Annotated in this window: 47 protein-coding genes (1 of these 47 running past the window's edge); 18 read left to right on the forward strand and 29 right to left on the reverse strand. The window is 54.5% G+C overall.

Going from position 1 to position 57,671, the window contains the following annotated elements; genetic code table 11:
- The 7 genes from ACE1BR_RS00005 to ACE1BR_RS00035 all read right to left on the reverse strand — a co-directional run.
- A partial coding sequence (locus ACE1BR_RS00005) for a retention module-containing protein (protein ID WP_374866445.1) occupies positions 1-3,116 on the reverse strand: 3,116 nt, incomplete at its 3' end.
- 181 nt (positions 3,117-3,297) lie between these two features.
- Complete coding sequence (locus ACE1BR_RS00010) at positions 3,298-5,223, reverse strand: EAL domain-containing protein (RefSeq protein WP_374866447.1); 1,926 nt, start codon at positions 5,221-5,223, stop codon at positions 3,298-3,300.
- Between the two features lie 3 nt (positions 5,224-5,226).
- Entirely contained in the window at positions 5,227-5,994 is a 768-nt protein-coding gene (locus tag ACE1BR_RS00015; protein ID WP_374866449.1) for a transglutaminase-like cysteine peptidase, read from the reverse strand.
- 112 nt (positions 5,995-6,106) lie between these two features.
- A complete protein-coding gene (locus ACE1BR_RS00020) occupies positions 6,107-7,435 on the reverse strand; it encodes a TolC family outer membrane protein (RefSeq protein ID WP_374866451.1) in 1,329 nt (442 codons plus the stop codon).
- A gap of 37 nt (positions 7,436-7,472) precedes the next feature.
- A complete protein-coding gene (locus ACE1BR_RS00025; protein WP_374866453.1) occupies positions 7,473-8,906 on the reverse strand; it encodes an HlyD family type I secretion periplasmic adaptor subunit in 1,434 nt (477 codons plus the stop codon).
- The gene (locus ACE1BR_RS00030) at positions 8,899-11,043 is read right to left on the reverse strand and encodes a type I secretion system permease/ATPase (RefSeq protein ID WP_374866455.1); all 2,145 of its coding nucleotides are present in this window, start codon (positions 11,041-11,043) and stop codon (positions 8,899-8,901) included. The genes ACE1BR_RS00025 and ACE1BR_RS00030 overlap by 8 nt, the downstream gene beginning before the upstream one ends.
- A 349-nt stretch (positions 11,044-11,392) precedes the next feature.
- Positions 11,393-12,322, reverse strand: a complete 930-nt coding sequence (locus ACE1BR_RS00035) for a TIGR01212 family radical SAM protein (RefSeq protein WP_374866457.1) — start codon at positions 12,320-12,322, stop codon at positions 11,393-11,395.
- Between the two features lie 611 nt (positions 12,323-12,933).
- Here ACE1BR_RS00035 and gltB point away from each other — a divergent pair.
- Entirely contained in the window at positions 12,934-17,391 is a 4,458-nt protein-coding gene (gene gltB, locus ACE1BR_RS00040; protein WP_374866459.1) for a glutamate synthase large subunit, read from the forward strand.
- 12 nt (positions 17,392-17,403) lie between these two features.
- Positions 17,404-18,819, forward strand: coding sequence for an FAD-dependent oxidoreductase (locus tag ACE1BR_RS00045; protein WP_374866461.1), 1,416 nt, complete (start codon positions 17,404-17,406; stop codon positions 18,817-18,819).
- A gap of 135 nt (positions 18,820-18,954) precedes the next feature.
- On the opposite strand, the gene ACE1BR_RS00050 is transcribed toward ACE1BR_RS00045, so the two are convergent.
- The 10 genes from ACE1BR_RS00050 to ACE1BR_RS00095 form a co-directional block, all read right to left on the reverse strand.
- Entirely contained in the window at positions 18,955-19,716 is a 762-nt protein-coding gene (locus ACE1BR_RS00050) for an amino acid ABC transporter ATP-binding protein (protein ID WP_374866463.1), read from the reverse strand.
- Positions 19,713-20,369, reverse strand: coding sequence for an amino acid ABC transporter permease (locus tag ACE1BR_RS00055; protein ID WP_374866939.1), 657 nt, complete (start codon positions 20,367-20,369; stop codon positions 19,713-19,715). Before ACE1BR_RS00055 ends, ACE1BR_RS00050 begins: the two co-directional genes overlap by 4 nt.
- Positions 20,370-20,426: 57 nt before the next feature.
- On the reverse strand, positions 20,427-21,200 hold the full coding sequence (locus ACE1BR_RS00060; RefSeq protein ID WP_374866465.1) for an amino acid ABC transporter substrate-binding protein: 774 nt from the start codon (positions 21,198-21,200) through the stop codon (positions 20,427-20,429).
- A 336-nt stretch (positions 21,201-21,536) separates the two neighbouring features.
- Positions 21,537-22,160 carry an O-methyltransferase gene (locus ACE1BR_RS00065; RefSeq protein WP_374866467.1) on the reverse strand — a complete coding sequence of 208 codons (624 nt, stop codon included), beginning with the start codon at positions 22,158-22,160 and terminating at the stop codon, positions 21,537-21,539.
- A gap of 339 nt (positions 22,161-22,499) precedes the next feature.
- Positions 22,500-23,621, reverse strand: a complete 1,122-nt coding sequence (locus ACE1BR_RS00070) for a two-component system response regulator (protein WP_374866469.1) — start codon at positions 23,619-23,621, stop codon at positions 22,500-22,502.
- A gap of 1 nt (position 23,622) precedes the next feature.
- Positions 23,623-26,736: a response regulator gene (locus tag ACE1BR_RS00075; protein WP_374866471.1), complete on the reverse strand. Its 3,114-nt coding sequence runs from the start codon at positions 26,734-26,736 to the stop codon at positions 23,623-23,625.
- Positions 26,729-27,316, reverse strand: a complete 588-nt coding sequence (locus tag ACE1BR_RS00080; RefSeq protein WP_374866473.1) for a SpoIIE family protein phosphatase — start codon at positions 27,314-27,316, stop codon at positions 26,729-26,731. The genes ACE1BR_RS00075 and ACE1BR_RS00080 overlap by 8 nt, the downstream gene beginning before the upstream one ends.
- Entirely contained in the window at positions 27,316-27,714 is a 399-nt protein-coding gene (locus ACE1BR_RS00085; RefSeq protein ID WP_374866475.1) for an anti-sigma regulatory factor, read from the reverse strand. Before ACE1BR_RS00085 ends, ACE1BR_RS00080 begins: the two co-directional genes overlap by 1 nt.
- Before the next feature lie 16 nt (positions 27,715-27,730).
- Positions 27,731-28,075, reverse strand: a complete 345-nt coding sequence (locus ACE1BR_RS00090; RefSeq protein ID WP_374866477.1) for an STAS domain-containing protein — start codon at positions 28,073-28,075, stop codon at positions 27,731-27,733.
- Between the two features lie 9 nt (positions 28,076-28,084).
- Positions 28,085-29,011 carry a protoglobin domain-containing protein gene (locus ACE1BR_RS00095; protein WP_374866479.1) on the reverse strand — a complete coding sequence of 309 codons (927 nt, stop codon included), beginning with the start codon at positions 29,009-29,011 and terminating at the stop codon, positions 28,085-28,087.
- 263 nt (positions 29,012-29,274) lie between these two features.
- Here ACE1BR_RS00095 and ACE1BR_RS00100 point away from each other — a divergent pair, with 263 nt between their 5' ends.
- Together ACE1BR_RS00100 and ACE1BR_RS00105 are read left to right on the forward strand one after the other, a co-directional pair.
- Entirely contained in the window at positions 29,275-30,570 is a 1,296-nt protein-coding gene (locus tag ACE1BR_RS00100; RefSeq protein WP_374866481.1) for a DEAD/DEAH box helicase, read from the forward strand.
- A gap of 97 nt (positions 30,571-30,667) precedes the next feature.
- Entirely contained in the window at positions 30,668-31,318 is a 651-nt protein-coding gene (locus ACE1BR_RS00105; protein ID WP_374866483.1) for a DUF2913 family protein, read from the forward strand.
- Positions 31,319-31,417: 99 nt separating this feature from the next.
- Here the strand turns inward: ACE1BR_RS00105 and ACE1BR_RS00110 are convergent, their stop codons facing one another.
- From ACE1BR_RS00110 to ACE1BR_RS00120, 3 genes are read right to left on the reverse strand one after another with little or no spacing between them, the layout of a single operon-like run.
- Positions 31,418-31,657 (reverse strand): FeoC-like transcriptional regulator, encoded by a 240-nt coding sequence (locus ACE1BR_RS00110; RefSeq protein ID WP_374866485.1) that lies wholly within the window; start codon positions 31,655-31,657, stop codon positions 31,418-31,420.
- Complete coding sequence (feoB, locus tag ACE1BR_RS00115; protein ID WP_374866487.1) at positions 31,654-33,927, reverse strand: Fe(2+) transporter permease subunit FeoB; 2,274 nt, start codon at positions 33,925-33,927, stop codon at positions 31,654-31,656. The genes ACE1BR_RS00110 and feoB overlap by 4 nt, the downstream gene beginning before the upstream one ends.
- The gene (locus tag ACE1BR_RS00120) at positions 33,924-34,151 is read right to left on the reverse strand and encodes a FeoA family protein (protein WP_033113699.1); all 228 of its coding nucleotides are present in this window, start codon (positions 34,149-34,151) and stop codon (positions 33,924-33,926) included. The genes feoB and ACE1BR_RS00120 overlap by 4 nt, the downstream gene beginning before the upstream one ends.
- A 119-nt stretch (positions 34,152-34,270) precedes the next feature.
- Here ACE1BR_RS00120 and ACE1BR_RS00125 point away from each other — a divergent pair, with 119 nt between their 5' ends.
- The 7 genes from ACE1BR_RS00125 (at position 34,271) to ACE1BR_RS00155 (ending at position 39,792) form a co-directional block, all read left to right on the forward strand.
- Positions 34,271-34,600 carry a translation initiation factor gene (locus ACE1BR_RS00125; RefSeq protein ID WP_374866489.1) on the forward strand — a complete coding sequence of 110 codons (330 nt, stop codon included), beginning with the start codon at positions 34,271-34,273 and terminating at the stop codon, positions 34,598-34,600.
- 259 nt (positions 34,601-34,859) lie between these two features.
- Entirely contained in the window at positions 34,860-35,417 is a 558-nt protein-coding gene (locus ACE1BR_RS00130) for a TMEM165/GDT1 family protein (protein ID WP_374866491.1), read from the forward strand.
- Between the two features lie 198 nt (positions 35,418-35,615).
- Entirely contained in the window at positions 35,616-36,554 is a 939-nt protein-coding gene (locus ACE1BR_RS00135; protein ID WP_374866493.1) for a DUF2157 domain-containing protein, read from the forward strand.
- Entirely contained in the window at positions 36,547-37,551 is a 1,005-nt protein-coding gene (locus tag ACE1BR_RS00140; RefSeq protein ID WP_374866495.1) for a DUF4401 domain-containing protein, read from the forward strand. Before ACE1BR_RS00135 ends, ACE1BR_RS00140 begins: the two co-directional genes overlap by 8 nt.
- Positions 37,548-38,078 (forward strand): GDYXXLXY domain-containing protein, encoded by a 531-nt coding sequence (locus tag ACE1BR_RS00145; RefSeq protein WP_374866497.1) that lies wholly within the window; start codon positions 37,548-37,550, stop codon positions 38,076-38,078. Before ACE1BR_RS00140 ends, ACE1BR_RS00145 begins: the two co-directional genes overlap by 4 nt.
- Positions 38,079-38,149: 71 nt before the next feature.
- A complete protein-coding gene (locus tag ACE1BR_RS00150) occupies positions 38,150-38,896 on the forward strand; it encodes a substrate-binding periplasmic protein (RefSeq protein ID WP_374866499.1) in 747 nt (248 codons plus the stop codon).
- Between the two features lie 140 nt (positions 38,897-39,036).
- Positions 39,037-39,792: a substrate-binding periplasmic protein gene (locus ACE1BR_RS00155; RefSeq protein WP_374866500.1), complete on the forward strand. Its 756-nt coding sequence runs from the start codon at positions 39,037-39,039 to the stop codon at positions 39,790-39,792.
- A 70-nt stretch (positions 39,793-39,862) separates the two neighbouring features.
- Here the strand turns inward: ACE1BR_RS00155 and ACE1BR_RS00160 are convergent, their stop codons facing one another.
- Positions 39,863-41,218: an 8-oxoguanine deaminase gene (locus tag ACE1BR_RS00160; protein ID WP_374866502.1), complete on the reverse strand. Its 1,356-nt coding sequence runs from the start codon at positions 41,216-41,218 to the stop codon at positions 39,863-39,865.
- Between the two features lie 521 nt (positions 41,219-41,739).
- On the opposite strand from ACE1BR_RS00160, the gene ACE1BR_RS00165 reads away from it, so the two are divergent.
- Positions 41,740-42,297: a hypothetical protein gene (locus ACE1BR_RS00165; protein WP_374866504.1), complete on the forward strand. Its 558-nt coding sequence runs from the start codon at positions 41,740-41,742 to the stop codon at positions 42,295-42,297.
- 134 nt (positions 42,298-42,431) lie between these two features.
- Here the strand turns inward: ACE1BR_RS00165 and ACE1BR_RS00170 are convergent, their stop codons facing one another.
- From ACE1BR_RS00170 to ACE1BR_RS00180, 3 genes are all read right to left on the reverse strand, one after another.
- Positions 42,432-43,553, reverse strand: coding sequence for an ABC transporter substrate-binding protein (locus ACE1BR_RS00170; RefSeq protein WP_374866506.1), 1,122 nt, complete (start codon positions 43,551-43,553; stop codon positions 42,432-42,434).
- A 193-nt stretch (positions 43,554-43,746) separates the two neighbouring features.
- Complete coding sequence (locus ACE1BR_RS00175) at positions 43,747-43,899, reverse strand: hypothetical protein (protein ID WP_374866508.1); 153 nt, start codon at positions 43,897-43,899, stop codon at positions 43,747-43,749.
- Between the two features lie 79 nt (positions 43,900-43,978).
- Positions 43,979-44,683 carry a hypothetical protein gene (locus ACE1BR_RS00180; protein WP_374866510.1) on the reverse strand — a complete coding sequence of 235 codons (705 nt, stop codon included), beginning with the start codon at positions 44,681-44,683 and terminating at the stop codon, positions 43,979-43,981.
- Between the two features lie 1,091 nt (positions 44,684-45,774).
- Here ACE1BR_RS00180 and ACE1BR_RS00185 point away from each other — a divergent pair.
- On the forward strand, positions 45,775-48,024 hold the full coding sequence (locus ACE1BR_RS00185) for an AAA family ATPase (RefSeq protein ID WP_374866512.1): 2,250 nt from the start codon (positions 45,775-45,777) through the stop codon (positions 48,022-48,024).
- Between the two features lie 45 nt (positions 48,025-48,069).
- Positions 48,070-48,477: an ATP-binding domain-containing protein gene (locus tag ACE1BR_RS00190; protein WP_374866514.1), complete on the forward strand. Its 408-nt coding sequence runs from the start codon at positions 48,070-48,072 to the stop codon at positions 48,475-48,477.
- 558 nt (positions 48,478-49,035) lie between these two features.
- Here the strand turns inward: ACE1BR_RS00190 and cysS are convergent.
- Positions 49,036-50,412: a cysteine--tRNA ligase gene (gene cysS, locus ACE1BR_RS00195; protein WP_374866516.1), complete on the reverse strand. Its 1,377-nt coding sequence runs from the start codon at positions 50,410-50,412 to the stop codon at positions 49,036-49,038.
- Between the two features lie 237 nt (positions 50,413-50,649).
- Here cysS and ACE1BR_RS00200 point away from each other — a divergent pair, with 237 nt between their 5' ends.
- The 3 genes from ACE1BR_RS00200 to lpxH are packed head-to-tail and all read left to right on the forward strand — an operon-like array spanning position 50,650 to position 52,668.
- On the forward strand, positions 50,650-51,147 hold the full coding sequence (locus ACE1BR_RS00200) for a peptidylprolyl isomerase (RefSeq protein WP_100861131.1): 498 nt from the start codon (positions 50,650-50,652) through the stop codon (positions 51,145-51,147).
- Entirely contained in the window at positions 51,137-51,916 is a 780-nt protein-coding gene (locus tag ACE1BR_RS00205; RefSeq protein WP_374866518.1) for a DUF4269 domain-containing protein, read from the forward strand. Before ACE1BR_RS00200 ends, ACE1BR_RS00205 begins: the two co-directional genes overlap by 11 nt.
- Positions 51,913-52,668: a UDP-2,3-diacylglucosamine diphosphatase gene (gene lpxH / locus ACE1BR_RS00210; RefSeq protein ID WP_374866520.1), complete on the forward strand. Its 756-nt coding sequence runs from the start codon at positions 51,913-51,915 to the stop codon at positions 52,666-52,668. The genes ACE1BR_RS00205 and lpxH overlap by 4 nt, the downstream gene beginning before the upstream one ends.
- A gap of 127 nt (positions 52,669-52,795) precedes the next feature.
- Here the strand turns inward: lpxH and nrfD are convergent, their stop codons facing one another.
- The 4 genes from nrfD to ACE1BR_RS00230 all read right to left on the reverse strand — a co-directional run bounded on the left by nrfD (position 52,796) and on the right by ACE1BR_RS00230 (position 55,862).
- The gene (gene nrfD, locus ACE1BR_RS00215) at positions 52,796-53,752 is read right to left on the reverse strand and encodes an NrfD/PsrC family molybdoenzyme membrane anchor subunit (protein WP_374866522.1); all 957 of its coding nucleotides are present in this window, start codon (positions 53,750-53,752) and stop codon (positions 52,796-52,798) included.
- A complete protein-coding gene (locus tag ACE1BR_RS00220; RefSeq protein WP_374866524.1) occupies positions 53,749-54,420 on the reverse strand; it encodes a 4Fe-4S dicluster domain-containing protein in 672 nt (223 codons plus the stop codon). Before ACE1BR_RS00220 ends, nrfD begins: the two co-directional genes overlap by 4 nt.
- Positions 54,417-55,100: a cytochrome c nitrite reductase pentaheme subunit gene (nrfB, locus tag ACE1BR_RS00225; RefSeq protein ID WP_374866526.1), complete on the reverse strand. Its 684-nt coding sequence runs from the start codon at positions 55,098-55,100 to the stop codon at positions 54,417-54,419. Before nrfB ends, ACE1BR_RS00220 begins: the two co-directional genes overlap by 4 nt.
- Positions 55,101-55,250: 150 nt before the next feature.
- Complete coding sequence (locus tag ACE1BR_RS00230) at positions 55,251-55,862, reverse strand: c-type cytochrome (RefSeq protein WP_374866528.1); 612 nt, start codon at positions 55,860-55,862, stop codon at positions 55,251-55,253.
- 252 nt (positions 55,863-56,114) lie between these two features.
- On the opposite strand from ACE1BR_RS00230, the gene ACE1BR_RS00235 reads away from it, so the two are divergent.
- Positions 56,115-57,671, forward strand: partial view of an OmcA/MtrC family decaheme c-type cytochrome gene (locus tag ACE1BR_RS00235; protein WP_374866530.1) — the 5' portion only. The gene runs 621 nt beyond the window's last position; the window shows 1,557 of its 2,178 coding nt (coding positions 1-1,557); the start codon lies at positions 56,115-56,117; its stop codon lies beyond the right edge, outside the window.

Raw genomic sequence — 57,671 nt, forward strand, 5'->3', positions numbered from 1 at the left:
CCGCCCAGGCTAACCAGGCTTTCATCCACTGTCGCACCAAGACGTGGGGCTTCTTCTGCCAGCCCGGCACGCGGGCCGTCATCTTCAAAGCGGAACACGCCATTGGTGCCCAGATCTACCGCCGCACTGGCGCGGTCGCCATCGGCATCGGTCACAGTCTGCACCAACGTCAGCACGCCCTGACCCAGTGTCAGCGCCACGCTGTCATCCGCACTGGTGGTATCGCCATGCCAGACGTTGTCCAACAGAGCCAGCGTCACTTCCCCATTGGTCGGGTTGATGGTCAGGGTGAAATAGTCCACCCCGCCCGCACTGCCGGTGATGACGTTGCCCACCTGATTGAGCACGATGGCCGCGCCCTGCCCGTTGGGCGCTACCGGATCGACCGCATACAAGCCGCTCGCCACGTTGCTGCCGGTCAGCGCCAGGCTGTAGCCGATGCTGCCCGCCCCGTCAGCCCCGAAGGCCGGGTTGAACTGGGCCTGCACATTGGCGGCGCTCAGGGTGGCACTGACCACTCCGTCGCTGCCAACACCGCCCAGGCTAACCAGGCTTTCATCCACGGTCGCCCCCAGACTCGGCGCTTCCACCGCCAGCCCGGCACGTGGGCCATCATCTTCAAAGCGGAATACGCCGTTGGCCCCCAGATCTACCGCCGCACTGGCGCTATCGCCATCGGCATCGGTCACGGTCTGCACCAGGGTCAGCACGCCCTGACCCACAGTCAGCGCCACGCTGTCATCCGCATTGGTGGTATCGCCATGCCAGACGTTGTCCAGCAGGGCCAGGGTCACTTCCCCGCTGCTCGGATTGATGGTCAGGGTGAAGTAGTCCACCCCACCGGCGCTGCCGGTGATAACGTTGCCCACCTGATTGAGTTCGATGGCCGCACCCTGGCCGTTGACGGCCAGCGGGTCGACCGCATACAGGCCGCTCGCCACGTTGCTGCCGGTCAGCGCCAGGCTGTAGCCGATGCTGCCCGCCCCGTCGGCCCCGAAGGCCGGGTTGAACTGGGCCTGCACATTGGCGGCGCTCAGGGCGGCACTGGCCACTCCGTCGCTGCCGGCACCGCCCAGGCTGACCAGACTTTCATCCACAGTCGCACCAAGACGTGGGGCTTCTTCTGCCAGCCCGGCACGCGGGCCGTCATCATCAAAACTAAACACCGAACGCTCGCCATCTACCAGACTAATGGTGGCGTTGTCTGTGACTCTATCTCCATCGCCATCCACCCGGGTTACGCTGTATTGCAAACCCAGACTCTTCTGGCCGCTCAACAGCAGTGACAGTGATTCATCAAACAAGCCCGTGTTACCGTGAGACAGTGCCTCGAATTGGGTGGTCTGCAGCTGCGAAACGCCATCTACCTCCACTATCTTGATGCTGAACACCACATCACCGTCACCGTCCACCCCTTGCAGCTCGGTCGCGCTCACGGCATTGAGAGTAATTGCACCGCCATCGGTCGCCGACAGGTTGGTCTCGATACCCTCGTTGCCCACGCCCACAAAACTAAAACTACCGGTGGTGTTGCCTGCACCATCAGCTCCGTAGCTGCCGCTGCTGGTAAAGAGTGACTGCAGCCCACCGCTAATGGATGTCGTAACCTGTGCCAGTGCACCGCTGACATCATCACTGACATAGCCATCATTTACATCGCTATCGTTGTAAACGTCACCTTTACCAACCGTCTCGTCCAAACTGACCGACAATCCGCCAAAGTCAGCCTCTTCAGCCACGCCCACTATCTGGGTCGGAGTATCATCCTGTACAACGATGTTCAGTGTGGCACTGGTTGTATCACCGTCATCATCAGTCAGCGTCACAACAAGGTTTTCCCCCAACTGAAGGTCGTTGGCTGGCTGTTGATGAGCTTCGTTGTCAAGAAGGGTATAGCTGTAAGCCACTGTGCCATTACCCGTCACTGGGTCGTAAGTAATGGCTGTTATTTGCAATGTATTACCCAAAGGGGTATCAACCGATTGCGGTAAAGCCACAACAGAACCATTGGTGATCAACTGGAGAGCGCCGACGCTCAGAAGCTGGACTCCATCAGGAGCATTGAAGGTAAATGTGCCACTCTGAGTCAATTTGGCCGCATCGGGTGCAGAGCCATCAGCAAGATTGGCATCGCTAACTTGGACCTCTCCCCCTTCAAGGGTCAGCCCTTCAAGAGTCACATTCTCATCTACTGGCGTAATGGCGATGACCAGAGTCGATGTGACGGTATCCTGTCCATCAGTCACCTGATAGTTCACCGCAGGCACTGCACCGTCATAGTTGGTAGCCGGGGTAAAGGTATAAGTCCCGTCAGCGTTGATGATCAGAGTACCCACACCAGTAATGGTTGCTGCAACACCAGCAGGGACGCCGATATTGATCCCCCAGTCATAGGAGACAATCGTGGCATTTGCGGGGCCATCTGGATTGGTACTGTTGTCAAGCAGATTGCCGCTGACGGTTACATCCTCTTGGGTGGTCACGGCTTCATTGAGATCCGCTAGCACATTGGGCACAAGCAGATCAGCTGCCTGTGCTTGATCGAGCACTGGAGCAGTATCATAAGTTGTATCAAACCCTGCAGCAGCGATAGTGGCATCCCCGACCCGATCTATAGTGACAAAACCACCATTACCACTTGCCCCTGCCACACCACCAATTCCCCCGCCCCCACCAGCGGCTGGCGCCCCACCGGCTGCGGAAGCCTCAAAATTCTGAGTCGGGTCCGCGCCTTGCAAAATCGATTTTTGCAAAGCGGCTATATCAGAAGGTGCCCCATCAGGGTTGGCCCCTCCTTGAGGTTGAACGGGTTGAGCGGAGTCTGATGCTGCCGGCGCATCTCGGGCAGGGGTATCGTCATAAGGTGACAACGCTAACTTGGCGTCGTCAGCCATTGTCAACTTGGCACCAGGTTGCAGGATTTCACCTTTTTGCAGAGGGCGCTGAGAGCCATCCGCCAGAACTATCTCCACATTACCTTCAACACCAGAGACAACCACGGTTTTGTCGATGATTTGGGTACGCATATCCATTGCTCCAACGTGACAGATCTTGATGGATACACCATAGAAGCCATCCATGATTTCAACCGTTGCAAAAATGTATATGGTTAACATTCATAAATCGTGGCCATTGAATCAAATCGAACAGTTCTATTTTTCACTATTGATTCAGACGGTTAGCCAGACCCCACACGAGTCCACCCTGGCAACTTGGCCCATCACGAGCTCACTATTTTTATATCGATATAAAAAACGGCCCCAAAGGAGCCGTTTTAAGGACATGAATTATTCGCAATCAGGACAAAGAGAAGGCTGGATGTACAAACCCTTGGTAACCATCGATATGAAGTTTGGACAGTAGCTCTACTTGTTGCTGGTCTTCCACTCTGGTTGCAATGGTAAGTACTCCCGCATTATGCGCAGCACGACATACTGCAGCCAGGAAAGAGGTATCTGCCCCTGGCTCCATAACCTGACTGGTATAACCGTGATCCACTTTCACATAAGCGGGGGCCAACTCTTCCAGATACCCCAAAGATTGAAAGTGACGACCGTAGTGATCTACACCCCATGAAAAACCATGTTGCCGCAGAATTTGTACCAAAGAGGTGACATGATCCCGATGTTTTACTATCGCCGCCTCGGGAATTTCAAACAACACGCGCTCTTGCAGGTTACTATGGCCAGCCAGGAACGCAGGCAGCCAAACCAGAAAATCCTCAGAACACAGGGAGCCGGCAGTAATATTGATAGCCAGAGTCAGCTCCGGTTCACTCTGCAACAAAGAAGTACTTGCATCCAGGATCGCCTGATCAAACTCGCTGCCTAATTGAAATTGCTCAATCGCAGGCAGGAACTGTCCGGCAAAATAATCAACACCATCACGGGAAATAGAAGCAAACAACTCGGCATGCAAACGGGCTCCATTATCAAACCGACATGCGGGTTGAGCCTTGAAGCGCCAGAGCTGACGGCTAATCGCATCCTGGACCAAATCACGCCATGCCAAGCGCCCCATCATGCCCTGGTTGTCGCCACCTTCCATGACCACCGCACCACGACGTTCGTTTCGCGCTTTGCCCAGCGCATTATCCGCCTTGGTCAGCAACGAAGAGAGATCATCATTACCATCACGACCGGCAATCCCAATCACAGATAGTGGACTCCCCTCCGCCATAGGATTGACCACCAGATCGGCAATTCGTGCGTTGAGTATTTCGGCTAGCTCTCTGAGTTGATCCAGATCATCGGTAGGGCACAACAAAGCGTATTCGGTGGCCGAAATTCGGGCAACTGCGGCCCCATCCCACCCTTTGAGCTGTTCCCGCAGCACCTGAGCAATCGACTTGACCATATTATCGCGAGCCGCAAATCCTTCATCACGATAGATATCATCCAGCATATCGACAGCGACCAGCATGACACCACCTTGCCCAGCCTCAGCAATCCAGGCATTCACCTGTCCCACAAAATAGGCTCGATTACCCAGCCCGGATACCGCATCGACATACACTCGCTCGCGCAATTTTTCAGCTTCTTCAGCTTGCTCTTTAAACTGCACTGCCAGTTTTCCAGACAATATATTGATCGCCTGAACAACCTGCTTCAGTTCATGCGTCTTGGGTTCTGGGATGGTATGGCCGAAATGGTGCAGTTCAATTTCGACAGCTTGCTCACATATTTGTTTGAGCGGTTTTAACAAGTAATTCAAGGCCCGCATCAGCAAAATGGTGGTAATTAAAAAACCGATCACAAACCAGGTTGCCAACTCACTCATTCCAACCCATAGCTCGTGATACGCCTGCCCCGGGTGACCAACCACTTTCAGCTTACCCAGTTGCAACCAGCCGGAAGTCAGAATTGATTCATTGGATACCTCAGGAAATAACCCTAGTCCGATAAACCAGTTGGGCACCCCTTGAATGACGTTGGTATTCTCTTGCTCGATCACATCTTTGGACGCAAGAAGATCCAGGCGAACCAACCGATAATAGCCACCATCAAAAATGGCTCGGATCACTGACTCGGCACCCACCTTATCGCCATTTTCCAGATAGGGCGTCAATGCCAATCCCAACGAGGTCGCGGTATTAATCACCGTGGTCTCTTGTTGCTGAGCTAGATATGAACGAGTTGAATTGAATTGCACCCAGTAAGTGGCTGCAAACAACAACCCAAACAACAGCAACATGGTGGCCAATAACTGTCTATAGAGCGTCATAGGTTAATCATCCAAATTCACCACAGGCCGAGCCAATCGCCCCGACGTCATGCGATTGCGTAAATCATTCCATAATCCCAAGCGGGATGATTGGCCAGCTAGTTCCCCTTGACCACGAGCCTTCATCAACCACAAGTGACTACCATTAAAGCTATAAATAGGTACCAAATCCCTACGTTGGCTTGCCGGTCGAATCGAACCGATCAAGTTATCCAGGATCACAGGTACCGATGATGGCGTCTCGTAATAAGCCACGACCATATGAAACTGGTTATAATCGAGCGCCTTGACGTACACCATCCTCATTTTCTCATCAGGTATACCCAATTCAAGCAAAGTTGAATATTTGGCAATACTGAAATCTTCGCAATCCCCTCCGGATGCTCCCAAAAACTCCAGCGGCGTTGCCCAGTAATCATTTTTACGCCACAGTTTTATATCGTCGACGAAGCGCATCTGGTTAAAAAACTGATTCACTTTTTCAAGTTTTTGCCGCTCAGTGAGTCCGGCTGCTCGATTCTGCTGCACCAGAGTACGCCAAGTTGTCACCCTCTTGCCCGCTCTAACACCATAGGTCTGTTCAGCCCGTTTGATCAGTTGCAAATCTTCCTGAGTCAATGGCTGACTGGCACACAGCAGAAGGGAAACCGGGAGTAAAAACAACCATAGGGAATGACGAAATGCATAAGCCAACTGCCGACCAGTACGCGTCAGATAGTTATCAATGCCACCAAGACGGCACCAGAGAGTCACTTCATTCGCCTGCTGCATTATTGGTGGAACACTCCTGCGTGAAACTGCCGAGCACAACAGGATGGCTGCAATATATTGATGCAGCCATCCTGTGCGTACTATCACCCTATCAGGGCAACAGACAAACCACTTATTGTTTGGCTTGCCATTCAGTTGGTTGTTTGAAATTGAATGCACTGAGCAAGCTGCCTGTCGCATTCAAAATACGATAATCAGCAAGCAGGGCATCGTATTCAGCCGTGATATAGCTACGACGAGCTTCAAACAATTCGTTCTCGGTGTTCAATACATCCAACAAGGTACGCTGCCCAAGACCAAACTGTTTCTTGTATGCCTGAACAGTGTCATAGCTGGCATCAACGTGTTCTTTCAAGAAAGTTTTCTGTTTGGTGAGTGAGTCTTTAGCATTCCATGCAAGACGAGTCCCCTCTTCTACTTGGCGGAAAGCATTCAAATGAATATCTTTCGCTTGAGAATAGAGGGCTGACGTTGCATTACTTTGTGCCACATCAGAACCGCCACGGAACAGGTTGTAACGCATCCGAACCATGGCAGTCAGATCATCGTTGCGACCTTTGACTGCATTGATATCTTCATTCCAGTTCTGGTCTACTTCGAACGTGACATCCGGGTAGAAGCCGGACTTGGCACCTTCATGCTGGTACTTGGCCGCTTCGATATCCTGCAAAGAAGAGAGCAGGGTCGGGTGGATTTCAGTAGCTGTTTTCAGTGCTGTCTCGAGGCTGGTCGGGATCAACTCGGCATTGGGCACCGGTTGTACCAGGTCTTTTGGCACCTCGTTTACTACGCGAATAAATTCACTTTCCGCATCGCGGTAGTTGTTTTCAGCTGCAGCCTGGTTTGCGTAGGCTCGAGCAACACGACCATCGATCTGGGTCTGGTCCGCCGTCGAACCAAGACCAGAATCCGTCCGCTTCTGGATATCGCTACGGATCTGTTCGTGAGTTTCGAGGTTTTGCTTGGAGAGCTCCAGGATCTCCTGCTGACGCAGCATGTTGAGGTAAACCTCAGCCACCCGCAACGCAGTGTTTTCAGCTTCGGAAATCATCGCAAGACGCTGGGCATTGGCCTCAGCTTCCGTCCTCGAGACATTGCTGCTGACATTGAAGCCGTCAAACAGCATCTGACGCAGACTGAGTCCAGCCTCTTTGCGCGTCATGGAATCATCAATAGTGGTGGAGTTTGGACCTGCCGCACGCGTTGTCGGACTGTCGACTTTCTCGTAGCCTACACCAGCGCGCAAATCGATCGTCGGATAGTAACCCCCTTTGGCGCCATCATGCTGATAGACACGCGCCTGATACAGATCAAAAGCTTCTTTAATCTTGGGATGAGTCGCAAGTGCCTGCCCAACCGACTCTTCCAGAGTCTGGGCCTGCCCCATTGCCGGGATCATGGTAATGCCACTGACCAGCATGGCAACAATCGTTTTTTTCATGTTATCTCCAGTCATGTTTTGTTTTTAGATTGTTGGCTTATCGTTCTCTCAGTGCCGACTGCCTTGCCCGTAATATTGGCTTAAGCAAATAGTCTAGGACACTTTTCTTACCAGTAATAATATCAGCACTGGCTAACATACCGGGGATGATGGGAAGTGCGTTTAGCTCATCGCCCAAGTAACTCTTCTCAGTGCGAACCCGAACCAGATAAAAGGAGTTGCCATCCTCATCCTGGATCGAGTCAGCACTTATCTGCTCAACCTTGCCATGCAATCCTCCATAGATTGTGAAGTCATAGGCGGTGATTTTGACCACTGCGTCCAGTCCTGGCCGCAAAAAGGCAATATCTTTCGGGGAAACTTTAGCCTCAACCAGCAGAGTATCTTCCAATGGGACGATTTCCATCAAATCCATGCCTGGCTGAACCACCCCACCCAACGTGTTGACCTTTAGCTTTTTAATCGTACCTTTCAACGGCGCAATCACGCTGGTTCTATCGACACGATCCTGCAGTCCGACCTGCCCTTCGGAGAGTTGGCCCAATCGCCCCTGCTTCTCATTAAGCTCCGTTTGCGAATCCGCTCTGAATTTCAACGCGATGTCATTACGCTTCGAGATAGTCTCACGCAATACCGCATTGAGTTTCGGGATGAGCAAGTGGTTGCTCTCCAGCTCCCCCTGCATCTCGTTGACCTGCCGCTCCAGTTTGATTAACTCAACCTGTGGCACGATCCCCTCTTTTGCCAGCGGACGACTGATATTCAGCTCCTGCTTGGCCAACTCCACACTGCGGCTCACTGTGCGGATTTTGGCATTGAGCTCGATGAGTTCCTGCTCATTCTGCTCAATCTGCTGACCAAGGATATAAAGCTGGTTTTTCAAATTATTGAGGCGATCTTTTTGCACAGAACGTTCACGGTGCGCGTATTCGGCAAAGACCTTCTCATAGCCGTCCGGAAACTGAATTGGCGCTTCCCCCACCACGACCTGCTCACGCCATCCCAATGCAGGCTCATTTTTTACCTCGACACTGGCCATTTCTGCGCGTAACCGGGCAATATCTCCTTTCAGAGTCACCAACTCCTGCTCGCGCTCCCGGAAATCCGAACGAAAGCGGGTGTCATCAATACGCAGCAGTCGCTGCCCTTTCTCGACAACATCGCCCTCCTTCACAAAGATCTCTTTGACGATCCCCCCTTCCAGGTTCTGGATCACCTGTAATTGACGGGAGGGAATGACCTTGCCCTGGCCGACAGTGACTTCATCAAGCTCAGCCCAGGAAGCCCACACGATGGCACTCATAAAAAAGAGAAAGCAGCACCACAGCAACACTCTCGCCCCGGTGGGCGTCGTTAATAAAACCGCTGCGGCACCATCATCAACAAAGGCCAGGTGCTCAGCGGCTGGTAATACCTCATCGGCAGAACGCTTCTTGAACCGACTGAACAAACGCTGCAACCCCTTAACCATGGGACACCTCCTGCATGCGTACTTTGCCCTCTTTCAACTGCTGCAACACGACCTCTTTCGGGCCATCCGCGACAATCTGTCCCTGTTCAATAACAATCACCCGCGAGGCAACATCCAGCATGGAGGTCTTGTGGGTGATCAGGATCAGGGTTGTTTCAGGACCCAGTCTGGCCAGCTCCTGTTTTACCTGCATCTCGGACTGGTTATCCATATTGGATGTCGGTTCATCCATTACCAGAATCGGGGGGTCATTGAGCAAGGCTCGGGCAAGCAAGATCGCCTGACGCTGACCACCGGAAAGTTGACGACCACCCTCACCTATCTGTCGATCCAGACCATTGGGATCGCGATTGGTGAAGTTGGTTACCCCGGCCCGTTTGGCAGCGCGCAAAACCCGAACATCATCCACCAGCGGGTTACCCAGCATGATGTTGTCCCGCACCGAGCCGAAGAAGAGAATGACATCCTGCGGAACACAGCCGATATTGCGACGAATGACGGCTGGCGGCAGTTGATCCAGTTCAAAACCATCGATACGCACCGAACCATCAGAGGGACGATATAACCCCATCAACAGCTTCTCGAGAGTGGTTTTACCTGCCCCGATCCGTCCGATAATGGCCACCTTTTCACCCGGCTGAATGCGCAAATTAATATTGTGCAGGGTACTGGCTTCCATACCCGGGTATTTGAAAGAGACGTTATCAAACTCGATCCGACCGGCAATGACAGGGTGGTGAATGTATTGCTTGCCCTCCTCCTGCTCGCCGGGGGTTTGCATGATTTTTTCCAGAATATCCAGCGCCGATTTAGCCTGGTTATAACGGGTCGAGAGCACGGACAACTGCACCATGGGTGCGATAGCACGACTCGCCAGCATCACAGCCGCGATCATCCCCCCCATGGTCACATTCCCCTCGGAGATCTGGTAAACCCCGACAATAACCAGACCGACAGTGACCACCTGCTGGATATAGCTGGCCAGGGAAGACATGGAGTTGGTGATACGGCGAGTTTGTACGCCCCACGTTGAAATATGGGAGACAGCCTGCTCCCAGCGGTGCTGGAACATGCTCTCGGCGCCGAAAATCTTGACGGTCTCAAGACCGGAAATACTCTCAATCAGGTTGGCATTCTTCTGGGAAGCAAGCCGTGATCCCTCTTCGATAGACTGCTTGAGCGGCTCTTGAATATAAAAGCTGTATGCAACCAGGATTAACATGGCCGCAATCGGAACCACAACCATGGCGCCAGCGAATATCCAGATAATAAAGAGGAAGAACACCGCAAACGGCAGGTCAATAAGAGTGGAGACAGTGGCAGAGGTAAAGAACTCACGTACTGATTCAAACTCTTGCAGATGCTTGGCAAATGCGCCGGTGGAGGCTGGTCGAGACTCCATCCGCATCCCCATCACTTTGGCGAAGATCTTGGCTGATAGCAGTACATCGGACTTTTTGCCCGCAATATCGATGAAATAACTGCGCAACTGGCGCATCACAAAATCGAAAGTGAAGACCACCATAGCCCCGACAGCCAGCACCCAGAGCGAATCAAACGCCAGATTGGGCACAATTTTGTCATAGACGTTCATGGTGAACAGCGGACTGGCGATGGCAAACAGGTTGATCAGAATGGAGGCAATCAACACATCGCGATAGATGCCGCGGGATTCAAACAGGGTGCTCCAGAACCAGTGGCCATCGCGGGTTTCCAGCACTTTTGGTGAGCGGTCATCAAACTTGAACTGCTTTTTGACATAGAAGAGGCGCCCGAGATATTCATCCCCCAATTGAGCGACGGTCACCCACTGAGTCGCATCGCCAGCCTGGGGAAAAATGACCTTTCCCTGGCTCCGATCTTCACTCCATTCCAGCAAGATGCAGGCACCGCTATTGCGCATTTGCAACACACAGGGCAGCAGCAGGGGAGATATTTCGCCAAGGGGCTGGATCACTTCGCGGGCAGATAACCCGCCTCGCTCGGCAGCACGACAAAAGAGCGCACTGGTGAGGCGACCCGACACCAACGGCAACCCTGTGGTCAGAGCATCCTGGCTATTGGGCACGCCATAAAAACGGGTCAAAAAGACCAGACATTCCAATAAATCATCGATACGGCTTGTTTCTGCTTGCATGGCATCCTGTCACTGCATGAATAAGCTCAATAGGAGTGGTAATCACTCATATTTTTGCAATGGCAACTCTGACTCCGAGTCACCCTACACCGATGAACCTGCTCAGTGAGCAGGAGACGTCGCGACACTCATTCCATATTTTCCCTGTATGGCTGCTGTCAAAACATGGTCTTATGACTCACAAACGCCATGCTAACACTACAACCATGGTGAATGCCGGAGTTAATTGATAATGACATCTATTATGGCGCATAACTATATCAACCGAAATGCAGCAAAACTATAGTTTACGATGTGAACTTTTTTATATAACCCTATGTTTTTCGTGAAATAATGACTCACAACTCAATTATAGGTCGGAAAGTGTAAAGGGTCTTCCCAGCGCCTGACCCTGCGGACCACTATTGGCCAGCGCTTTTGCAATGTCCGCCATCGCCGTCCAGCGATTTTCGCACCAAGCAGGTGCCAGCAGAGTTGGCCGACGAGCCGAGGCCGAAATGCGGTGATAAACCACCTCGGGCGGTGTGTGCTGGATCATGGCAACAGCGGCTTCCACATACTGCTCCAGTGTCAGCACTTCCAGCCGTCCTGCCAGCCATGCCTTGCCAAGGATACTGCCCTCAACCACATGGAGCGGATGCAGCTTGATCCCCTCGACACCGGTCTCCACGATGCGATGCAGGGTATCGAGGCTGTCCATCGGCAACTCACCCGGCAAACCGACGATCAGATGAGCACACACCTTGATGCCACGCTGATGGGCTCTGGCCACCGCGTCGGCATAAGCGGCATAACCGTGCCCACGATTGATCCGTTGCAGCGTCTTGTCATTGGCACTCTGCAACCCCAGCTCCAGCCACACCTCATAGCCTCGGGCCTGATAACCTGCCAGCAGATCCAGCACCGCATCCGGCACGCAATCGGGCCGAGTGCCGACACAAAGCCCCACCATGTCGCTCACTGACAGCGCCTCTTCATACATCCGCTGCAGATATTCGACCTCGGCATAGGTGCTTGTATAGGCCTGAAAGTAGGCGAGATAACGCTTGGCACGGGTCACTTCGTCCCGCCGGGCCAGCAATTGTTGCACCACCGAAAGCTGCTGTGCCGACTCGTCGGCAAAAGAGGAGACATTACAGAAGGTGCAGCCACCACGGCCCAGGGTGCCATCCCGGTTCGGACAGGTGAAGGCGCCGTGAATGGAAAGCTTGTGGATCTTCTGGCCATGACGCTGCTTGAGATCCTGACCGAATGTATTGACGAGTTCGTGTAACTGCATGGCACCTCCGCTAAAGGGGCGCCATTGTACGAGTTTGCACAAAACAGAGGCTGAGCTGGATCAAGCTAGTTAGGGTCACGATATATATAAATACCGAGGCCATTTTGAATAAATATTAAGAAAAACCGCAAAAAACATAAATCTATCGAGCCTGATGGCACATTGCCATTTATTGAGATGTGAAAATGAGAATGAATAACTCACTGTAGAGTAATGAAAAATTCAAAGAGGCCCAGCCAAAAGCAATTGCAAGCCCCGAACGTTGAAAATGTGATCTACTGCATTGCAAGTTACCACTGGTTGGTAAAATTACTACATCATTCGGGGCCACACTGACGCACCAGCCAAATCACACAAATCAATATATTCATCTTGATAATTCGAATTAATCGGAATAATAAATCATAAAACCGTAGTTACACCCTCTGTACCGGCATTTTGTTATGCATTTGTAACCAACCAGATACACCCGACCTACGATTGACCTCGCCAGAAAATCCCATTAGTTTGGAGATTCGCCACGTCAGGCAGACGGAACCACAAGAGCCAATCGCAATTTATGCAGTCAGGTGATGACTGTGCGATGCAAGGCCGAGCAAGGGAGAAATGCAATGTCACTATATGATCCAAAGCTGGAGAGGGATAACTGTGGCTTCGGCCTGTTGGCCCACATGGAAGGGGAAGCCAGCCACAAGCTTGTTCGTCTCGCGATGTCAGCATTGGCTCGCATGCAGCACCGCGGCGGGATCTCCGCCGATGGCAAGACCGGCGATGGCTGCGGTCTGCTGCTGCAAAAACCCGACAGTTTCTATCGGGCTGTCGCCGAAGAGAAAGGGTGGCACCTTGGCCGCAAATACGCGGTCGGCATGCTGTTTCTCAACCCCGATCCCGTATTGGCCCAGCAGACTCGCGACATCATCGACGAAGAGCTGGAAAAAGAGACCCTGAGTCTGGTCGGCTGGCGCAAAGTGCCCGTCGATACCAATGTGCTCGGCCCCATCGCCAAAGCCTCCCTGCCCAGTATTGAACAGGTCTTTGTCAACGCGCCCCCCGGCTGGGTTGAACAAGATCTGGAGCGTCGCCTCTATATCGTGCGCCGCCGTATCGAGAAGCGCATCAACGACGACTACTTCTATATCGTCAGCCTCTCCAACCTGGTCACCGTCTATAAAGGGCTGTGCATGCCAGTGGACTTGCCGCGCTTTTATCTGGATCTCGCTGACATCCGCATGCAGGCGGCTATCTGCGTATTCCACCAGCGCTTCTCCACCAACACCAGCCCGCGCTGGCCACTGGCGCAGCCGTTCCGCTATCTGGCCCACAACGGCGAGATCAACACCATCGCCGGCAACCGGCAGTGGGCCAAGGCGCGTAGCTATAAGTTCGCCACCCCGCTTATTCCCGATTTGCAGGAAGCCGCCCCCTTCGTCAACACCACGGGCTCTGACTCCTCCAGCCTCGATAACATGCTGGACTTGTTCCTCGCCGGTGGCATGGACCTGTTCCGCGCCATGCGCCTGTTGATCCCGCCAGCATGGCAAAAGCACCCGAACATGGATGACGATCTGCGCGCCTTCTACGACTTCAACTCCATGCACATGGAGCCGTGGGACGGTCCCGCCGGTATCGTCATGACCGACGGCCGCTACGCCACCTGCGCGCTTGACAGAAACGGCCTGCGTCCGGCCCGCTACGTCATCACCAAGGACAAATTCATTACGCTGGCCTCCGAAGTGGGCACCTGGGACTACACCCCGGACGAAGTGCTGGAGAAGGGCCGGGTTGGCCCTGGCGAGCTGTTCGTGGTCGATACCAGCAACGGCAAGGTGTGGACCAGCTTCGAGATCGATGACGATCTCAAGAACCGCCACACCTACAAGCAGTGGATGGACAAGCACTGCACCCGACTGGTGCCGTTCGAACAGATGGACGACAGCCAGACCGGCCGCCGCGAATTTGCCGACGACCAGTTGAAAACCTATCAGAAGCTGTTTGGCTACTCCTTCGAAGAGCTGGATCAGATCATCCGGATACTGGGTGAAAACGGTCAGGAAGCGGTGGGATCCATGGGAGATGATACTCCGATGGCCGTGCTCTCCTCCGGCTCGCGCACCCTCTATGACTACTTCCGCCAGATGTTTGCCCAAGTGACCAACCCGCCCATCGATCCGCTGCGGGAAAATCACGTGATGTCGCTGGCCACCTGTATCGGTCGCGAGCAAAACGTCTTCAACGAGACCTTCGGCCACGCCCACCGGGTACTGTTCCAGTCGCCGATCCTGCTCTACTCCGATTTCCACCAGCTGCTGGCACTGGAAGGGGAGTACTACCGCCATCAGGTGATCAGCCTCAACTTCAAGCCCGAAGAGGGGCTGGAAGCCGCCATCCTGCGCATATGCGACGAGGCCAAAACCGCCGCCAAGAGTGGTACCGTGTTGCTGGTGCTGTCGGATCGCGATATCAGCGCCGACACTCTACCGATCCCGGCCGCCATGGCGGTGGGCGCGGTCCAACGCACTCTGGTGGACAACAACCTGCGCTGTGACGCCAACATTCTGGTGGAGACCGCAAGCTGCCGCGATCCGCACCACTTCTCGGTGCTGCTGGGCTTTGGCGCGACCGCCATCTACCCCTATCTGGCCTACGAAACCCTGGCCAAACAGGTTGAAGAGGGCGTGCTCGCCATGCCTCTGCGCCAGGCCATGCTCAACTACCGCAACGGCATCAACAAAGGGCTCTACAAGGTGATGTCCAAGATGGGCATCAGCACGGTCGCCAGCTATCGCTGCTCCCAGCTGTTCGAAGCTGTGGGTCTGGCCAAGTCGGTGGTCGATACCTGCTTCCGAGGTGTATCGAGCCGTATTCAGGGTGCCGACTTTGCCGACATCCAGCAGGATCAGCACAATCTGGCCCGTCAGGCCTGGCTGGTGCGCAAGCCCCTCGCCCACGGCGGCCTGCTCAAATTCGTCCACGGCGGCGAGTATCACACCTACAACCCTGATGTAGTGCAAACCCTGCAAACCGCGGTGCGCTCCGGCAACTATGTCGATTACAAGGAGTACGCCCGCTTGGTCAACGAGCGCCCGGTCGCCACCCTGCGCGATCTGCTGGCCCTGAAGAAGGTCGACAATCCAGTAGAGCTGGATCAGGTTGAGCCAGCCGACAAGCTGTTCCCCCGCTTCGACTCCGCCGCCATGTCCATCGGCGCCCTCGGCCCTGAGGCCCACGAGGCACTGGCTGTCGCCATGAACCGCCTCGGCGGTCAGAGCAACTCCGGCGAAGGCGGCGAAGATCCCAAGCGTTTCGGTACCGAGAAGAACTCCCGCATCAAGCAGGTGGCTTCCGGTCGCTTTGGTGTCACCCCTCACTACCTGATGAACGCCGATGTGGTGCAGATCAAGGTGGCTCAGGGTGCCAAGCCCGGCGAAGGTGGCCAGCTGCCCGGTGACAAGGTCACCGCCCAGATCGCCAAGCTGCGTTATTCCGTGCCCGGCGTGACCCTGATCTCACCGCCGCCGCACCACGACATCTATTCCATCGAGGATCTGGCCCAGCTCATCTTCGACATCAAGCAGATCAACCCGAGCTGTCTGGTGTCGGTGAAACTGGTCTCCGAGCCCGGCGTGGGCACCATCGCCTGCGGCGTGGCCAAGGCCTATGCCGACTTCATCACCATCTCCGGTTATGACGGCGGTACCGGTGCCAGCCCCCTCACCTCGGTCAAATATGCCGGCTCCCCGTGGGAGCTGGGTCTGGCTGAAACCCAACAGGCGCTGGTCGCCAACGGTCTGCGCCACAAGGTGCGGCTGCAGGTGGATGGCGGCCTCAAAACGGGTCTGGACATCATCAAGGCGGCCATCCTCGGCGCCGAGAGTTTCGGTTTTGGCACCGGCCCCATGGTGGCGCTCGGCTGCAAATACCTGCGTATTTGCCACCTGAACAACTGTGCCACCGGCGTTGCCACTCAGGATGAGAAGCTGCGTCGCGAGCACTTCACCGGCCTGCCGGAGATGGTGATGAACTACTTCAAGTTCATCGCCGAGGAGACCCGCGAGCTGATGGCCCAGCTCGGCGTCACCCAGCTGACCGACCTGATTGGCCGCACCGATTTGCTTCAGGCCCTGCCAGGCCTCACCGCCCGTCAAGCCAAGCTGGATCTCTCCGGTATTCTGGCCCGTCCGGTTGCTCCGGCAGGCTCCAGCCTGTTCAGCCAGCAGCACAACCCCACCTTCGACAAGGGGCCGCTCAACCTGCAAATGGTCGCGGATCTGCTGGAAGCGGTAGAAACCTCAAGCGGCGGCGAGTTCCGCTACGACATTCGCAACACCGACCGCTCGGTAGGTGCGCGCCTCTCCGGCGAGATCGTCAAGCGTCACGGCAATCAGGGAATGGCGGCGGATCCGGTCAAGGTGCACTTCAATGGCACCGCAGGCCAGAGCTTCGGCGTCTGGAACGCGGGTGGCCTCGAGATGATCCTCACCGGTGATGCCAACGACTACGTGGGTAAGGGGATGACTGGCGGCAAGCTGGTGATCAAGCCCCATGTCGGCGTGGCGTTCAAATCCCACGAAGCAGCCATCATCGGCAACACCTGCCTCTACGGAGCCACCGGCGGCAAACTCTACGCCGCAGGCACCGCTGGCGAGCGTTTCGCAGTGCGCAACTCTGGCGCACTGGCGGTGGTCGAGGGCATTGGCGACAACGGCTGTGAATACATGACCGGCGGCATCGTCACCGTGCTCGGTCAGACCGGCGTCAACTTTGCGGCGGGCATGACCGGCGGCTTTGCCTACGTGCTCGACGAGTGCGGCAACTTTGCCAAGCGCACCAACCCCGAGCTGGTGGAACTGCTGGACGTGGCGGATCTCGCCATCCATCAGGAGCACCTGCGCGGCATCATCACGGCGCACCTCAATGAGACCGGCAGCTCGCGCGCCGAGGAGATCCTGGCCAACTTCGACTCCTATGTGCCCAAGTTCAGGCTGATCAAACCCAAGTCCAGCGACGTGAAATCGCTGCTGGGTCACACCAGCCGTTCCAGTGCAGAACTCAGAATCCAGGCGCAATAAGGAGGGAACCCTATGAGCCAGAACGTATTTCAGTTTATCGATGTCCAGCGGGTCGACCCGCCCAAGAAGCCGCTCAAGATCCGCAAAATCCAGTTTGTGGAGATCTACGAGCCCTTCAATCAGCCGCAGGTACAGATGCAGGCGGATCGCTGCCTCGAGTGCGGCAACCCCTACTGCGAGTGGAAGTGTCCGGTCCACAACTACATCCCTAACTGGCTAAAACTGGCCAAAGAGGGGCGCATTCTGGAGGCGGTGGAGCTCTCCCACCAGACCAACAGCCTGCCGGAAGTGTGTGGCCGAGTCTGCCCGCAGGATCGCCTGTGCGAGGGCTCCTGCACCCTCAACGATCGCTTCGGTGCGGTGACCATCGGCAACATCGAAAAATACATCACCGACAAGGCGTTCGAGATGGGCTGGAAGCCGGATCTCTCAAACGTGGTCAAGACCGGCAAGCGGGTCGCCGTCATCGGTGCGGGTCCGGCGGGCCTTGCCTGTGCCGATGTGCTGGCACGCAATGGCGTCACCCCGGTGGTGTTTGACAAATATCCGGAGATTGGCGGCCTGCTCACCTTCGGCATCCCATCCTTCAAGCTGGAAAAAGAGGTGATGCAGCGTCGCCGCGAGATCTTCCAGGGGATGGGCGTGGAGTTTCGTCTCGAGACCGAAGTGGGCAAAGACATCACCTTCGCCGATCTGCTCGGCGAGTTCGATGCGGTCTTCCTCGGGGTCGGCACCTACAAGTACATGAAGGGCGGCTTTGCCAACGAAGAGGCGCCGGGAGTCTATGACGCCCTGCCCTACCTCATCGCCAACGCCAACCGGTTGTTGGGGTTCGAGAAGGCGCAAGCCGACTACATCGACTTCGCCGGCAAGCAGGTGGTGGTGCTGGGCGGTGGCGATACCGCCATGGACTGCGTGCGCACCGCAATTCGTCAAGGAGCCGCCAAGGTGATCTGCGCCTATCGCCGCGACGAGGAGAACATGCCGGGCTCCAAGCGGGAGGTGAAAAATGCCCGCGAGGAGGGGGTTGAGTTTATGTTCAACCTGCAACCGGTGGCGGTCGAGCTGGATGCCAACGGTCGCACCGTCGGCATCAAGGTGGTGAGCACCGAGCTGGGTGAACCCGATGCCAATGGCCGCCGCAATCCGGTGGTTATCGAGGGCTCCGAGCAGGTGCTGGCCGCCGATGCCGTGGTAATGGCATTTGGCTTCCAACCCAACCCCCAACCCTGGATGGCGGAGTTCGGCATCGAGCTCGACAACCGGGATCGCATCAAGGCCCACGAGCAGGCGGAATATGCCTTCCAGACCAGCAACCCCAAGGTGTTCGCCGGTGGCGACGCGGTGCGCGGCTCCGATCTGGTGGTGACCGCCATCTACGAAGGGCGCAAAGCCGCCGAAGGGATCATGGACTATCTGGCAGTCTAACCTGTACTTCCTCAGTCAACTCAAAACAGAGCCCCGCCAGTGCGGGGCTCTTCTTTTGAGACTCGGAATTTAAGGCTCGGAGTTCTCGCTGGCAGCTTGCCACTTATCGCTCCATCCACCTCGTCCGGGGAACGGCTAGATGCTCCAGCTCTCCGGCAACCGCTCGGTGAGGGTGGAGATGTACTCGAAGGTACGCGCCCGCTTGGGAGTGGTGAACATCTGGCGTGCGCTGCCTGCTTCCACCACCTCACCCGCCTCCAGAAAGATCACCTGCTGCGCTATCTGGGCTGCCAGCCGCAGATCGTGGGTGGCAATCAGCATGGTGGTTCCTTCCCGGGCCAGCTGGCGCAGCACGATCACCACCTCCTGGGCAAGCTCGGGATCCAGCGCCGAAGTGGGTTCGTCACAGAGCAGCACCTTGGGCGATGGCGCCAGCGCCCTCGCAATCGCAACCCGCTGCTGCTGGCCACCGGAGAGGGTGGCAGGCACCGCCTCGGCCTTGTGCCTCAGCCCCACCTTGTCGAGCAGTTGCAAACCGCGCACCTCCGCTTTCGCCCTTGGCCACTTCAACACGGTCACCAACCCCTCAATGACGTTTTCCAGCACCGTCATGTGCGGGAACAGCTGGAAATTCTGGAACACCATGCCAGTCTGCTGGCGCAATGCCTGCACGCTCTGGCGAGGCAGATGGTGAGAAAAATCGAGTTCACTCCCCCCCAGCACCAAGTGCCCCGCATCCGGCCTCTCCAGCACATTGACACAACGCAACAGGGTGCTCTTGCCACTGCCGGAGGGGCCAATCAGGGCGGTCACACTGCCTGCCACCATGGCAAGATCAATCCCCTTGAGCACTCGCTGCCCGCCAAACTGCTTCTCGATACCACGCAACCGGATCATAGGGCGACCTCCCGGGTCTCTTTGTGGGTCAACTTGCGCTCCAGCCGGTCTTGCAAGGTGGAGAGCACCGAGCTGAACATCAGATAGATGAGGGCCGTCTCGCTGTAGAGAATGAGCGGCTCATAGGTGACAGAGGCGAGCCGCTGGGCAGCCTGAAACAGCTCGGGCACGGTCACTGCAGCCGCCAGCGAGGTATCCTTGACCAGTGAAATAAAGGTGTTGGAGAGCGGTGGCACCGCGATGCGCGCCGCCTGCGGCAGGATCACCCGCCACATCACCTGGGGCCAGTTCATGCCAATCGAATAGGCCGCTTCCCACTGCCCTTTCGGGATCGCAACCAGGGTGGCGCGGATGATCTCCGAGCTGTAGGCGCCGATGTTGAGGGTGAACCCGATCACCGCGGCGGTGAAGGCATCCAGCACAATACCGGCACTCGGCAAGCCATAGAAAATCAGAAAGAGCTGCACCAGCAGCGGCGTGCCACGAATAAGCCAGACATAAAAACGAACCAGTGCCACCAATGGTGTCGGGCCATATAGTCTGGCCAGCGCCACCAGCAAGCCAAGCAATATTCCCAAAACAAAAGTGATCAGGGTTAGTGGCACGGTAAAAATAAGCCCCGCGCTAAGCAGGGGCCAAAAAGAGTCGATCATTAACTGCAACCAGGCTGGCACGTTAATTTCCTCGCTAGTTATTATTTTCCGGCAATATTATTGCGAGACATCAGTACCAAAATATTTAAGAGATATTTTCTGGTAGCTACCATCCTGTTTGGCAGTGCGCAGCGCCTGATTGATGGCGGCCAGCAATTCCGGCTGCCCCTTGGCGAGCAACACTGCCGATTGATCCCCCTTCGCTTCGGTCGCCGCTTCCCTCAATTTGGCATCCGGTTTCTGTTTCTTGAAATCGAGGAACGAGAGACTGTCGTTGATGGTGGCATCCACTCGCCCGGTCAGCACCAGCGCCAGCGACTGGTTGAAGCCCTCGGTGGCGACCACCTCGGCCCCCGACTTTTTGGCCAGCTGGGCAAAGTTGCTGGTCAGGGACTGGGAGGATTTCTTGCCCTTCAGATCGGCAAAGCTGTTGATGCTGTGGTTGTCGCTGTGCACCACCACCACCGCTTTGGAGGTGATATAGGGATCTGAAAAATCATACTTTTTCTGCCGCTCCGGCGTGATGGCCACCTCGTTAAGCACCAGATCGTAGCGCTTGGCATCTACCCCGGCGATGAGGCCATCCCACTTGCCTTCGACAAACTCCGGCTTCACCCCAAGGCCTTCTGCAATCAGCTCACCAATCTCCACATCAAAGCCGACCAGCTTGCCGCTCTTGTCGTGATAGGTGAACGGAGGATAGGCGCCTTCAGTACCGATTTTGATCGCACCGGCACTCTGGATGGCGGCGAGGCTGGACTGGGCTTGCGCCGATGTCATCAAAGCCAGTGGAAGGGCAGCCAACAAAAACAGGGAGTGCAGTTTTTTCATTATTCACCTCGTTATATTTGTAAACATCCAGCACGCTTGCCAACGATAATCCGGATTGCCATGCAATTATTATTTTGAATCCTGCTGCTGCCAGCACTATTTAATCGGGTCACGCTACATATACGATGACTGCCAATAAATAATTACACTTGGCGGCACCAGCAAAACATAACGTGGTGGTTACCGTTGCCAAACCATGAAATATGAGGATGTTTAGTGAAATAATGAATAACGGATACGGTGCCCCGCTTTCGCTACTGATTGCGGGGCAGACCGCTCATTCATGACGAACAAAGCACGCGGCCTGCCCGTTACCAAATCCCGGTCATCACCTTGTTACAAACACACCACCAGCCATTCCCCTTTGCCGACCGGCACCAATGAGGTGACGAATGCAGGATCCTGTGCGACGTCATTCATCCACTCCATCATTTCGCTGCGATGGGAGATGGCGTTATCGACCACCAGCAAGCCGCGAGGCGCCAACAGACGACGGATCTGCGGCCACCATACCCGGTAGTACTGGCGATCAGAATCGAGGAAGATGAGCTGATATCCGGCTTGCGGCAAGGTTGGTAACAGCGCCCCCGCATCCCCTGCCAGCAGGGTGATCCAGGGCTCCATTCCTGCGCGCTGGAAATTGTCATGGGCTAGAATGCGCTTCTCATCATCCCGCTCAATAGTGGTGACATGACCCTCCAGCCGACGTACCGCCTCGGCCAGCCAGAGCGTTGAGTAACCATTGGAGGTGCCTATCTCCAGCACGGTCTGCGCCCCGCGGGTTTGAACCAGCACAGCCAGCAACTGGCCGGTGTCACTGGTAATGTTGAGCATCTTGCTGGCACGATCCGGTTGTACCCGATCATTTTGCTCGCCAAACAACTCCAACTCTCGCTTCAGCTGCTCAAGAGGAGTAACCTCCTCTGCCCACGACGCAGAATGGTATTTGCTTTCAGCCATCACTCTACTTTCCTTATTCAGTCCCTGATGATAACGATCATTACGACTGATAAAAATGGAGTCAAATAGTTTGTGCTGAAAATTGGATATAGTAAAAAACTAAAATGGCTGGTCTATGCCAAAAATATCAACCAGTTGTTTAATATGAACTTAATAGATACTTGTGTTATCATATTAAACCCTAAAAAACATCAACAAAGTCGATTTCAATTGCCTTTGCATAAATTACAAAACACAGAAAATAAAAATTTAAAATGTGACAAGTGAAGTTATCAAGAAGTATTTAAATACTTTTTCACACACACTATTTAAAGTGTGCTTTTAATGGCCACACTATGTCTAGTTACAATTTTTCAAACACGCTTGCTCTTCTTGGTTAAGAATATCGTCATCATGAAATTTTTTCGCAATATCATGAAAACTACCTTCTATCGCAACAAAGGCATTTACAATAACTGGGTCAAAATGTTTTCCACTACCATCACGAATCATATCAACAGCCTGTTCGTGAGAAAAGGAAGGCTTGTAAACTCGTCTAGAAATAAGTGCATCATACACATCTGCCACACTCATCAATCTAGCACTTAAAGGTATTACCTCTCCTTTTAGTCCTTCTGGATAACCACTACCATCCCATTTTTCTTGGTGGGAATAGGCAATCTCATTGGCTAACTTTAAAAAGTCAGACTCGAAATCGATGGCTTGCTCAACCTCTTGCAACACCTTGAGCCCCTGAATGGTATGACTTTTCATCACTTTGAATTCATCATCGGTTAACTTGCCAGGCTTAAGAAGTACTTGATCAGGTATACCTACTTTCCCAATATCATGAAGGGGAGCAGACTTGAATAACAAATCAATGAATCCAGGTGTCAACTGATCCAGATAAACACCATCAGATACCAATTGCTGAGCCAGAACCCTGACATAATGCTGGGTCCGACGGATATGATTACCCGTTTCATTGTCTCTAGTCTCAGCTAACGATGCCATCGCTACGATGATTGCATCTTGCATCACTTCTAACTCATGGGTACGCTCTTTTACCCTTAACTCAAGAATTTCGTTCTGTTTCGACAACTCTTCCCTTGTCTGCTTAAGCTTAATATGTGTTTCGACCCGGCTCAGCAAAATAGGGGGGCTTATTGGCTTCATAATATAATCTACAGCACCAACACTAAACCCCATTTGTTCATCCTCAATTTGAGATTTAGCGGTAAGAAAGATGACTGGAATCGCCTCTAATTGAGGCTGCAACTTGATCCGGCGACATACCTCATAACCATCCATTTCAGGCATCATAACATCAAGCAGAACCAGATCAGGGTGACTTCGAGTACAAATCTCCAATGCCTGCAAACCGTTGATTGCCACAAGGACACGATAATATGGTTTAAGCAAACCAATCAATACAGCTCGATTTTCAGGATTATCATCGACGACCAGAACTGTTTCATTCATTTTATGCTTCACCCAATTTATCAAGATCAAGGGGGTAGATTGCGATTGCATTATTTAACACTGATTTTGCCGATGCGAAATCACAATTGTTTATATATTTATTACAATCATCAAAATCTTCCGAACCAAGAAGTTCTTGGAAAAACAAATAATGTTCATCAAAATAATCGAGCACACTTGCATCCATTTCCTGTAATAACTGAACCAAACGATAAAGCCGAGCTTGAGTCTTATTGTCTAACGCACCACTTTTTACCCGTTGCGGCAGTGGTCTATTCAAGGCCCCCGCAAGCAACCCAAAAAAGGTGGCCAAATGTGAAGCCATTTCATCAAGTAGGTCTCTAATCTCTTCCTGATTCACTGCGTTTAGCAAGGATATTTCCAAACGTGATGCTATATCAGATGTCAGTACGGCGCCCAAATTCGCTGCCGTACCTTTGAGGGTATGTGCATAGCGTATTGCTAATTCATGCTCTCCCTTTTCCAGTGCGATCTCAATACGTCTAACAATGTCAGCCTGTTCATTCATCATCTGTGATAGCAAACGGGCATAAAGCTTTTCATTTCCAGCAACACGAAGCAGGCCATTTTTAACATCGAGGGATGGAATATCACGTAAGCTGCAACCAGCCGTAGAGCTATCATTGCCATTGACTGGTATTGATGTATTACGTTTGCCTTGACACCATTTATTTATGGTCCGATAGAGCAGTTCAGGATCAATTGGCTTTGATATATGATCATTCATCCCTAAACTAAGGCAGCGATCACGCTCCTCTACCATGGCGTGTGCAGTCATGGCTATCAGTGGCGTCTGGTCAAATTCATTCATGGCCCGGATTCGACGGCTTGCCTCATAGCCATCCATGACAGGCATCTGCAAGTCCATAAATATGATATCAAATCGCTCCCCTTTTTGTAGAGAGAGAGACAACTGCTCTATTGCCTCTTGGCCATTGCTGGCAACAGTTACCAACATGCCTTTACTCTCCATTAATTCAACAGCGATCTGCTGATTAATTTCGTTATCTTCAGTGAGCAACACCCTTATACCGGTAAGCAACCAGTTTGATGAAGATACTTCGACCCTTTGCGATTTAGCTCCATTAGGGGTCAATCCAACAAATAGATTCATCAATATATCGAATAAGTGAGAAGAACTGACCGGCTTGGTAAGTACGCCAGCCAAGTTTATTCCCTCCATTTCGCCTTGAACTTCATCCTTATCGTAAGCCGTCACAATCACAATTCTCGGTTGGGTTTCATGTGGCAGTTCATTACGGATCCGCTTTGCTGTCTCAATGCCATTGAGTAGTGGCATATTCCAGTCCATGAATACCAGATCGAAAGGTTCTCCCCTTTCCTGTGCAGCCTTGATAACTCGCAGCGATTCAACACCACTGGAGACCGCCTCAACAGGTACCTTCATTGAGGTCAGTAATTCGCCCAGAATATCTCTTGCATGTTCATTATCATCCACGATAAGCGTACGAATATGAGAGAGCAAATCAGGTACCGCATCATGTTGACGAAGCGGTTGCTCACTGAGCGTAAACCAGATATTGAACGTAAAACGACTACCAATACCAGGAGAGCTTTCAACTCTAATCCCGCCCCCCATTAACTCCACCAATCTCCTGCTAATAGATAGGCCGAGCCCTGTTCCACCATATTTTCTGGTGGTAGTACCATCTGCTTGAGTAAATGCCTGGAACAGTCCCTGCGTTTGCTTTTCCGTCATTCCGATACCTGTATCGGAGACTTCAAATATCAATTCTATCTTGCCATCCTGAAATTCACCTCTGCTCACAGAAACGGAAATCTCTCCCTCTTCAGTAAACTTCACTGCATTATTGACCAAATTGATGATCACCTGCCCCAAGCGCAAAGGATCGCCACACAGGGTCACAGGGACCTCTCTAGGGATGGAAAACAGCAACTCCAATCCTTTATCGAATGCCTTCTGCCCCGTCACCATGGATACATTATGAAAGACATCTTCCAGATAAAAGTCGACTTGCTCTACTGACAGTTTGCCTGCCTCAATTTTGCTAAAATCAAGAATGTCGTTAATAATGCCAAGCAGCAGGGTGGCAGAAGTATGGATTTTACCAATATAATCACGTTGCTTTGGTGTTAGCTCCGTATTGAGCGCCAAATGGGACATCCCAATAATGGCATTCATTGGTGTTCTGATTTCATGACTCATGTTTGCCAAAAACATAGACTTTACTTCAACGGCCTCTTCTGCTTTTCTTTTAGCTTCATTAATTTCTTTTTCAACCTGTTTGCGAGCCGTGACATCCCTTAAAAACATGGCTGCCTGGCAACGTCCTCCCAGCTCAAATATCGAAATTCCCAAATCAACAGGCACCAGATGCCCGTCTTGAGTATAAGTTGTTACCTCATAGGCTTTTTCTTTCAACTGCGTTGCATGATTCAACTGAAGAGGTAATTTCAGCACCGAAGCCAATTCACCAAACAACTGCATCTGCAACAGATCAAAAATTGAGTTGCCTATAGCCTGCGCAGCGGTATACCCATAGGTATATTCGGCGGTGTGATTCCATAAGAGGATATTGCCATCGCTATCGATAATAGCGAGACTGGATGGCGCACCTTCAATAATGGTACGCGCCATCTCTTCGCTGGCGACCAGTGCGGCAGTGCGCCGGGCTATTTCATGTTCAAGCCCTTCCTGATGAGCTGCCAAGGCTTGATTTTTTGCATGCAGCTCTTCAAGCAACTCATCTCTGCTCTTTTCACGCAATTGAGCAGCTAAATTGACGCACTGCTCAGCATCAAGAGGATTGTTTCCGGCAAGAGACCCGTTACCGCTCCGTGAACTCGCATCCAAACCACCCACAGAACCCAGTTCAGTTGCATCGGGCACCACGATAGCATAGGAAATATTGGCCTCCTGCAAGGTGATAGCCAATACCACCTCCTCTCGCCCGTTGAGCAGACTTGCCAGCAACGAGTCCATTTTTAGCAGCCAGCGATCCTGTGCACTCTGGGATAACCCATAGCGTCGGGCCAATACCATCAACTTGGACCGAAAAGCAATGAGGCTATTTTCAGCCTTGCGAACAGTTAAATAGACAGATTCAGCCATTATGACACCTGGCGACCACCACTGTGGCATCATCGTAATGCTTGGAAAAATGATCCATCATGTAACCAGCAATCTGAGAGGGACTCCAGTACAACAAAGAAAGCTCCTCTTCCAGAGGGATATTTTCTCTTATTCCATCCGAGGTCATGATGAAGAGATCGTGTGTTTCAAAAGTCCCCTCATGGGATATCAAGGTCGGGATCATTTCACAGACAATCCCGGACTGAGCATGAAAAGAGACCCATTTCCCACAGTCATGCTTTCTGAGCAACACGTTGCCCACGCCTACGACCTGAAAAAGGTTTTTTGCAAAATCGATACTGAGCATGGTAATTGCCGCACCCAGCGTCCCTTTAAAATGCTGATGCACCATCTCCATCAATCCCGTCAGAGAGAGAACCGGACACTCTTTGATAAACATCTCCATCTCGCGCGCCAGTAATGCAGCACTATCCCCATGTCCCAGAACATCGATGACCACAATCAAAGCTCCCTGCTCTCTGGTCAGGACAACAACACCATCTCCAGACGAAACCTCACCAAAACAGGGTGACTGTCTCATCGCAACCTGAACTGGCATTATGACCTCCATTTGATGACGGTAACCCGTGTACCTTCTGTCGATGTCTCGACAGCAAACTCGTCCATAAGCCGCTGCACCCCAGGTAATCCCAATCCTAGCGACTGACCTGTTGAAAAGTGTTCTTGCAAGGCACTCTGCAAATCTGCAATCCCCGGCCCGCGATCGATGATGGTTAACTTGATACCTTCACGCCCACTCTGAAACAGATGCTCAATCCACACCTCTCCGGAAAAGGCATATTTGATGACATTGGTCGCCAACTCGGACACGGTGGTGGCAACCTCACTGATCTGTTGCTGCGCAAGACCGCAGGAACGGGCATAGATATAGCTCCCCATCACCGCGGTGGCGATATCCGTCTCTCCACGCAGGTGGTAACACTCGTTCTCTCTCATATCCCCGGACGCCATATCACAGCAAAGCCATTCCCTGTTCGAGAGAAGAGACTGACACCATGTCAGATGTATCGATGCCTACATCAAGCATTCCCATCACCAGACCTGGCCTCAAACCGACAAAAATACAATGCCGACCCATCATTTCGACCATCTTGGCCAAGGCAAGCAATCGCACCAGTTCATCACAGCCGCAGGTTTTAATACCCGACAAATCAATTAATACCCCCCTGACTCCCTCTTCACTCAATCTGGCTGGCATTGTCACTTCGAACTCATCCAGCAGAGAGGTAGACAGATCGATCTGAATCGAAACAATGAGGGCCTGTCTGAAACGATTGATAGCGATCACTTGCTCCATGATGCTGGCCTACCCCCTGCCATCCAGATGAGAGTAGCGCTGAATATTGAGGCCAACGGTCTTGAAGGCACTCTCCAGGGCATCACGCAAGGTTGCACAGGTCTTTACTTCACCCACATTGATCCCAAGCTGCACCATGGTTTTGGCTATGGAGGGGGAGACACCGGACACCAGACTTTCACATCCCATCAACTTGGTCGCTTTGGTGATCTTGATAAAATGATTGGCGACTGCGGTGTCGACAATTGCCACACCGGAAATATCCATGATCAGTACCTTGGCTCTTTGCTCGGCTATCTTGCACAACACTGAAGTCATGATGTCCTGAGCTCGTTTTGAATCAATCAATCCAACAATAGGCAGCATCAACACGTCCTGCCAAATCATGGTGACCGGTGTCGACATGGCTAGCAGAACTTCACTCTGTTCGGCAAAGCGCTTGTTGTTGATACGGGCATAGGTATCCACCACGATGGTGGTATCCATATGCAACAACTTGGTGAATGCTGTTACCAACGCACTGTATTCATCACTGTAGAGGCTGCCGTCGTACATGCGTTTGGTGAAAATAAGCATCGACATGTTCATACCGGCAAAATAGGTCGGCAGAGAGAGGCCCACCTTGGCATGGACTTCACCGACCAGGACCCGTTCCTGAATATACTGGGCATTGATCTGGGCATTGAAAAAACTACGCCAGTAGATCAATTGCTGCTCCTGAACATGCGCCAAACGGTGGGGGTCGCTGAAATATTGTTCAAAAGCGGGGGTGCTCCGCAGCCAACCATAAAAGTGCGTCACGTACTCATTCAGCTTGGGAAGAATCGTCTGGCCGAACTTGCGGATCAATGCGAGATCGCTCTCCGTCAGCTCATGCAGCGCCATCAAAACTTCAGGATTATCAAACAACAACCCTTCTGGTTTTTTTATTAACATCCCGTCTCCTCCATAAGAACTTCATCATCCCGTCAATAAAAATGACATTGTCAATAGTAGTACCCTGTCAGCAATTAGAGAGAAAAAGTCCGGTCATTTAAGGCAGAATTTGCTGCACCTATCTGTTACACTTCGCGCCCGCCATTTTCCGGCTCACTCTCTGACTTGATGTCAGGCGCAGCCGTCGGTGGTTACAACCTCCGTCTCGCTCATGCCGAGCTAACCAAGCCAAATACAGCCCAGCTGGAACACAGGAACCCATTATGAGATTTGAATCGTTCGATTTTGCCCCCGAGATTTTGCGTGCTGTCTCAGATTGCGGTTATCAGGAGATGACCCCTGTGCAGCAACAGGCGATCCCGGCCATTCGCCGTGGCCGCGATGTGCTGGCCAGCGCCCAGACCGGTACCGGCAAGACCGCCGCCTTCGCCCTGCCCATTTTGCAGCGTCTGGTAGACAATCCGGCTCCGGCCCAGCCTTCCAACGCCCGGGTGCTGATCCTGACCCCGACCCGCGAGCTGGCGGCTCAGGTGGCGAGCAACATCAATGATTTCGCCAAGTATCTCGATATCACCACCATCACCATCGTTGGCGGTGGCAAACAGGACGTGCAGGCCAAGAAGCTGAAAGCGGGCGCTCACATCATTGTCGCCACCCCGGGCCGTCTGCTGGAACACCTCACCGCCTGCAACCTCAGCCTCTCCGGTGTCGAGTGTCTGGTGATGGATGAAGCTGACCGCATTCTCGACATGGGCTTCAGTGCCGATGTGCAGAAGATCCTGCAAGCGGTCAACAAGACCCGTCAGAACCTGCTGTTCTCCGCCACCTTCTCCGACGCAGTGAAGAAGCTGGCCAACCTGATGCTGGACCGCCCGCAGATCGTCAGCGTCAACAAGCAGAACTCCACCGCCGACACCGTCAGCCACACCGTCTATCCGGTCGAGCAGAAGCGCAAGCGCGAGCTGCTCTCCGAGCTGATTGGCAAGCAAAACTGGCAGCAGGTGCTGGTGTTCGCCAGTACCCGCGAGAGCTGTGATGTGCTGGTGGAAGAGCTGAACCTCGACGGCATCAAATCCGCCGTGGTCCATGGCGAGAAGGCCCAGGGCAACCGTCGCCGCGCCCTGCGCGAGTTCATGGAAGGCAAGGTTCGGGTACTGGTCGCCACCGAAGTGGCCGCCCGTGGTCTGGATATCCCGAGCCTGGAATACGTGGTCAACTACGATCTGCCGTTCCTGGCGGAAGATTATGTGCACCGCATCGGCCGTACCGGTCGTGCCGGCAAGCGCGGCATGGCCATCTCCTTCGTCAGCCGTGAAGAGGAACGCACCCTGCTGGAGATCGAGGCCCTGATCGGCCAGAAGATCCGCCGCATCATGGTGCCGGGCTACGAGGTGAGCAGCCGTGACGAGCTGATCAAACAGCTGCAGGAGCGTCGCCGCTTCGGCAAGCGCCCGCAGCGTGAAGATAACGCCGTGGCGCAGGTGATGGCCGAAGCCAAGCTGCAGGGTCAACGCCTCAAGCGTCTGGCCGCCGCCAAGAAGCCCCGTCAGCCGAAATAAGGCGGGCAGTTGCTCTATTGAACCGCAAAGGCGCCACTGGCGCCTTTGCCATCTCTGTCATCGGTGTTGACTGTCGTGGTCAACTCAAGGATCGTTTATGACCCCTCCCAGCTACAATCAGGCCCTGCTCGAGATGGCCACCCAGAGTCTGGCCGAACTGGCCCGTACCGCCGAACAAAAAGCGGGCAAGCGCACCCCGGCGCAAGAGAGCCACTTTCTCTGCACCTGGATGGCCGACTCCCTCAAGGAGAAACGCTTCTCCCGGCTGGTGATGGAAGATTTGAAGGATTGGGTGCAACTTGGCCGCACCCTGGGGGCCGGGGCCGATCTCAAGGGCCTGCTGGAGCGCATCGCCTTCCAGTACCAGTGCGCCATGACCAATCCACAGCAGCTGGGAACCAAGCTGGCTGCCCTGCTGGCCCAGCTGCAAGCAGCCGGCTGGCTGGTATTGACCGAGAGCGAAGTGAACGCCAAGCTGCGCCTGCAATCGGGCGGCCAAGCGAGTCTGGTGATCAGCCATAGCGAATATCAGGGCCATATCGAGGGCGGTGAGCTTATCAAGCCCCTCACCCTCTACGTGCGCGGTGACGAGAAGGTATTGGCCGAGGCAGCCTTCCAGCACGGTCTGCTGCTGAGCCAGGGCAACAAGAAGACCACTCTGGTCAAGCACCACAAGGCCTACCGGCTGATGCCGGATAACGCTCAACCGGCGCTGGCACTGCTGGGCGAAGCGCGCCAGAGCGCCTGATCCCGCCATTTTGCAGCAATAAAAACGGCAGACCCTCATTTAATGCAGGGTCTGCCGTTTTTTATTGTTCGGTTTTATCTGATGAACTTCAGAAATTGTTTAGCGGATCTTGATACCAATCTGACCCGGTGCACACCACTCAAACATCACTTCCTCGCTCTTGCCGCAGCAGCTGCCACCGCAGACCCGGCTTTCACGCTTGATGACCCGCCCCTTGCGCATCCAGACGCCGAGCATGGCCTCCACCGCATCTTCCGAGGTATGGAAGTGGCGAGCCAGCTCACGCCGACTCACCTTCTGCTGCGCGGCGAGGTAATCCCCCAGCTCGCGCAGGATCATAATGTCACCACCTTGCGCGCCACGATGTCACCGTGACGGCGACCTGCCCACCAGAGCAGCAGCAGGGATAAGCCATAGCTGACGATCCAGAACAAACTCTGCTCGGGGTGCGCGGCAAAAGTGGCAGCCTGATAGAAGACGGTGGCGCACATAAAGGCCATGTAGTTGCACCAGGCCGCAGTCAGCAGCGCCCACTGGCGACCGGTCTCGCGCACCAGCGCACCCATGGCAGCGGCGCAAGGCATGTAGAGCAGCACAAACAGCAAGTAGGAGAAGGCACCGGCTGCCCCGTCGAAGTGGGTCTGCATGTTGCCGTAGGTGGAGACATCGACCTCCTGCTCTTCGGCTGCTGCCTGCTGATCATCGAGATTGCCGACCGCAAGGCCCATGGGGTCGCTCGGGTTGATCTCGGCCAGATTGGTCGCCACGGCATCGATAGCTTCCTTGAAGCTGGCTACCAGCGAAAACTCGCTCGCTTCCTCTTCGCCACCGCTACCACCGGCGTAGAGACTGTTGAGGGTGCCCACCACCGCCTCTTTGGCGAAGATGCCGGTCACGATACCCACCGTGGCCTGCCAGTTGTCATCGCGCACACCGATAGGGTGCAGCACAGGAGTCACGGCCTGGCTGATTTTGCTCAGTACCGAGCTCTCCTGATCCTGATGGCCGAAGCTGCCATCGGTACCCAGCGAGTTGAGCACGCTCAGCACCGCCACCACCAGCACGATGGTTTTACCGGCGCCAAAGACGAAGGATTTGAGCTTCTGCCAGGTCTTGATAGCGACGTTGACCGGACGTGGCCACTCGTAGTCCGGCATCTCCATCAGCATGGAGTCGCTCTTGCCCGGCAGCAGGGTACTGCGCAGCAACAGGCCGGTCAGCACCGCCACCAGAATACCGATGAGGTAGAGACCGAATACCAGGTTCTGACCGGATTCAGGGAAGAAGGCCACCGCAAACAGGGCGTAGACCGGCAGACGGGCACCGCACGACATGAAAGGGGCCATGGCCGAGGTCATCAACCGCTCCCGCTCGGAGTTGAGGGTCCGGGTCGCCATCACTGAGGGTACGGTACAGCCAAAGCCCATCAGCATCGGCACGAACGCCTTGCCCGGCAGGCCGAGGCGGCGCATCAAAGCATCCACCACGAAGGCCGCGCGCGCCAGATAGCCAGAGCTCTCCAGCACCGCCAGGAACAGATAGAGGCAGCCGATCACCGGAATAAAGGTAGCGACAGTCTGCAAACCGACCCCGAAACCGTCAGCCAGAATGGCGCCCAGCCAGTCGGGTGCGCCGATCAGCCCCAGCAGGTGATGCACGCCATCGACAAACAGGGCGCCGCCCATGATGTCGAAGAAGTCGATAAAGGCGCTGCCCACCTTGATGGCAAACATGAACATCAGGTACATCACGAACAGGAAGAAGGGGATGCCGACCCAGCGGTTGAGCAGCACCCGATCGAGCTTCTCGCTCTGGGCCACGGTCAGTTTGCCCTTCTGCTGGCACGCCTGGCTGGCCCACAGGTGGATATGGCCGTAGCGAATATCGGCCAGCTGCAGGTCGATATCCTGCCCCTGATGGGCGCGGGACACCACGTTATTGGCGGCAGCCTGCTGACCGGGCTGCAGGGTCTCCTGCATCACCGCATCCTCTTCCAGCAGGCGCAAGGCGCGGCCGCGGGAGGTAAGGTGGTGCGGTGCGAGCAGGGTTTCGAGCTCTGCCAGATCTTTTTCAAGGCTGCTGCCGTAGTCGAGCATCAGCGCCTGCTGGGGCTGACCGATAAAGCTGTGGAGCTGGCTCTTGAAGGCCGCCACTTGCTGGCGATTATGAGCAGAGAGGGCCACCACCGGACAACCGAGAGCCTCTCCCAACAAGGCTTCATTGATGGTGACGCGGCGCTTTTTCAGGATATCCATCTTGTTGAGCACCACGATCATCGGCAGCCCCAGCTCGCGCAGTTGCAGCGTGAGGTACAGGGAGCGCTCCAGATTGGCAGCGTCGATGACGTTGAGCAGCAGATCAGGCTGCTGACCCTGCACGAAGCGACTGGCGATCTGCTCGTCCAGACTGCCATCCTGATTGGCCAGGCTATAGATGCCGGGCAAGTCCATCAGCTTGTAGTCGTTACCTGCGGCGGAAAACTCGCCCATCTTTTTATCAACGGTTACCCCGCTCCAGTTGCCGACCTGCTGGCGGGCACCGGTCAGGGCATTGAACAGGGAGGTCTTGCCACTATTGGGGTTGCCGACCGTAACTAGGGAATAATTCATACCGGTTCGACCTCGATTTGCTGGGCCAGGCTCTTTTGCATGGAGAGACAGATCCCCTGACACTGGATCTGGAGCGGATCCCCCAACGGGGCGGATCGCAGATAAATGACTTCAGTCTGGGGCAACAGGCCCATCACCATCAGCTTGCGACGCAACGGCCGGGACAACTGGTTCATATTCTTGATGCGAGCACTCTGTCCCGGCGACAACTGCGTGAGTACCATGACTGACTCCTGAAGTTAAACAATAATAATTCGCTTTTACCTGAGGCATTATAAGCTGTGTCTTCAACTTTTATTTGAGTAAAATCAAACTCCGCTTAGCTAACCGATAAAGTATTGCCATGAGTCACGACCACAACAGCCGCCTCGTTTACAGCACGGATGGCGGCATGATCAAAGAGCAAAACACGCCGCAATCCGCCTCTCCCTTCCCGCTTGACGGCACCGTGCGCATTCGCCGCGAGACCAAGGGGCGCAAGGGCGCCGGGGTGATCACCATCCATGGGGTCCCCGCCGAGCAGCAGAAATCCCTGGCCACCTTGCTCAAGAAAAAGTGCGGCACCGGCGGCGGTATTAAAGAGGGGGTGATCGAGATCCAGGGGGATAAAAGAGACCTGATCAAAGCCGAGCTGGAGAAAGCCGGTTTCAGCGTCAAGCTGGTGGGCGGCTGATTTGCCCATTTAGCACCTTGTCACCCTGGCGGTTTTTCCCTAGAATGCCCGCTCCCATCGAGGGGGAGTAGTCTCGCACATCGGCTCCACACCGGTCTGCGACCCTGATCAACATACTTGGTGCCAACTCACCATGGTCAGGGTGATCCATGTTCACCTATGGATTTGACAAGACCTTTGACGGGCCAGTGCCAAAACCGGGGACGGATGGCGCAGGCTTGTCTTTGGTTTATAACAATTCCGTCCCCCGGTCATTTTTATGGAAGCCTTGTTAACCTCAACCCTCAGCGTCGCTATTGCCGAAATCGGCGATAAAACCCAGCTGTTGGCGTTACTGCTCATCTGCCGTTTTCGCAAGCCCTGGCCGATCATCGCCGGTATGCTGGCGGCGACCCTGCTCAACCATGCCGGCGCCGCCTGGATTGGCGAGTTCATCAGCCGCTGGCTCGATCCCAAGATCATGACCTATCTGGTGGCGGTGGCCTTTATCGCCATGGCGATCTGGATCCTGGTGCCGGACAAGATGGATGACGAGGAGAGTTCCCTCGACAAGTACGGCCCCTTTATGGCCACCTTCGTGCTCTTCTTTATTGCCGAGATTGGCGACAAGACCCAGATTGCCACCGTGCTGCTGGCCGCCAAGTATGACTCCCTGATCCAGGTGGTGACCGGCACCACCCTCGGCATGATGCTGGCCAACGTGCCGGTGGTGCTGATCGGCAAGCTGGGGGCCGACAAACTGCCACTCAAGGGGATCCGCATCGCCTGTGCCCTGCTGTTTGTCGGTCTCGGGGTCAGCACCCTGATCTTTGTCTGATCTCCCCCTCTTTTGAGAGCCAAGCCCTCCCCCTGCGGAGGGCTTTTTTGTCTGCCGTGCCACAGGATAAAACTCACGATGCGCTCTGCCTGCTTGGCTGCGCTGATCGCTGTCGCAGCACAGGGCCAGCACGAAAAGGGGCAGTGCACGGGAGGGGGGATGCCATGCCATAATGGGGCAAACCTCGTGGAGCCACCCATGCACAACGTATCAAGAGAGACGCTACTCGAATGGGTCAAACAGGGACGACTGGCACCAGATCAACTCGCCGCCGCTCGAGCCCTCGCTGATCTCCCGCCCGCCCCGGTTCGCTGGCAATGGCTGTTTGATCGGCTATTGCTCTGGCTCGGCGCCCTCTGCATCGGGGCCGGGCTGATCTTTTTCGTCGCCTTCAACTGGCACGATCTGGGGCGCCTCTCCCGCCTCGCCCTGCTGGAGGCCCTGCTGCTCGCCATGCTGCTTCTGCTGTGGCGCAAGCCCCTTGGCGATACGCCGCGCCAGGCGCTGCTCTTTGCCATCGCCCTCAATATCGGCGCCCTGCTGGCGCTGGTGGGTCAGACCTACCAAACCGGCGCCGATCCCTGGCAACTGTTCGCCACCTGGACGCTGATGCTGCTGCCGCTGGCCGCATTTGGACAGAGCACCTTGCTCTGGACCTTGAGCTGGCTGCTCGGCCAGCTGGCGCTGGTGCTCTACTGGCGCCTTGGCCTCATCGCCCTCTTTTTTACCTTCGATAAAGAGGGGCTGGGTTGGTGCCTGACCCTGTTCAACGCCATCCTCTGGGGCCTGCTCCTGCTGGCACCGGCTCGCTGGCGATTAATGCCCGGCTGGCTGGCTGGCCTGGCTGCGGGTCTGGGCGCCACCCTGCTCGCCCTGCTGGCGCTATTCGATGCCGCCTCCCCGCTGGTGTGGCCACTCTGGCTGGGCTGGCTGGCGGCAGCCTATCTCCTCTGGCACCACCGATTTATCGCCGGACTCGCCATGGGATGTCTGAGTCTGATTGCGGTGATCCTCGCGGCGCTGGGCAAGTGGATGAAACCCGATATCAACGGCTTTTTGCTGCTCAGCCTCATCGCCATCGGCCTCTCGGTGATGGCCGCCCGCTGGCTGCAACAACAACGGAGGTCTCATGAGTGATCTGACGCTCTGGCAAGCGCTGCAACAGGCCAATCTGGTGGAAGGAGAGTTGCCCCAGGATAACCAACCCCACTGGTCGAGCCGCTTTTTACTCGGGCTGGTCGGCTGGATCGCCGCCCTGTTCCTGCTCTTCTTTCTCTTTATGACCTTTGAGCAGCTGACCCGCGAAGCCAACAGTGCCCTGCTGCTGGGGGCGGTACTGTTGGGCGTGGCTTACGCCATCAATCGCAGCCAGCGCGGCGATCTCTGGGATCAGTTCGTGCTGGCGCTCGTGCTGGCAGCCGATGCCTGGCTGCTCTACGGATTGCTCGATCAACTGGATATCCATCATGCCCTGCTCTGGTTCGGTCTCAGCCTGCTGTCACTGACCATTGCAGTGCTGTTCGATCACTGGCTGGTGCGTCTGTTTCACAGCGTGGCGGCCGCCCTGTTGCTCACGCTGGGGCTCGCCTGCCTCGGGTTGCAACTGCTGGCCCTGCCGCTGGTGATGGCCGCCATCACCTTTTGTTGGCTTCGCGCCGACCATGACCCCGCCCGCCACCAGCTCTACCACGCCATCACCCTGGGGCTCGCCCTCTCCCTGCTGGTGCTGGGTCGCCTGCACCAGCCGCTGTGGGAAGGTGGCAGCAGCGTACTCGACGAGCTTGGCACCTCGCGCCTGCCACTCTGGCTCAATCCGCTGCTCTGCGCCGCCTTGCTGCTGGCGGTGATGGTGAAACTGAAACTCCCCCTGCTGTTTGGTCTGCCGCTGGTGCTGATCAGCGCCGTCATTCCAGGGATGGGGGCTGGTGCGCTGGTGCTTATCCTCGGTTTTTACGCCGGTAGCCTTGGTCTGATGTCGCTGTCGATCCTGCTGCTGCTCGGCTACGGCGCCCTCTACTACTACGATTTGGGGCTCACCCTGATGACCAAATCCTGGCTGCTGTTGGGCTCCGGCATGCTGTTGCTGGGCACCCGTCAACTGCTTAAAACCTTCGCGGCAAGGAGCGATGCATGAGACCCGCAACCCGACAATTCGCCCTGTTGCTGAGCGGCCTTGCCATTCTGGCGGGCATCAACCTGACTGTCTGGCGTTTCGAGCGCGCCATGGCCAGCGGCGAGGTGGTGCTGCTCAAACTCGCGCCAGTCGATCCCCGTTCGCTGATGCAGGGGGATTACATGCGGCTTAACTACGACATCGCCCGCCAGTTGACTGGCCGCCCAGGCGATGACCAACACGCCAGCGAACAGGGCTATGACGAAGCAACCCTGGTGATCCGCCTCGACCAGCATCAGGTGGCCAACTGGGTGGCAGATGGCCAGCCGGATCAGCTGGCGGCCGACGAGCGGCTATTGCAGGTGCGCCAGAGCGATCGCCAGTGGCTGATCGGCCCCGATGCCTTTTTCTTTGAGGAGGGACAAGGGGAGTCCCTGAACGCCGCCCGCTATGGCGAGTTCCGCCTGCAAGCCGATGGTAAAGCCCTGCTGGTCGGGCTGCGCGATGAGAATTATCAGCCAATAGGACAATCCAGATCACGTTGGTGAAGGGGCAAAGTGGCGAGTTGACTGTCGAGTCGCCACACTCAATGCAGGGTTGATCGCTAAGGAAGTTCCCCATGAGGATATGGCTGATCTGTCATCTGTTACTGCTCTCCTGGGCTGCGACAGCCCAGGCTGACCTCGGCAAGCTCGAATACCTGACCGAAGAGTATCCCCCCTACAACTACAGCGATGCACAGGGCCAGCCTACCGGCCTTGCGGTCGAGCTGTTGCAGATGGTGTGGAAAAACAGCGGGGTGGAACCACAACCGATCCGCATCCTGCCGTGGGCCCGCGGCTACTACCTGCTGACCCAGAAACCCAACGTGGTGCTCTTCTCCACCGCTCGTACCCAGGCGCGGGAAGATCTCTTCAAGTGGGTCTGCCCCATCGGCTACTCGGAGTACATCCTGCTGGGCCGCAAGGCACAGAACATCACCCTCAGCGCGGTGGATCAGATGAGCAAATACCGGATCAGTGCGGTGCGCTCCGATGCAGCCGAGCAACTGCTGCTCAACAATGGCATGGATGACAACCAGATCATTTCCGCCAATCGCCTCAATCAGGCGGTGAAAATGCTGGTTTCGGGCCGTGCCGACCTGCTCGCCACCGGCAAACTGGCCGGTTATGACGCCATCCGCGAGCTCAAGATGAAACCGGAAGAGTTCAATGTCGCCATGGTACTCAGTGCCGAGCAGCTCTGCTTCGCCTTCAGTCGCCAGGTGGATGATGGCGAAATCAACCGCTTCCAGCATGCCCTGACCAGCGCCCTCGCCTCACAGGAATTTTTGAAGCTGCAGGCCAAATACCTGCCTGTGCCCTGAACCCTGCATCGTGCAGTCAAAGACCACGGGATGCCATTGGCATCCCGTGGTCTTTTGGCAAACATGCGGTGCCAGCTTGGCGAAACCGGTCAGCTTGGTCACACTTGTGCATGAGTCCCCCCGTGAGCAGGATGAAAAAAATGAAACCATGGATTGGAGTGGCTGCGCTTCTGGTTGCCACCGCGGCCCAAGCCAGCCCCGAGCTGGCCAAACTTCACTACCTGAGTGAAGATTACAAACCCTATAACTACCTTGATGATTCAGACAATCCGACCGGCTTTGCCGTCGATCTGCTGAAACTGGTATGGCAAAAGACCAACACCCCGGAACAGCCCATCACTATCATGCCCTGGGCCCGTGGCTACTATCTGCTGACCCAAAAGCCCAATGCGGTACTCTTCTCCACCGCTCGCACCCAGGCGCGTGACCCTCTGTTCAAGTGGGCCTGTCCCATCGGCTATGCCGAAATCGTGCTGGTAGGGATGGCCGACCACAAGATCAACATCACCAAGCTCGATGATGCCAAGACGTTCAATATCGGTGCGGTGCGGGCTGACGTGGGCGAGCAACTGCTGCTCAACAACGGCTTTGACGAAACCAAGATCATCGCCGCCAACCGGCTGGCACAGGCGCTCAAGATGCTCACCTCCGGTCGGGTGGACATGGTCTCCACCAACAAGACCACCATGGAACAGCAGATCCAGGAGCAAAAACTCGACCCCGCCAAATTCAAGGAGCAGTGGCAGCTGAGCTCGGAGCAGTTCTGTTACGCCTTCAGTCATCCGGTGAGCGACGAGCTGGTCAAAGAGTTCCAGAACGGCTTGACCCAGGTGTTGGCGGGCAGCGAATACCCGCAGCTGCACAACAAATATTTTCCGGCCCCCGCCGCCAAATAGCGGCACGGCCGCTCCCCCCAAACAAGGAGGGGCCCGCGATGGGCCCCTTCTCTTACCGTACAGTTATCCCCTACCCCTTCACCAGCGCCGCGGCAGCGACTTTGTGGTGAGCTATAAGCTGCTCGATATCCAGCCCCTCGATGGTGCCATCCACCACTTTCCACTTGCCGCCCACCATCACCCGATCTGCCCGCTCGGCGCCGCACAAGATCAGGGCTGCAACGGGATCGTGACTGCCGCTAAAGCGCAAATCATCGAGCTTGAACAGCGCCAGATCCGCCTGCTTGCCGGGCAGCAGATCGCCAAGATCGCCGCGCCCCAGCAACTTGGCTGAACCACGGGTTGCCCACTCCAGCACCTTGCGCGGGGTGATGCGCTCGGCGCCGTAGCGCAGCCGCTGCAGATAGAGCGCCTGACGCGCCTCCTGCATCAGGTTCGAGGCATCGTTGGAGGCCGAGCCATCCACCCCCAATCCAACCGGTGCTCCGGCCGCCTCCAGATCCAGCGTTGGGCAGATACCGGAGGCGAGCCGCATATTGGAGACCGGACAGTGGCACACCCCGGTGCCCGCCGCCCCCAGCCGCGCAATCTCGTCCGGATTGAAGTGAATGCCGTGGGCCAGCCAGGTGCGATCGCCGAGCCAGCCCACTTTTTCGAGATAATCGACGGTGCGCAGACCAAAGCGCTCGAGGCAGAAGGCCTCCTCATCGAGGGTCTCCGCCAGATGGGTGTGCAGCCGCACATCGAGCTCGGCCGCCAGCTTGGCGCTCTCCACCATGATCTCCTCGGTGACCGAGAAGGGGGAACAAGGGGCCAGCGCAATCTGGATCTGTGCCCCGGCACCGCGCTGGTGATATTGACGCACCAAACGCAGACTGTCGTCGAGGATCTGTTGCTGCCCCTGCACCGTGTGGCGCGGCGGCAAACCGCCTTCATCCTCGCCCAGGCTCATCGAGCCACGGGTCAGCATGGCGCGCATGCCGAGGCTACGCACCGTCTCGACCTGAATATCGATAGACTCCTCCATCCCGCGCGGGAAGAGGTAGTGGTGATCCGCAGCCGTAGTGCAACCGGAGAGCAACAGCTCCGCCATCGCCACCTTGCTGGCCAGCGCCAACGCATCAGGCGTCAATCTGGCCCACACCGGATAGAGGGTCTTGAGCCAGGGGAAGAGCGGCTGATTGACCACTGGTCCCCAGGCGCGGGTCAGGGTCTGGTAGAAGTGATGGTGGGTATTGATAAGACCCGGCAGCACTACATGGTCACGGGCATCGAACACCTGATCGCACGGCCGGGCAGGCTGCTGGCCCACTGCCAGCACTTCGCTGATCAGACCGTTTTCAATCACCAACCCGCCACGGCCATCGACCGTTTCGGGGGTAAAGGTGGCAAGGGGGTTTTTAATCCAGATACGGGTAGCGGACATGGCCGACTCCTCCATCAGTAACACATAGGGGTGAGCCAGCTCAGTTATACCCTGTCTGCTGATCCAGAGGCGGCGGCCAACGACCGTGGCGAGCCCAGTTTACCCAGCCAGCGCCAAAAGTCTGTGATCTTCGTTTCAAATCAATGTGATAGCGACAGATTGTGCAATGAGACAATCCGCACAAGGTGGGTGCCACACTCAATCAGCAACTCATAGCCGCCGGTGCCTGCGCGCAAAACCACAGGTTTCTGATCGTTGCGTGATGACCGCCATAGTTAAGCGCTTAATGAATCCGTAATATGTCTGACGGTGCCTGTTGGCCCCTTTTTCCAGACCATTTTTCCCAAATCATGGCCAACAGGGCAATGTCGCATCGACCAGCAAACCGGCCCCTCTGCTTGGCGGAGAGTCATCGGCTGATGGGCAGCCTGACTGGCATGGCTGGCCCAGTTTGCCAAGAAATTGATATTCAATATGTCGCAACACATTTATCGGCAATAACCATAGGGTGACAATCTGTCATGGCTCACGAAATAGATAAAACCAGAGAACTGCTCACTGACATTTGGGATAGTGATTATTACCTCATTGCCGCAGGCGAACAGGCACCGACCAAAAATGAGGTGATGGATTTTGCCAAAAAGTATGGCGTCACTTTTCCTGACGATTATATCGTGCATGCTACGGGAGACTTGGGCGGCTTCTTTATAGAGGTCAAAGAATCATTATGGCCCTATCCAGAAGGACTCGCGGTGGCCCCATTCTGGGAATTTTTACGGGGTGTCTATTCTTATGCTTATAGTGACGAAGTCCCTGAATGGATGAACATATCGATCGCAGCGGAATACTTCAAAGAGTTGGGACATCAGGTTGTTCCTGTTTTCAAAATATGGGCTGATCCTGATGTGTATTGTTATGATCAAGAAGGACAGCTACTGCAATACATTTATGAAGAGAATTCTTTTGTCAGTATAGATAAAGGCTGGTTTGCACTGATTGAGGAAGAGCTTAAAGAGCTGGCTGAAAGAAAAAACCGCAAGCTCAATAAAAGCCCACAAGCCAATCCCTCTGAAGAATAGCTAGCCGCGCGATAGCACTGTATTACTGACATCATTGCTGACATCGGCGGTAAATAATGTGGCATGCAACAATACATGACAAACACCGGAGGCATCAGGCAGCCAAGCTGCCTGATGCCACACCCCATTAAACATTAAAATCCCTGGCGCAAAATGGCCTCAATGCTGAAATCATACTTTTTCAGCGACGGATTAAGTTCTTTGGAAAACCGAGTGAAATCAATCTTTTGCCAGTTTTCATCACCAAAAACAGAGAGGTATTGATCCACATTTTGCGCATCAATGACGCCAAAAAGACGTTGCCGGACTTGTACCCCTTCATCGGCAAAATCTTTGCCATGATGATAGTCATAGAGCAATACCAGACTCCACGCCCCCAACATAAAATGACCACCAATACTGGCGGACATTTTCCCTTTGGTGACCTGTTCCAGCGCCTCTTTTTTCCAGTTGATGCCCCCGACAAAAATATCTTTGCCCGGGGTTTTGCCATTAGCAAGCAAGCCATTCATTGCGGCCAACGCCATCTCATCGTTGGCGACCCAGAGTGCACCCAATTCCGGATATCGCTTTGCCAATTTAATCGCAATGCCCTGTGCGCGTTGCTCATCCCATTGGCCAGGCACAACCTGCTTTAATTCCACATTGGGATATTCGGCAACAGCCTGTTCCAAACCAGCCACTCGCTGCACGCTGGCGGGGGTCACAAAATCGCCGGAAATCGCCGCCAGATGCAATTTTCCATCACTGGCAGTCACACCGGCATCGAGCGCCTGATTAATCAACTCTTTCGCTAACTGATAGCCCGCAAACTGGTTATCCGGGGTGAGTTCGCCGATCCAGTGCTTATATTTCTCGCGCGGTTTGCCAAATAGTGCGGTTTGCTCTTCATTCAAGCCATTGGCCATCAAAAAGACTTTCACACCAGCGGCATCCGCTTCGCGGATCATCGTGCCGCCCTGCATTTTAAAGTTATCGACAATGAGATAATCCGGCGGATTGGCACGATGGACTACCTCTTTGACCATCTTCACCATCTTCAGGTGATCCATCTCTGCATAGAGCACTTCGACATCGATCTGCAGATCGTCTGCCGCAGCTTGCATCAAGGCATCGACCTTGGGCCAAAAAAAGCCCTCTTTCTGGCAACAGCTGACAAAAGTCACATGAATTTTTTCTTCGGCCATGGCCGTAGAAGGGACAATCCAGCCAATCACCGACAACATCATTACAATGATCAGCACAGCTCGTTTCATTACTGCATTTCCTCAATAAACAGATATTTGTTTGGGTACGATGCCATGCAACATGTGGCGCACTTGCCGCATCCACTCCCTCACCAGACATAGCATGAGTGTAGTGGTTGCATTACCCCGGTTTTTCTAAACACCCTGCAGTTGAAAAATAAACTGCGTTGCAAACGCGACCTGTACCCCTTCAGACCAGCCGTCACCCAGCGAATGGGTAACGCACGGCTTGATGGGCGGCAACATCACGTTGGTCGAACTCAAACAAATCCTTGTTATTGCTAAAACCGATCTGCCAGCGCGGCTGGCGGTATCCCGTCATGGTGTTGAGATGGGCCCCGCCAATCGTGGTCATCTATCGGCTCAAAACGGCTGCTGCGCTTTTTCCCCGCACAATACACCCGTTGCAGACACTGCACGAGTAGGCTGACCAACTATTTGTTGGCCAGCGCCTTGCACCGCTCGGCGCCTGCGGCGGGATAGGTGGCAAGGGTATCGTAGAGGGCCGCGCGCAAGCTGCCGGATTGGCAAAAATCGCAGCTGCCGCCCGCATCGATATCGGTGATGCGGGCACCTTGCGCCCCCTCAACGACCCGATAGATGCTGGTATAGCGGAAGGTGCCACCGACATCATTGAGCGCGGTGCCCGGCTCACCATAGATGAAGCGCACCTTGACCTCGCTGCGATCCCGGCTGCCCGCCACGGCGCGGGCCGAGAGGATCTCCGACCCCAGCGGACGCTCCCAGGCGTTGGGCAGGAAGGGGTTGCCCTCGACAAAGGGCGGCTTCTCGTCGGGATTGTCGCGGGTCGCCATTTCCCGCACCGCCGAGGTGGCATTGAGCAGGCAGATCAGTTCGTCCGACACGATAGCGGGCAGTGCGCCCCCTAGTTTGGCCTGATAGATGCCGCTCGGCTCGACCTGACGCTCCCAGTCGAGAAACTGGGCCACCTTGGCCCTGGCACTGGCCGTTACATCGACCGCGCTTTTGTTGGCCGAGTTGGCAGCATTGGCCGAGTTAACCGCCCGAGTCGCAACCTGAGTAACCGCTGGCGTGGCTGCGTGATTGACAACGTCGGTCGCGGCATAAGCCGGAGCGATCAGAGCAAGAGCCAGCAAAGGCCCATAGTGCGCATTCATGGCGCCATCTTCCTTCAGTGTGTGGCTTGTGTGGGCAGCTTGCGCAGTGACCGCCATCCAGGAAGCAAAGCGCGCAGCGGAAGGCTGCGCGTCAGGTTCGGATGGCAAGCAATGCCCTGTGGCCCACAGGTAAAGCGAGGCCGACAAGCTTATCTGATCCCTCTGCGGTTTTCTATCGGTCGCACAGGGAGCCCACCCTCGTTACCACACCCGTTACGGCCACTGCGCCAAGGCGGCACACGCCGACCCGACAGGGTGGCTGGCACGCACCGAAGCGCACGCTTGAGTCAGGCAGGCGACGACAGATTGACCACTCATTGACAAAAATGTGTTCTGGCGCAAAAAAACCTCTGATTTCTGGGAGTTACGTGATGGCCGCCATAGTTAAGCGCTCTATGAATCCGTAAGATATTCAGCGGCGGCTGTTGGCCCCTGCTCGTGATCAATGGTCAACGGCGCAATCTGGTAGCGACAATCAGGGGCGGTAGCGATTTTGGCGGCGTCCAGTCGGACTCCCGCCCCTGCGCCAAGGTGCGAGGATTGCACCCTCGACGGGTCTTCCCGTCAGCCCTCGTGGCAATGCCCATGCCCCCTATGCGGGTGCGATGCTTGGGGCAATGTATAAGGTCGGATCGGGTCGAGTAGGGTCTATTAGCGCAGCCTAATCGTCCACGCTAACCATCCCCTCTCCCCTTGCAGGAGAGGGTTAGAGTGAGGGGTCACCAACCTCATTGGCATGACTTCGCCAGCAGGGTCGGTAGGGTCGATTAGCGGCAGCGCATTGCACCGCAGTAACAGCCCCCGCCTATTCGGAGCACAGATCGGACAGGTTGTTATCTCACAGCCACCCCCTCGCCCACCCCATGGCGAGATTATATTGTCTCACCTGTGCAACAGATACCCTCAGCATGGTTGCATAGGTGAAAAAATCATGGTGAGTACCACGGCAAGCGGCAAACATCCCTATAGGTGAATGGCTTTATATTGAATGGCCGATAGTGAGTATTTCACCGTAATAACACCTTATTTCTCGAACGTCCGATTACGCTTCGCTAATCGAATCTACAGCTCTAACAAGGAGTGTTTTTAGCATGACTACCGTTCGCGAACAAATAACCAGCACAAACCAAGCTATATGCACTAATATTGACCTACTTGCAGAGCAAAGAGGGCTTTTATCACAAAATATACTATCTCAATTACGAAATTTAATTGAGGGAGTAGCAGTAGGATTACACAAAAAGTCACTAGACACCCAGTTTAATTATGACAGTATTACCCCTGCCCTAGACTTTATTAAAAGCCAAGGAAAGTTAAATTTTCTTAGTAAATTTCATAAACTTATTCAAAAGGTTGCATCCCACTATACACTAGATAATGATAACTCAGAGCGTTTAATGATCAAATATTATGAATATCTTCATAAAACGAGACATATCATCAACGCTAGCTTAGGAATTAACACCTTAACAAATCTAGAAAAATTCCCAATCAATCTTGATCCCTCACTACGTGAGTATCATGATAAAATAGCGGAAAGAATCCATTTTAAACCCGTAAATGAAAATATAAAACTCATATCTGGACGTTATTACATTCATAAAATAGTACCATTTTTTTGTAATGGTATTATCCTTTATGAAGTTACATTTTATAGAGCCATTAACAGAGCAAATAAATCCGAGAGAATTATTGCTTTTACAGAACTAGAACTTTCCGATTATCACGCGGTAATGTTGAAATTGCAGCGTGACTCAATAAATGTAATTGATCAAACAATGCCAATAACCATCATTAGGCATTGGGAAGTATCTATTAGACCATGTGAAATTAATAATTTCTCAGCTATTTTTGGTATAAATTTACATGTCAAACCCAACTCTGATGAATACAAACTCTTAATGAATACTCTAACAAGTAGGGGTGATAGCTTACTTGATATTGTAACTCTGCCAGATAACGTTTATACCACAATAAAAAACATAGTTACTCAGAACACTCCAAACCCTCATATATTCAAAATATTGGATGTTTCGCGAGAAATAATAAAGTCTTCATCTGCCGGACATTGTGTCATTCGCTATCTGATGTTCCGCATGAACAACAATATAATAAAATTACAGTCGTACCGAGATAGATGCTATCGTTTATCTAACTTAAAACTTAAGTTTGGTTGTATCCCATTTGATGACATGCCATTTTGCTCCTCCCTTCCCGGACACAACCCTCGTTATTGGGATCTAGTTGAGAGTTTAGAGGCATCTGACAGAAAACATGAGTTTTTAGCAAGACAGGTCAGAAACAATGTAGAAAACAATGGAATTCTATATACCCCAGAAAGTGAATGCTCCATATTCGGAGATTTAGATGAATTAATAAAAGCACATAACAGAAAAGTTTATTTCAAACACCAAGAACGCCACATGGTACTTGATAAAAAGCATATATTTTTCAGAGGGTATGAAGATGACACAGTGTCAATAATTGATTTCCTTCAAAATAAAGCCGCTAATGGAATTGATGGTTATACGAAGTATGTCGAGGCATGGATCAATGAAGCACCTCGAGGAATAGATGATCCAATGAAGTCTGATGCACTCAAGAAACTATTTGAATTCTCATGTGTAGCTCTGATTTATGGTGCAGCAGGCACAGGTAAATCAACAATGTTAGATCATATCGCTCGTTGTTTTAATAGTAACGAAAAATTATTTCTAGCACACACCAACCCTGCAATAGATAACTTGCAGCGGAGAATAACAGCGCAAAACTCCGAATTTCGAACAATTAACAGTCAGATATCAAAAAGCAGAATTAACAAAGAGTATGACCTACTGATAATTGATGAGTGCAGCACGGTCAGTAACTCCGATTTTTTACAAGTTCTAGAAAAAACTTCTTTCAAGTTAATAGTATTAGTAGGTGACGTTTTTCAGATTGAGTCTATACAGTTCGGAAATTGGTTCGGAATTATTCGAAACTTTATAAATAACAGTTCAATATTTGAACTCACTACGCCATATAGAACACAAAACAAAGAATTACTATATTTTTGGGAAGAGGTCAGGAAAAATGAAGATGATATAGCAGAAGTAATAGCTAAAAATGGGTATTCAGCATTATTAAATAATTCTCTATTTGAGAAACAATCTGATGATGAAATCATCTTGTGCCTTAATTATGATGGTTTATATGGCATAAATAATGTTAACAGATTTCTTCAAAGCAGAAATATTAACGCAGCGCATATTTGGCAAGAGTATACCTATAAAGTAGGAGACCCTATATTATTTTCTGACACAGAGAGATTTCGTCCAGTAATTTTCAACAACCTAAAATGATGGATCGTAGGCATTGCTCAAGATCTTGGTTGGATTCAGTTTGATGTGAAACTAGATCGGTCACTAAGCGCATTTGATGTATTGAAAGTTAATGATCTTAAATGGGTTTCTGAGTCGACAGTCCGATTCAAAGTTTATGATTTCCCCAATAGCATTGATGATGACGACGATTCATTGAATACAACCGTTCCTTTTCAAGTAGCCTATGCTGTTTCAATCCACAAAGCCCAAGGACTGGAATACAACTCTGTGAAAATAGTAATTACTGACTCAAATGAAGATCACATTTCACACAATATATTTTATACTGCAATAACTAGAACAAGATGTAACCTTAAAATATTTTGGACGCCCGAAACACAACAAAAAATACTTAGTAAACTAAGCCATAAGACGAATACCAAAGATGTCTATTTACTTAATATTCGCCGCGATCTAGCTATCGTAAGTTGATTGAATCAGCATGATTTCGTCGTATTTCCTATAAGCGTATTTTATATTTCCCCCCCTGAACAGGGTCCTTATTTTTCAAACTATTCAACATTCCAACTTTAGACCTATTTTTATCAGCCCCTTGCACTGCTGATAAATGAAGCCACGGGCGGGCGCGGCATTGGTTCCCCCTGAAAACCGCCGAGTCGAGTTCAACGGGTCAGGAGCGCCATCAGGGATGATGGCGCAGCCGGAATAGGGCCAAATCGGATCAGGACGAGCACTGCTCGACCCCGATTTGGCGCGAGAACAAGGATGTTCGAAGCGGGCTTTGGCCGAAGCCATGGATGGCGTAGACCAAAGTACCGTCTGCGGCGTTCCGTCCGACCCGTTGGACGATATTCCGCTTGGGAATGACGTTAACCCCCTCACCCTTGCCCTCTCCCCCAATGGGCGAGGGGATCGGACCAAGAAATGCCGAGGCTTCACGGCAGGCCACAAACAAAAACCGCAGCCCTTGGGCTGCGGTTTTTTTATCGACTCAACCTGTTGCTGTTGGCTGCAACAGGGCAACGGGCCTTAGGCACGGCGCCAGCTGGTTTTGCCGGCGCTGTCTTCCAGCACGATGCCCATCTCGGTGAGACGGTTGCGGGCGGCGTCGGCGGCGGCCCAGTTCTTGTCGGCACGGGCCTGATTGCGCTGGGCGATCAGTTGCTCGATCTCGGCCACTTCGTCGTCAGCTTCGTCACCCTTCAAGAAGGCGTCCGGATCCTGCTGCAGGATGCCGAGCACGGCGCCCAGTTCGCGCAGTCGGGCACCGAGGCCAGCGGCAACGGTGATGTCTTCCGCTTTCTGGCGGTTGATCTCGCGCACCAGATCGAACAGGGCGGAGTAGGCTTCCGGAGTGTTGAAGTCGTCATCCATCGCCTCTTTGAAGCGAGCCACCTGCTCGTCGCCACCGGCAGCAGCGGCCAGCGGCAGATCGCGCAGGGCGGTGTACATGCGCTCCAGCGCGGCGCGAGCTTGCTTCAAGTTATCTTCCGAGTAGTTGAGCTGGCTGCGGTAGTGGCCAGACATCAGGAAGTAACGGACGGTTTCGGCGTCATAGTGGGCCAGCACGTCACGGATGGTGAAGAAGTTGCCAAGGGATTTGGACATCTTCTCTTTATCCACCATCACCATGCCGCTGTGCATCCAGGTGTTGACGTAGTCGCCACCGTGGGCGCAGCAGGACTGGGCGATCTCGTTCTCGTGGTGCGGGAACTGCAGATCGGAGCCGCCGCCGTGGATGTCGAAGTGGTTGCCAAGGTGCTTGGAGTTCATGGCGGAGCACTCGATGTGCCAGCCAGGACGGCCCGGGCCCCAGGGGCTTTCCCAGGTCGGTTCGCCCGGTTTGGACATCTTCCACAGCACGAAGTCGAGCGGGTTGCGCTTGGCTTCTACCACATCGACGCGGGCACCGGCTTGCAGCTGCTCCAGATCCTGCCCGGAGAGCTTGCCGTAGTCGGCATAGGATTCGACGATAAACATCACATCGCCGTTGTCCGCCACGTAGGCGTGCTCTTTCGCCAGCAGCGTTTGCACCAGCTCGATGATCTCTTCGATGTGCTGGGTGGCGCGCGGTTCGATATCCGGACGCAGCATGCCGAGGGCGTCGAAGTCGGCGTGCATGTCGCCGATCAGCCGTTCGGTGAGATCGTCACAGGTAACGCGGGTTTCCGCGGCACGCTTGATGATCTTGTCATCCACGTCGGTGATGTTGCGCACGTAGGTGAGATCGTAACCGGCGTAACGCAGGTAGCGAGCCACCACATCAAAGGCGACGAAGGTGCGGCCGTGGCCGATATGACAGTGATCGTAGATGGTGACGCCACACACATACATGCCCACCTTGCCCGGGTGGATAGGTTTGAATTCTTCTTTTTGACGAGTGAGTGTGTTGTATATCTTCAGCATCTTCTAACCACTGCCTGTGAGTAAAATGGTTGGTCATAATACCCCGTTCAGGGGCAGAAAACGAGGCGGAAAACGTGCTCAATCCCGCCTGCCATCACGGTTACAGCACCAGATGGTCGCTTTACCGGACTATGCCCGCCGCCCATGATGGGCTAGAATTGCCACCACTTTATGCCATCCCCGCGCGCGCCTGCGTGGCTCGCTCACTTTTCGTTCAAAAGTATGAAAGGACATAACATGGTCACTCTGCACACCAACCACGGCGACATCACCCTCACCCTGAATGCTGAAAAAGCCCCGGAAACCGTGGCCAACTTCCTGCAATACTGCCGTGATGGTCACTACGACAACACCATTTTCCACCGCGTTATCGACGGCTTCATGATCCAGGGCGGCGGCTATGCACCTGGCTTTGAAGAGAAAGACACCCGCGCTTCCATCAAGAACGAAGCGGCCAACGGCCTGTCCAACAAGATCGGCACCATCGCCATGGCTCGCACCATGGAGCCGCACTCTGCCAGCGCCCAGTTCTTCATCAACGTGAACAACAACGACTTCCTCGACTTCAAATCCGCTACCACTCAGGGCTTCGGCTACTGCGTATTCGGTGAAGTGACCGCGGGGATGGACGTGGTCAACAAGATCAAAGGCGTCAAAACCGGTAACTACGGCCGCATCCACCAGGACGTGCCGGTAGAAGACGTAGTGATCACCAAGGTGACCCTTGCTGACTGATCTTTGCCAACTCGGCACGGATGAAACTGCGGCCCCGGCCGCAGTTTTTCCATCTGCGTCCGCCAGCGCCAAAGCGAACTGGCGCCGCCTCGACTATCTGGCCCACGGCAACGAACGCCAGCGTTCGGCCCATGCCTTGCTCACAGCCGGTTTGTGGGATGAGCTGGCAGCTCAGTGCAGCGATATGGCGCTGGTCAGCACGCTGGCCATCGGGCTTGATCGGCCGGGCAGCGATCTCGATATCCTCTGCCAGCATCCTGATCCGGCCGCGTTTGCTGCAAGCCTGTCCACCAGAGGTTGGCAGGCAAGCGCCAAGGGCGAAAACGTCTGGCTGCTGGAGCGCACCTTTTCCTGTAGCGATGTCTGTTGCGAACAGAGCGATGGCGCTGGTACCAGCTGGCCGCTGGAGCTGTACGTTACCCCCGCCCCCATCGAGACGCTCAACGGCTGGCGCCACCTCACCCTGATGGCGGCTTTGCTCGAACACTTTGGCGATGCTTTCTATCGGGAGGTATTGCGCCTGCGCCTTGAGCAAGGCTTGAAAGGAGAAGCGGCGATGTGCCGTTTGCTGGGATTGGCTGGCGATCCTTACGCTGCCCTGCTGACGCTGGAGGGTCGCAATCTGGCCGAGCTGTCATGGCAGCCCCCATCGAGTGACACTATGCATACATCCATAGACGCAGCGCCACCTTCACTCCCGACTTGTTCCACTGTCTCTGCTACCCCCGTTTACCCAGCTTCGACCGAGAGCCCGACCCCCATATCATGAGCACCCTCTTTATCAGTGACATTCACCTCTCTGCCCAGCGGCCCGATATGACCGCGGCACTGGTGCGCTTTCTCGAGCACGACGCCCCCGGCGCCGATGCCCTCTATGTGCTGGGGGATCTCTTCGAATTCTGGATTGGCGACGATGACCCCAATCCGCTCCATCAACAGATGGCCGACGCCTTCTTGGCCCTGAGCCAGCAGAACGTGCCCATCTACTTTATCCACGGCAACCGCGACTTTCTGCTGGGCCAGCAATTTGCCAAGCGCGCGGGGATGACCCTGCTGGGGGATCCCTGCGTGATCGAACTCTATGGCGAGCGGGTGCTGCTCAGCCACGGCGATCTGCTCTGCACCCTGGATGAGGGGTATCAGAAGTTTCGCCGCATCACCCAGCTCAAGTGGCTGCGCTGGATCTTTTTGCGGCTGCCGCTGGCCCGCCGTCAGGCCATCGCCTGCAAGATGCGCGGCCAAAGCCAGATGGAGAACGCCCACAAGAGCCAGATCATCATGGATGTGACGCCCGCGGCGGTGGACGACACCCTGCGCGCCCACGACTGCCGGATGATGATCCACGGCCACACCCACAGACCCGCCATCCACGACTTCACCCTCGATGGCCACCCCGCCCGCCGTATCGTGTTGGGGGACTGGTTCGAGCAGGGCTCGGTGCTGGTCTGCCGCCCCGGCGAGCAGCGGCTGGAAAGGCGGATGCTGGCAGAGGTCGATGTGAGGGTGCCCACCAGCGAGTAGCTTTGGGCGAGAACCATGAAAGAGAGCCCTGAATAAACGACATGAAAGAGTGCCCTGAAAAAGCGGCATGAAAAAGGCGGGATCTCCCCGCCTTTTTGCTATCCGCAACCCGCAGGGGCTACGTCAATTACAGCACGGTCATCTGACCGGCGTAGAGGATGACATAACCGAGCAACAGGATCCCGACCAGCGTGAGGCTGCTGTGCAGCACCAATTTAGGCGTCCCATGTTGCTGTTCCGGCGAGCCAAGGGTGCTCAACACCTGAGGCAGCACGATGCCAAGCCCAATCACTCCGCACCAGAACACCAGCGACCAGAAACCACCGCCAATCGCCGCCAGCATCGCGACCAGCTGTTGGCCACCAGAGAGGTAGAGGCTGCCAAAAAAGAGCAGCAGTAAACAGATCTCGGCGATCACAACGGGACGCCTCAAGCGCTGTACCAGACAAAACGCCTTGCTCTGATGACTCTCGTTAAACCGGGTCACCGCCAGCAATGTGGTTGCGGCAATCCCGGAGCCGAAACCGGTCACCAACAGGAGAATGGGCAGCACAGGGCTGTTCAACATCGGATAGTTTTTGAGCCCCGCCAGGATCAGGCCGGTACACAACCCGACCCACAACGCCAACAGCAACAACAAGGGGTTAAGCCAGCGCTCATACGGAACAAGCTTGCCAATCAAGGTGTCGAGACGGGCATATTTGTCACCAAACCGCTGACTGCGCCACCCCTCGATCTCGGCCCTGAACACCACCGCCAGCCAGGCCAGCAGCACCACCAGATAGAGCTGGAACAGCAGGCTTGCCATCGACATCATGGAACCAAACTGGTAGTGAAACATCAGCTTCCAGAAGGTCCAGGGGCGAGTCAGAGAGCAGATCAGCATGAGCAGCGCGAGGAGCAGGCTGAGCGGGGCCAGGATGGCGGTCGCTTTGAGGATCCCGCTCTGGTGCCCCACGCCCCGCCTGTGCAGCAGTACCGCCAGGATGGCCGAACCGGCAGAGATCCCCAGCAAAAAGAGCGAGAGCGCGACCGAGCCGCCCCATACCAGAGAGTCGAAGTGAAATGCGTTTTGCAAAGTCATGACTTCGTCTCCTCTATTTTCCGGATCCGGTACAACTTGGGCGACGTGCCGAGCAACTCCTTGTCGCGATAGCTGTTCTCTTGCGCCAACCGCCTGGCGATCGGGCTTTGGGGATCATCGAGATTGCCAAATACCAGCGCCCTGGTCGGACAGGCTTCAACACAAGCTGGCTGCTTGCCATTGGCCAGATTGGTCTGACGGCAAAAGTCGCACTTGTCCGCGACCCCGGAGACCGGGTTGATAAAGCGCACCTGATAGGGACAGGCCGCCAGACAGTAACGGCAGCCCACGCAGAGATCGGGATTGATATCGACAATGCCATCTTCGGCCCGGATATGGGAGGCGCCGGTCGGGCAGACATGAACACAAGGGGCATTGTCACAGTGCTGACAGGATTTGCGGAAAAACTGATAGGTCTGATCCGGATACTCACCCTGTGGCCCGGAGCGCAGGATCTGCAAACGCGTCACCCCTTCCGGCACCTGATTAACCTCGCGACAGGCATCTACACAGGCGGTGCAACCGATACAGGCCGCTTCGTCATGCAGCATGCCATACCGCACTCCCGCGATGGTCATGCTACGAGCAAGAGCACGCGGAGCCCCAGTCATCAGAAACAAGGCGCTGGCACTCATCCCCACCATAAACGCGCGACGGGTTGTGCTCATTCCCCCTCCTTGACAGCAGCTTGCTGCCGGGCCTCATGCTGCTTGCCATGACAGTCAACGCACAGCTTGATACGCGATTTTTCACTGATCCCGCTCATGGGATCCTTGGTTGGGTGCAGTTGATGACAACTGGTACAAGTGACATTGGTCGCATGCACGTCATGGGCCCACAGCGACTTGCGCAGATCATCAGGGGTATGGCAGCTCATGCAGACCCCGTTTTGCTGGCTGATAGGAAATGCCTTATCACCAAAGCGCATCACATCGACCACGCCGCGACGCTGCATCCGGTGCTTGGCGGCAGGGTGGCCGTGGCAATTGGTACAGGTGACGGTCAGATCTGTGTTGGGATTGGTCGCGCTGGCATGTTTGCCATGCATCAGCTCTTCACCCTCATGGCACTTGTCACACTTGCCAAATCGGGCCGCTGCCTTCTTGGCTGCCGCTGCTTTCTTCTCTGCTTTGGCCAGGCGCTCTGCCGCTTTCTGTTCGGCGAGGGCCTCCTCCTGCGCGGCACTGTCTATCGCTGCGCTGTCGGCGGTCACGGCTCCGTCTGTTACCGTGCTGACCGCTGACGAAGCGGGAGTCGCAGCTTCGCCCCCGACCTCTGCCCGGGCAAATTGGCTTCCCCCCAGGCAGATAACGGCAAGCAAGGCCCACTGCATTATTATTTTTTTCATACTGAACTCCGGATCAAAGAGGCTCAGCAGCGTTATCCATCCCCCTGCGTAGCCGGGGTAAAACGAAGCCTCTTGATATCAAAAACGGGCAACCGGCCCCCTCACCATCGGGAGGGGGCTTGTACAAATGGATCAACCTGACCGCGGTGCTTATTGCTGGCTGGCGTAGTATTCGGCCAATGCCTGAAGGTCAGCATCGCTCATGGCAATGATGGGCTTGTTCATCGACTCGTCATCGCTGCGCTTGCCAGTTTTGAACTCCTTCAGGGTGGTCAGCATGTAACCTTTGGGCTGACCGGAGAGAATGGAGGCTTCATCCTCGGCAACGGAACCGCCGTCGGTATGGCACTTCTTGCAACCCTGCTCGTCATGCAGTTTCTTGCCCGCTTTGGCCAGGCCCGCATCGAACGGCTGCTTCATCGACTTGTAGGGCAGCTCGGCATAATAGGCGGCCAGTTCGTCGATTTGATCATCACTAAGCCCCTTAACGATGTCGGTCATGTTCTCCTTCTTGCTGGTATCCCCGGTGACATGATTAACGGTCTTAGCTGGGCGGCCATCCAAATATGAACGCATCTGGCTTGCCAGATTAGATTCTGCAATTCCTGCAATTGTCGGCATATCATTGTGGGCGCTAATCCCCTTTTCACCGTGACATGCGTCGCATGATTTGACTAATGCATCAATATCGGCATGTGCAGAACCGATGGAGCCAAGCAGCAGGGCCAAGCCAAAAATTTCACACTTCATACTTCCCTTCATCTTCTTATTCCTCGTGCAATAAAAATCAAAAACATCAATAAAAACAAAACCAATGAATACAAAAGCAGATTTGAGAGTCTACTTTTGAGACCTCGATCAAAGGTCGCCCAATATATAAACCTTATAATTTAGAAGGAAATGGTTTCTTGCCTTAGGGTAACCTCATTCGACTCTTAACTTGCATCTTTTTGGGGCTTTTTTGACGCAGCTCATACATGAAATAAGAAATCCGATAAAAAGGGATAAAACAAAATGAAATACTGGAAAGCGTTGGTGGCAGCAGCGATGGTGCTCACCCTTTCGTCATGTGGCGGGGGTGATGGAAGTGACAAAAATGAGCCCCCTCCCCCCCCTCCGGGCACCCCTGGTTCACTGACTATCTCGGCAAAAGCGCCAATACTCGATACCACCCTCAAAGCCAGCACAAGCAAACTTTCGGTAGAGTTTCAGGTCACAGATAAACAAGGCAAGGGATATGACCTGGGTGCGATCCAACCGTCGTTCACCCTGAACAAGCTGATCCCCGGGCGCGATCCAAGCCGGGAAGATCCCACCCTTTGGAAGAGTTTTATTTACAAACCTGATAAGCAAGGCGCAATCAAGGCCACTGGCGAAAGCAGCGGCACGCTGGAGGCGCTGGGCAACGGCCAGTATCGCTATACCTTTGCGGTCGACCCCACCAACGTGACGGATCCTTATCTTGCCGACTCAGCCAATAACGGCGGCTTGATCAGCTGGGATGAAACGGCGACTCACCGCCTCGGTATCTATTTTGGCGGCAGCAACGAGGTGCCGGTCACCAACTATGTGCTGGACTGGGTCCCTGCTGGCGGCGCTCCCGCGCTGACCCGCAATATCGTGGAGCAATCCAGCTGCGATGGCTGCCATATGAAGCAGCCTATCCACAACAAACCCCCTTACCACTCAACCTTCGCGGATCCCAAGCTCTGTGTGGCTTGCCACAACGAAAGCAACCCGAACACTACTCGCCGCTCCTTGGCGACCATAGTGCACAAGTACCACGGGCCGAGAAAGGATGCCGCAGATACCGACACCGTAAGCCACTATCCGCAGGATCCCCGCAACTGCGACACCTGTCATAAAGATGCCACCCCCAGCACGCCCAATGCAGGTGACTGGCAACATGCGCAGGAAAAACCGTGTGGTGCCTGTCATGCCGACTCAAACAGCGCAACAGGTTTTGATGCACACATCACAGGGAAGATGACCAGTGCTCAAACCTGTTCTTCCTCTAGCTGTCATACAACAGATCCGGCCAATCCCAAATCTGCTCATGCCGTGCATATGGGCCGACTGGCTAATGAGGCAGCAGGTCAGGAGAAGCTGAAGTTCACCTTTAACGATGTACGCTACGCGGCCCCCAATATCGAGGTTGACCTGAGCGTCACCGTAAATGGAGTACCGGCTGAAACCTTCCATGATGTCGCTAAGTTCGTCAAAAATGACAATGCTAAAGCCCCACAAGACGACGATGGTGCGCCCGCCATTCTGATCAACTGGGATCAAGGCAACGGGTTCGAATTGGCCACCACCAACCCCCAGACCTATGCTACCGGCAATACCATCAAGTTGAGCGGTTGTACTGCCCAAGGGGGCGGTCGCTTCCTGTGCAGCAAGGAGGTGGGCAACGAGGTCAATGGCACCCTGGCAGCGACTATCTCCGATGTAAGAGCCTGCGTAGCCCGTAAAGCCGATCGCAACGGTGCCTTTGCCGCTGGTGACTTGGTCCCATGCAGCACCGCCAGCGGGCTCTCTGCCGTGGTTATTAACCCGGTCAAGGCCTACTTC

This window comes from Aeromonas sp. MdU4 (assembly GCF_041929505.1).
GTDB lineage: Bacteria > Pseudomonadota > Gammaproteobacteria > Enterobacterales > Aeromonadaceae > Aeromonas.

Excerpts from the sequence above, each read along its gene's own strand:
- feoB (WP_374866487.1), bottom strand. The coding sequence starts at position 33,927 with ATGAATTATTCCCTAGTTACGGTCGGCAACCCCAATAGTGGCAAGACC.
- ACE1BR_RS00175 (WP_374866508.1), bottom strand. The coding sequence starts at position 43,899 with ATGACCACGATTGGCGGGGCCCATCTCAACACCATGACGGGATACCGC.
- ACE1BR_RS00160 (WP_374866502.1), bottom strand. The coding sequence starts at position 41,218 with ATGTCCGCTACCCGTATCTGGATTAAAAACCCCCTTGCCACCTTTACC.
- ACE1BR_RS00150 (WP_374866499.1), top strand. The coding sequence starts at position 38,150 with ATGAGGATATGGCTGATCTGTCATCTGTTACTGCTCTCCTGGGCTGCG.
- ACE1BR_RS00185 (WP_374866512.1), top strand. The coding sequence starts at position 45,775 with ATGACTACCGTTCGCGAACAAATAACCAGCACAAACCAAGCTATATGC.
- ACE1BR_RS00110 (WP_374866485.1), bottom strand. The coding sequence starts at position 31,657 with ATGATCCTGCGCGAGCTGGGGGATTACCTCGCCGCGCAGCAGAAGGTG.
- ACE1BR_RS00050 (WP_374866463.1), bottom strand. The coding sequence starts at position 19,716 with ATGATCCGGTTGCGTGGTATCGAGAAGCAGTTTGGCGGGCAGCGAGTG.
- ACE1BR_RS00065 (WP_374866467.1), bottom strand. The coding sequence starts at position 22,160 with ATGGCTGAAAGCAAATACCATTCTGCGTCGTGGGCAGAGGAGGTTACT.
- ACE1BR_RS00020 (WP_374866451.1), bottom strand. The coding sequence starts at position 7,435 with ATGAAAAAAACGATTGTTGCCATGCTGGTCAGTGGCATTACCATGATC.
- ACE1BR_RS00220 (WP_374866524.1), bottom strand. The coding sequence starts at position 54,420 with ATGAGCACAACCCGTCGCGCGTTTATGGTGGGGATGAGTGCCAGCGCC.
- ACE1BR_RS00075 (WP_374866471.1), bottom strand. The coding sequence starts at position 26,736 with ATGGCTGAATCTGTCTATTTAACTGTTCGCAAGGCTGAAAATAGCCTC.
- ACE1BR_RS00145 (WP_374866497.1), top strand. The coding sequence starts at position 37,548 with ATGAGACCCGCAACCCGACAATTCGCCCTGTTGCTGAGCGGCCTTGCC.
- ACE1BR_RS00080 (WP_374866473.1), bottom strand. The coding sequence starts at position 27,316 with ATGCCAGTTCAGGTTGCGATGAGACAGTCACCCTGTTTTGGTGAGGTT.
- ACE1BR_RS00120 (WP_033113699.1), bottom strand. The coding sequence starts at position 34,151 with ATGGTACTCACGCAGTTGTCGCCGGGACAGAGTGCTCGCATCAAGAAT.
- ACE1BR_RS00165 (WP_374866504.1), top strand. The coding sequence starts at position 41,740 with ATGGCTCACGAAATAGATAAAACCAGAGAACTGCTCACTGACATTTGG.
- ACE1BR_RS00070 (WP_374866469.1), bottom strand. The coding sequence starts at position 23,621 with ATGAATGAAACAGTTCTGGTCGTCGATGATAATCCTGAAAATCGAGCT.
- ACE1BR_RS00170 (WP_374866506.1), bottom strand. The coding sequence starts at position 43,553 with ATGAAACGAGCTGTGCTGATCATTGTAATGATGTTGTCGGTGATTGGC.
- ACE1BR_RS00140 (WP_374866495.1), top strand. The coding sequence starts at position 36,547 with ATGAGTGATCTGACGCTCTGGCAAGCGCTGCAACAGGCCAATCTGGTG.
- ACE1BR_RS00180 (WP_374866510.1), bottom strand. The coding sequence starts at position 44,683 with ATGAATGCGCACTATGGGCCTTTGCTGGCTCTTGCTCTGATCGCTCCG.
- nrfB (WP_374866526.1), bottom strand. The coding sequence starts at position 55,100 with ATGAAAAAAATAATAATGCAGTGGGCCTTGCTTGCCGTTATCTGCCTG.
- ACE1BR_RS00015 (WP_374866449.1), bottom strand. The coding sequence starts at position 5,994 with ATGCAGCAGGCGAATGAAGTGACTCTCTGGTGCCGTCTTGGTGGCATT.
- lpxH (WP_374866520.1), top strand. The coding sequence starts at position 51,913 with ATGAGCACCCTCTTTATCAGTGACATTCACCTCTCTGCCCAGCGGCCC.
- ACE1BR_RS00100 (WP_374866481.1), top strand. The coding sequence starts at position 29,275 with ATGAGATTTGAATCGTTCGATTTTGCCCCCGAGATTTTGCGTGCTGTC.
- ACE1BR_RS00025 (WP_374866453.1), bottom strand. The coding sequence starts at position 8,906 with ATGGTTAAGGGGTTGCAGCGTTTGTTCAGTCGGTTCAAGAAGCGTTCT.
- ACE1BR_RS00095 (WP_374866479.1), bottom strand. The coding sequence starts at position 29,011 with ATGTTAATAAAAAAACCAGAAGGGTTGTTGTTTGATAATCCTGAAGTT.
- ACE1BR_RS00035 (WP_374866457.1), bottom strand. The coding sequence starts at position 12,322 with ATGCAGTTACACGAACTCGTCAATACATTCGGTCAGGATCTCAAGCAG.
- ACE1BR_RS00085 (WP_374866475.1), bottom strand. The coding sequence starts at position 27,714 with ATGAGAGAGAACGAGTGTTACCACCTGCGTGGAGAGACGGATATCGCC.
- ACE1BR_RS00200 (WP_100861131.1), top strand. The coding sequence starts at position 50,650 with ATGGTCACTCTGCACACCAACCACGGCGACATCACCCTCACCCTGAAT.
- ACE1BR_RS00105 (WP_374866483.1), top strand. The coding sequence starts at position 30,668 with ATGACCCCTCCCAGCTACAATCAGGCCCTGCTCGAGATGGCCACCCAG.
- ACE1BR_RS00060 (WP_374866465.1), bottom strand. The coding sequence starts at position 21,200 with ATGAAAAAACTGCACTCCCTGTTTTTGTTGGCTGCCCTTCCACTGGCT.
- ACE1BR_RS00090 (WP_374866477.1), bottom strand. The coding sequence starts at position 28,075 with ATGGAGCAAGTGATCGCTATCAATCGTTTCAGACAGGCCCTCATTGTT.
- ACE1BR_RS00155 (WP_374866500.1), top strand. The coding sequence starts at position 39,037 with ATGAAACCATGGATTGGAGTGGCTGCGCTTCTGGTTGCCACCGCGGCC.
- ACE1BR_RS00130 (WP_374866491.1), top strand. The coding sequence starts at position 34,860 with ATGGAAGCCTTGTTAACCTCAACCCTCAGCGTCGCTATTGCCGAAATC.
- nrfD (WP_374866522.1), bottom strand. The coding sequence starts at position 53,752 with ATGACTTTGCAAAACGCATTTCACTTCGACTCTCTGGTATGGGGCGGC.
- ACE1BR_RS00045 (WP_374866461.1), top strand. The coding sequence starts at position 17,404 with ATGAGCCAGAACGTATTTCAGTTTATCGATGTCCAGCGGGTCGACCCG.
- ACE1BR_RS00055 (WP_374866939.1), bottom strand. The coding sequence starts at position 20,369 with ATGATCGACTCTTTTTGGCCCCTGCTTAGCGCGGGGCTTATTTTTACC.
- ACE1BR_RS00135 (WP_374866493.1), top strand. The coding sequence starts at position 35,616 with ATGCACAACGTATCAAGAGAGACGCTACTCGAATGGGTCAAACAGGGA.
- ACE1BR_RS00010 (WP_374866447.1), bottom strand. The coding sequence starts at position 5,223 with ATGACGCTCTATAGACAGTTATTGGCCACCATGTTGCTGTTGTTTGGG.
- ACE1BR_RS00230 (WP_374866528.1), bottom strand. The coding sequence starts at position 55,862 with ATGAAGGGAAGTATGAAGTGTGAAATTTTTGGCTTGGCCCTGCTGCTT.
- gltB (WP_374866459.1), top strand. The coding sequence starts at position 12,934 with ATGTCACTATATGATCCAAAGCTGGAGAGGGATAACTGTGGCTTCGGC.
- ACE1BR_RS00030 (WP_374866455.1), bottom strand. The coding sequence starts at position 11,043 with ATGCAAGCAGAAACAAGCCGTATCGATGATTTATTGGAATGTCTGGTC.
- ACE1BR_RS00125 (WP_374866489.1), top strand. The coding sequence starts at position 34,271 with ATGAGTCACGACCACAACAGCCGCCTCGTTTACAGCACGGATGGCGGC.
- cysS (WP_374866516.1), bottom strand. The coding sequence starts at position 50,412 with ATGCTGAAGATATACAACACACTCACTCGTCAAAAAGAAGAATTCAAA.